Below are 57,671 nucleotides of genomic sequence, written 5' to 3' on the forward strand. Positions count from 1 at the left end.
CCTCCATCCAGAACAGCCGGTAGGGCTCCAGGGATTTGCCCAGCCGCGCCGCCTCGATGGGGGTCAGTCGGTGATGGACGTCGTGCAGCAGGTGCGGCCCCGGGCCGTGCTTCACCCGGATCGCCTCGAACAGCTTGGGCGCGAAGTCCAGGTAGGCTTCGGTCGACCACACCGACTCCTCGGGCAGGCCGCGGGTGGCCGGTTCATAGAACTTGCCCTTGGCGACGCCGTAGACGCCGGACAGACCCGGCACGCCCGACTGGGCGCGGATCGCCTTGTAACCCTTCTCGATGTACTCGCCGACGCGGTCCACCGTCTCGGCCACGTCGCGGCCGTTGGCGTGGGCGTACACCATCACGCCGCTGCGGCTGGCCCCCCCAAGGAGCTGGTAGAGCGGCAGCCCCGCCACCTTGGCCTTGATGTCCCACAGCGCGGTGTCCACCGCGGCGATGGCCGACATGGTCACCGGGCCGCGGCGCCAGTAGGCGCCCTTGTACAGGTACTGCCAGATGTCCTCGATCCGGTGGGGGTCGCGCCCGATCAGGCAGGGGATGACGTGGTCCTTCAGGTAGGACGCCACCGCCAGTTCGCGGCCGTTCAGCGTGGCGTCGCCGATTCCGTACACCCCCTCGTCGGTGACGATCTTCAGCGTGACGAAATTGCGGCCGGGAGAGGTGACGATGACCGAGGCGCTCAGGATTTTCATGGGAGGTCAGCTCCGGGGGAGGGAGAAAGCCGGGTCAGGCGACGCGCACGGGCGCGGGAAGCGCCGCATCGGCGTCGTCGAACAGGTCGGGGAAGCGCCGTTCGAGTTCGGGCAGGGAGGTGAGGATTTCGCGCATGTGCATGCGCATGGCCATCTCCGCCTCGTCGGGCCGGCCGGCCGCGATGGCGTCGACGACCATGCCATGTTGCACGATCAGGCGGTCCAGCGGTGTGGCGTCGGGCAGGCTGAGGTAGCGCACGCGGTCCATCTGGGCCTTGGTTTCCTCCACCACGCGCCAGGCGTATTCGCAGCCGATGCCCAGCGCCAGGGCGCGGTGGAACGCCTCGTCCAGTTCCAGGAAGCGGTCGTGGCGGCGCTCCGCGGCGGCGTCGTGCTGCGCCTCCAGGTTGGCGCGCAACTCGGCCAGCACGGCGGGGGGCAGACCCTCGCCGGCCTTGCGGGCCACCGCCAGCTCCACCGCCTCGCGCACGAAGCGGGCGTCCATCACCTGGCGCACGGAGATCTTGACCACGAAGGTGCCGCGCTGCGGGCGGATGGTGACGAGCCCCGCCTCGCTCAGCTTGATGAAGGCTTCGCGCACGGGCTGGCGGCTGACGCCCAGGCGGGTGGCCACCTCCTGTTCCGACAGGGGCTGGCCGGGGCGGAACTGCATGGCGACGATGGCGTGGCGCAGGGCCCGGTAGACGCGGCGCGCCACCGGTTCGCCCGAATCCGGCTCGATCCTGATCAGCATCACCCTGCCTCCCCCCTTGCGCCCCGTTTCCGCCGTTCGGCGGCCTTCGTCCCGTCGTGGTGTCAATCATCTTGCACCCGACGGAAGGGCATTGCCAACACCATTCTTGTATACTACCATACCAGCATCGCATCAAGAACGCCTGTGACGCCGCAGGCTTCCTCTAGGGAGGACACCGTATGAGCTTCATCGCCCGCACCTGGCGCGCCGCCACGCTCGGCTTCGCCATGGCGACCCTGGCCGGAACCGCGCTGGCCGCCAACTACACGCTCAACGTCAACACGGCGCTCACCCCGCAGGACCCCCTGTTCAAGGGCCTGGAAGAGTTCAAGAAGAACGTCGAGGCGCGGACCGACGGCAAGGTCGGCGTGCGCCTCTTCCCCGGCTCGCAGCTCGGCAAGGACGAGGACGTTCTGGAGCAGGCGCGCGCCGGTGCCGGCGTCGCCGTGGTGGTCGACGGCGGCCGTCTGGCCGTGTTCGTGCCGGAGTTCGGCGTGCTCGGCGCCCCCTATCTGGCGCAGGGCTACGACGGCATCCGCAAGGTCGTCACCTCCCCCCTGTTCGAGGAGTGGGTGGAGAAGCTGCGCAAGGCGTCCGGCCACCAGGTCCTGTCGTTCAACTGGTGGCAGGGCGAACGCCACCTGCTGACCAACAAGCCCGTTGCCACGCCCGCCGACCTCAGCGGCATCCGCATGCGCACGCCGGGGGCCCCGGTGTGGATGGAGACCATCCGCGCCATGGGCGCCACGCCCACCCCGATGGGCTGGTCGGAGGTCTACACCGCGCTGCAGCAGAAGGTCATCGACGCCGTCGAGGCGCAGCACCCCGCCAGCTACGGCTCGCGCCTCTATGAAGTCACGAAGCACGTCACCAAGACCGGCCACATCAACCTGATCACCGGTCTGGTCACCAGCGCCGCCTGGTTCGACAACCTGCCGGCCGAGTACCGCACCGTCCTGCGCGAGGAGGCCCTGAAGGCCGGCGACGTGGCGTCGCGCGGCACCCAGGCGTCGCTGGCGGATTTCGAGAAGCAGATGACCGAGAAGGGCATGACGATCGCCGAGATCGACGTGACCCCGTTCCGCGAAGCCACGCTGCCGGTCTACGACAAGCTGGGCTTCGGCGACCTGCACAAGCAGGTGGACGCCATTCTGCAGCAGTAAACGGTACCGACGACCCCGTCCGCGCCGCCCGGCGCGGACGAGCGGGTCCCGGCCGGTGCGCGCCGGCCGGGACCGGCCTTTCCCGCGCATCCGCGGGGCCGCCGGGCCGCGCCCTGACGCGACCGGCACCGCGCTCGAAGGACAGCCGTCATGACGTCCTGGTTCTCCAAGGTGGAAGCGGCGATCGCCATGCTTCTGCTTTCCATCATCGTCGTTCTCGTCTTCGCCGCCGGCGTGATGCGCTGGTTCGGCTACCCGCTGGTCTGGTCGGTCGACCTGGCCCAGCTCCTGTTCGTGTGGGTTGCCTTCCTGGGCGCCGACCTGGCGCTGCGCAAGCGCGCCCACATCGGCATCGACTATCTGGTCAAGCGCTTTCCCGCACGTCTGCGCGCGGCGCTGGAACTGGCGCTGGGCGCCGTGGTGCTGGGCTTCCTGCTGTCGATGACCGTGCTGGGCTACCGGCTGACCATGATGAACCTGGAACGGCAGTTCGGCGACAGCGGCATCAGCTACGCCTTCGTGACCTCGGCGGTGCCCATCGGCTGCCTGCTGCTGGCCTTCACGCTGCTGGGGCAGATGCTGCAGACCGCCTGGCGGCTGCGCAGCCGCCCGCAACCCGTCTTCGCCCCCGTCAAGGCACCGGTCACGCCGGTTGAGGAGATCGCGCCATGACCCTTCTGGCCGTCACCTTCTTCGTCCTGATGCTGCTGGGCGTTCCCATCGCCTTCGCCATCGGCATCGCCGGGTTCAGCTTCTTCGCCACCAGCGACGTCATGCCCATGGCGATCGGTGTGCAGCAGGTGGCGTCGGCGTCGCAGAGCTTCCCGCTGCTGGCCGTGCCCTTCTTCGTGCTGGCCGGCCACATGATGAACCGCACCGGCATCACCACGCGGCTGATCGGCTGTTCCAACGTGCTGGTGTCGTGGATGGCCGGCGGCCTGGCGCAGGTCAGCATCGTGCTGTCGACGCTGATGGGCGGCGTCTCCGGCTCGGCCGTGGCCGACGCCGCCATGGAGGCGCGCATTCTCGGCCCCGGCATGATCCAGCGGGGCTACACCAAGGGCTTCACGGCCGCTGCCATCGCCGTCAGCTCGCTGATCACCGCCACCATCCCGCCCAGCCTGGGTCTGATCCTCTACGGCTTCGTCGGCAACGTGTCGATCGGCCGGCTGTTCCTGGCCGGCGTCGTGCCGGGCCTGCTGATGATGGCCGTGCTGATGGTCACCGTGTGGATCATCGCGCGGCGGCGCAACTACCGGCCCGAGATGGCGCGGCGGCCCACCGGCCGCGAGGTGCTGCGGGCCATGGCCGACGCCAAATGGGCCCTGCTGTTCCCGGTGGCGCTGCTGTTCGCCATCCGCGGCGGCCTGTTCACGCCGTCCGAAGTGGGCGCCTTCGCCGTCATCTACGCCCTGGTGGTGGGCTTCCTGCTGCACCGTGAACTGACGGTCTCCGGGGTTCTGGAGGCGTTGCGCGAGGCGGTGGTCGACACCGGCCTGATCATGCTGATCATCCTGTTCTCCGGCATGGTCGGCTACGCCATCATCTTCGAGCAGGCCCCCCAGACCATCGCCGGGGCGATGACCCAGCTCACTGCCGAGCCGATGCTGGTGGTGGCGATGGTCCTGCTGTTCCTGTTCCTGGCCGGCCTGTTCGTGGAGAGCACGGTCCTGGTCCTGCTGCTGACCCCGATCTTCCTGCCCATCGTCCAGCCGCTGGGCGTCGATCCCGTGCATTTCGGCATCCTGATGATGACGATCGTCACCATGGGGTCGATGACGCCGCCGGTGGGCGTGGCCATGTACACGGTGTGCAGCCTGCTCGACTGCCCGGTGGAGGAGTACATCGTCGAGTCGCTGCCCTTCATCCTCGCGGTGGTCGGGCTGGTCGTCGTCCTCGCGCTGTTCCCCGGAATCGTCCTCTTCCTGCCGAACGCTCTGATGTGAGTGCCCGATGCTGCACGAAGACCGCCTGTTCCCGGCCGATCCCGTCACCCGGCCGATCGCCCGGCGCCTCTACGCAGAGGTGCGCGACCTGCCCATCGTCAGCCCGCACGGGCACACCGATCCGGCCTGGTTCGCCACCGACGCGCCGTTCGCCGACCCGGCCGGCCTGCTGGTGATCCCGGACCACTACCTGCTGCGCATGATGTACAGCCGGGGGGTGCCGCTGGAACGGCTGGGCGTGGCGCGCCTGGACGGCGGACCCGTCGAAACCGACCCCCGGCGCATCTGGCGCACGGTGGCGGAGCACTGGCACCTCTACCGCGGCACGCCGACGCGGATGTGGTGGGAATACGCGCTGGAGACGGTGTTCGGGGTGACCGAGCGCCTCGCGCCGGCCACCGCCGACGCCATCTACGACCGCATCGCCGGGTGCCTGGCGCGGCCGGAGTTCCGCCCCCGCGCCCTGTACGAACGCTTCAACATCGAGGCGCTGGCCACTACCGAGGGGCCGCTCGACACGCTGGAGCACCACAGGGCCATCCGTGACTCCGGCTGGACGGGGCGGGTGGTCACCACCTTCCGCCCCGACCCGGTGCTCGACCCCGACACGCCGGGCTTCCGGGGCAACCTGGAGGTGCTGGGCGCCATGACCGGCGAGGACGCCCTGTCCTGGCCGGGCTATCTGGCGGCGCTGGCGCGGCGGCGGCGGGATTTCATGGCCTGCGGGGCCACCGCCACCGACCACGGCCACCCCACCGCCGCCACCGCCGACCTGGACGCGGGCGCGGCGGCCGCCCTGTTCGACCGCATCGTCTCCGGACGCTTCACGCCGGCCGAGGCGGAACTGTTCCGCGGCCAGATGCTGACGGAGATGGCGCGCATGAGCCTGGAGGACGGGCTGGTCATGCAGATCCATCCCGGCGTCCACCGCAACCACAACGCATGGATGCACCGCACCTTCGGCCCCCACCACGGCGACGACATGCCCGCGCGCGGGGAGTTCGTGACGGCGCTGAAGCCCCTGCTGGACCGCTTCGGCAACGAGCGTGACCTCACCATCATCCTGTTCACCCTGGACGAGACCACCTACGCCCGCGAGCTGGCGCCGCTGGCCGGCCACTATCCGGCCCTGCGGCTGGGGCCGGCCTGGTGGTTCCACGACAGCCCCGAGGGCATGCTGCGCTACCGCGAGCGGATGACCGAGACGGCGGGGTTCTACAACACGGTCGGCTTCAACGACGACACCCGCGCCTTCCCCTCGATCCCGGCGCGCCACGATGTGGCCAGGCGCATCGATTGCGCCTATCTTGCCCGGCTGGTGGCCGAGCATCGCCTGGACGAGGACGAGGCCCGCGACCTCGCCGTCGATCTCGCCTACACCCTGGCCAAGAAGGCATACAGACTGTGAGCATGCGTTTGAATGCGCGCACCCTCGGCACACTGCCCGACGGCGTGCGGCGGCCGCGCTACGACCGTGCCGGCCTGGAGACGGGGATCGTCCACATCGGGCTGGGCGCCTTCCACCGCGCCCACCAGGCCGTCTACACCGAGGACGCGCTGGACCGCGCCTTCGGTCCGTGGGGCATCTGCGGCGTCTCCCTGCGCAGCCCCGAGACGCGCGACGCCCTGGCGCCCCAGGACGACCTCTACACCGTGCTGGTGCGCGACGCCGGGGGCGAGCGGGCGCGGGTGGTCGGCTCCGTCACCGAATCCCTGGTGGCGCCCGAGGACCCCGCGGCGGTGCTGGAGCGGCTGGTGCGCCCGTCGGTGCGGGTGGTGACCGTCACCGTGACCGAGAAGGGCTACTGCCACGAGCCGGCGACCGGCGCGCTCGACGAGCGGCACCCCGGCATCGTCGCCGACATCGCCAATCCCGGCGCGCCGCAGACCCTGCCGGGCTTCCTGGTGGAGGCGCTGGCGCGCCGGCGCGCCGCCGGCACGGCGCCCTTCACCGTGCTGTCCTGCGACAACCTGCCGGAGAACGGCGTCGTCACCGCCGGCATCCTGCGCCGCTTCGCCGAGCTGCGCGACCCCGCCCTGGCGCGCTGGATCGAGGACGGCGTGGCCTGCCCCAGCTCCATGGTCGACCGCATCGTGCCGGCCACCACCGCCGAAGACCGCGCCGCCGTGGCGCGCCTGCTGGGCGTCGAGGACGCCTGGCCGGTGGTGACGGAGCCCTTCAGCCAGTGGGTGATCGAGGACCGCTTCCCCGCCGGCCGCCCCGCCTGGGAGACGGTCGGGGCGGAGCTGACGGCGGACGTCCGGCCGTTCGAGCGGATGAAGCTGCGCCTGCTCAACGCCAGCCACTCCTGCATGGCCTATCTGGGCTATCTCTCGGGGTACGAGACGGTGGCGCAGACCATCGCCGACCCGGCCTTCGCCCGCTTCGTCGCCGGGCTGATGGACGCGGAGGTGACGCCGACGCTGGCCATGCCGGCCGGAGTCGACCTGGCCGGCTACAAGGCGGCGCTGCTGCGCCGATTCGCCAACCCGGCGCTGAAGCACCGCACCTGGCAGATCGCCATGGACGGCAGCCAGAAGCTGCCGCAGCGCCTGCTGGGCACCATCGCCGACCGGCTGGCGGCGGGCGCCCCCATCGACCGGCTGGCCCTGGGCGTGGCCGGCTGGATGCGCTACGTCTCCGGCACCGACGAGCAGGGGCGGCCCATCGACGTGCGCGACCCGCTGGCCGCCCGGCTGCGGGCGCTGGCCGACGAGGCGGGGCCGTCGGCCTCGCGCCTCGCCCCGGCGCTGCTGGGGGTCGGCGACGTCTTCGGCGGCGAACTGCCGCACCACCCCGAGTTCGTCCGCGCCGTGACGGACTCGCTGGACCGGCTGTTCACCAGGGGCGCGCGCGCCTGCGTGGAGGCTGCTGCCGGCGAGGCGCGCACGGCCTGAGGGGACCGGCCGGCAATCCGGTGCCGGCGCCGCCATCGCGGGGGGATGGCGCCGGCGCCGCTCCGTGCTACATGAGCGCGGTTCGACCGGTGATCCGGCCCGTCTTCGCCGTGCATCCTCAGGAGCAGCCCCGTGACCTCGCTGAACGCCTACCTCGACCGCACCATCGCCGTCCTGCACGCCACCCGCACCGCCGGGCTGGATGCCGCCATGGAGCGCACCGTGGACGCCATCGCGGCGGCCCTGCGCCAGGGGCGGCCGCTGCTGGTGTGCGGCAACGGCGGTTCCGCCAGCGACGCCATGCACATCGCGGGCGAGCTGGTCGGCCGGTTCCGGCGCGAGCGGCGGGGGTTGAACGCCATCGCCCTGTCGGCGAACCCGGCGGTGCTCACCGCCTGGGCCAACGACTATGACTACGACACGGTGTTCTCCCGCCAGGTGGAGGCGCACGGGTGCGCCGGCGGCGTCCTGCTGGGGATCTCCACCAGCGGCAATTCCCGCAACGTGGTCGCCGCGCTGCACACCGCGCGCGCCATGGGCATGACGACCATCGGTCTGACCGGCCAGGGCGGCGGCGCCATGGCGGAGCTGTGCGACGTGCTCCTCGATGTGCCGTCCCGCGAGACGCCGCACATCCAGGAGGTGCACATTTGCCTCTATCATCTGCTGTGCGACCGGGTCGAGGCGGCGCTCGCCGGGTGATCCGGTCCGGCGGTCGGCGGCGCGAGGTTGACATTGCCGGCGCCGACCCGCTTACTGCCGGCCGATCCGTCCAGCCCTGATTCCGGCGATCCATTCGCATGCTCTCGATATCCGTCGTCATTCCCACCCGCGACCGGGCCACGGCCCTGATCGAGACGCTGGAGGCGTGGCGCCCCCTTGTCGAGGGGGCGGAGCCCGGTGCCGCAGGGGCACAGGTGGAGGTTGTCGTGGTCGACCTGGGGTCGCGCGACGGCACGCCCGACGCGTTGGACCGCCTGGCGGCGGGTGCGCCCTGGCTGCGGTGGTGCCGGCTGGAGGGCACCGACAGCGCGGCGGCGGCCCGCAATCGCGGTGCGGCCGAGGCGCGCAACGAACTGCTGCTGTTCCTCGCTGACACGCTGCGGCCGGCCGACACCGGGGTTCTGCGCGCCCATGCGGAGGTGCACGAGCGCTTTCCCGCCCCCGGCACCGCGGTGACCGGCCCGGTCGGCTGGGCGGAACGGCCGGGTGCCGGCGACCTGCCGGAGCCGCTTCCCCCCGACGCGGCCGGACAGGGCGGGGCGGCGCCCTACGCCTGGCGGGACTGGCGCGCGGCGCGGCCGCTCAACCTGTCCCTTCGGCGCGATGCGGTGGGCGACTGGGCGACCGACGGCTTCGCCGTCGATCTCGCCCCGGAACCGGACGGCGGCAGCCTGGATGCCGTGGAACTGGCGCACCGGCTGTCCCGCACCCCCGCCGGGCTGCGCCTGTTCCACACGCCGGCGGCGCTGGTCCGGGATGCCCGGGGCTGGAGCCCGGAGCGGCTGATGGCCCGTCAGGCGGCCGCCGGTGGGCTGGTGCACGCGCTGGTGGCACGGGCGGACGGGCCGACGGCGGCGGACCTGGGGCTGGGGGCGGTCGCGGCGGCGCTGCGGGGTCCCGGCGGGCCGGGCGATCCGGCGGTCGTGGCCGACTATCTGGCCATGCTGGAGGGTGCCGGTGCCTGGGCCCGTCTGTTCGATGCGTCCGACGGCGGTGCCGCCGGGCCCGAGGCGCTGAAGCCGGCGCTGGCGCTGGCCTTCGCCCGGGGCTACGTGCTGACGGCGCCGGCCGGATCCGATATGGCCGCGGGCTGCCGCGCCGCGCTCGACGGCTTCCGCCAGCGGCTCAACCGGATGATGCAGACCGTCGCCACCGGTTTGCCGGCATCCGCGGACGCCGGCGCCGCGGCGGTCTGGCGGGTGCCGCGGCCGGGTCCGCTGGGCCGCCTGCGCGCCTGGGCCCGGCAGAAGCCGACCATCGTGCGCGCCTATCTGTGGCTGCGGGCCGTGCAGGGCCGCTGAAGCGAGGGGACCCATGTTTTCGGTCGTCATCCCGGTCTACAACCACCGCCCGTACATCCTCGACGGCCTGGTGTCGGCGTTGCGCGCCCGCCTCGTCGCCGAGGTTCTGGTGGCCGACGACGGGTCGCGCGACGGGTCGGCGGCGCTGCTGGAGCGCATCGCCGCGCCACATGGCGCGCGGGTGCGCAACCTGACGCCGCCCGGCGGCGGCAACGCCGGCGCGCATGCCCGCCTCAACCAACTCATCGAGGCGGCGGGGCAGCCATGGATCGCCGTGCTCAACTCGGACGACGCGTTCCTGCCCGACCGCTTCGCGGCGGCGGCGCAGCGGGTGCGCAAGACGGCGGTGGATTTCGTGGCGGGCCACATCCTCATCATGGACGAGGAGGGGCGGCCGCTGGGGCGCAAGCGCGGGCCGCTGGACCCGGAGTACCCGTTCCCCGCGGGGCTCGACGTTGCCGGGCTGCTCGCCGCCGGCGACCTGCTGCCGCTGCTGGCCAACCAGAATTTCCTGGCGACCACCTCGAACATGATGTTCACCCGGGCGCTGTGGCAGCGCATCGGCGGCTTCGCCGATTACCGCTACGTGCACGACTGGGATTTCGCCCTGCGTGCCGCGGTCCTCGGCACGCCGGCGTACCTGCCGCTGTACCTGACCAGCTACCGCGTCCACCGCTCCAACACCATCAGCGAGAGCACCGAGCGGGTCGACCGCGAAACGACTGACGTTTTCCGCCGCTTCGCCGCAGATTTCCCCGACCGGGCCGCGCGTCCCGAGGTGGCGGCGGCGCTGGCCGGCAACCGCCACATCCTGCACGACGCGCCGGAGGCAGCCGCGTGACCGCGCCGGGCATCCACGTCTTCACCAGCATCGCCCCCAATTACCTGCCCAAGGCGCGGGTGCTGGCCCGTTCGCTCCGGCGCTGGCTGCCGGAAGCGCGCATCCACCTGGCGCTCATCGACGCCTGGCCCGCCGACCTCGACCCGGCCAACGAGCCGTTCGACGAGGTGCACACCCTGGCGGACCTGACGGCGGCCGGGCTGGCGGCGGACGTCATGCCCAACGGCGTGCACCCCTGGGTGTTCATCCACACGCTGGTGGAGCTGTCCACCGCCGTGAAGGGCTTCATGGTGGAGCGCCTGCTGCAGCGGCCGGATTGCGCGCGGGTGCTGTACTTCGATCCCGACATCGCCCTGTTCGCCCGTCCCGACCCGGTGCTGGACGCGCTGGAGCGCCACGATCTGGTGCTGACGCCCCACGCCTGCGAGCCCGAGGAGACGATCCGGGCGATTCACGACAACGAACTGGTGGCCATGCGCCACGGCATCTTCAACCTGGGCTTCGTCGGCGTGGCGAACCGGGAGGAGGGCCGCCGCTTCGCCGCCTTCTGGCGCCACCGGCTGGAGCATTTCTGCTTCGACGACGTGGCCGCCGGCCTGTTCACCGACCAGAAATGGCTGGACCACGCGCCGGCCTACTTCGCCACCACCGGCGTCCTGCGCCATCCCGGCCTCAACGTTTCCACCTGGAATCTCACGCACCGGCGCGTCGAGGGCCGGGTCGGCGGGCCGCTGACGGTGAACGGGCAACCGCTGGTCTTCTATCACTTCACCGGCTTCGACAGCGGTGCGCAACGCGTCATGCTGGACCTCTACGGTGCCGGCCAGCCGGCGCTGGACGGGCTGTACGCCTGGTACGCCGACGCCTGCCGCGCCGAGGGAGAGGAGCGCGAGCGCGCCCGGACGTGGACCTACGCGACGTACGACGACGGCGTGCCCGTGACGAGGGACGAGCGGACGTTCCTGCGCCACCATCCGGACGTGGCCGAAACCTTCGGGGATCCATTCGCCGCCCGCGACCCCGATCGCTCGTACCGCCACTGGTACCAGCGGCACCGGGCCGAACGGGCGGCCGTCCCGGCCCCGGCCCCGGCCCCCGCGCCCGGAGCGCCGTTGCGGCGGCTTCTGGCCGCCCTGCGCGGCCGTACCGCCGCCGGGTGAGGGGCCGCACCCGCGGACATCCGTTTGCGCTTGCATCGGGACCGGCACCGTCGTTCTTCTTCCGGTCGGCGAAGCGTTGACCATGGAAGGCATGATGGAGAGGCAAGCGGAGCGTGCGATCGTCCCCGTGCTGCTGTCGGGTGGCGCGGGATCGCGTCTGTGGCCCCTGTCGCGCGAACTGTATCCGAAGCAGTTGCTGCCCCTGTGCTCCGACCGGTCGATGCTACAGGACACCGTGGCGCGGGTGGCCGACCCGGCCCGCTTCGCGCCGCCGCTGGTGGTCTGCAACCACGAGCACCGCTTCGTCATCGCCGAGCAGATGCGCCACCTCGATCCGCCCCCCGCCGCCATCCTGCTGGAGCCGGTGGGGCGCAACACCGCCGCCGCCTGCGCCGTCGCGGCCCTGGCCGCCGCCGCGACCGACCCGCGGGCGCTGATCCTGGTGCTGCCGGCCGACCATCTGATCCGCGACGTCGATGCCTTCCTGGCCGCCGTGGAGCGGGCAAGGCCGGCCGCTTCGGAAGGTTTCCTGGTCACCTTCGGCATCACGCCGACGGCGCCGGAGACCGGCTACGGCTACATTCGCCGCGGGCCGACCCTGCCGGGCCGCGACGGGGTGCACCGGGTTGCCGCCTTCGTCGAGAAGCCGGAACGGTCGGTGGCCGAGACCTTCCTGGCCGACGGCCGGTACGCCTGGAACAGCGGCATGTTCCTGTTCCCGGCCGACCGGCTGGTGGAGGAACTGGAGCGCCATGCCCCCGCCGTGCTCGCCGCCGCCCGCCGGGCGTTGGCGGACGGCGTCCGGGATCTGGATTTTCTGCGCCTCGATGCCGGGGCCTTCGCGGCGGCCCCGTCGGTGTCCATCGACGTCGCGGTCATGGAGAAGACCGACGCAGCGGCGGTTGTGCCGTGCGATCTCGGCTGGACGGACGTCGGCGCCTGGTCGGCGCTGTGGGAGATCGGCGCCAAGGATGCCGACGGTAACGTCCGCTTCGGCGACGTCGTCACCGAAGGCGCGCGCAACTGCTACATCCGCTCCGACGGGCACCTGGCGGCGGTTGTGGGGATCGACGACGCGGTGGTGGTGGTGACCGACGATGCGGTGCTGGTGGCCGGCCGGGACCGTGTGCAGGAGGTCAAGGCGGTGGTCGAACGGCTGAAGCGGCAGGGCCGGCCGGAGCCGGTGACCCACCGCACGGTGCACCGGCCCTGGGGGTCCTACCGGACGGTGCACGCCGGGGACCGCTTCCAGGTGAAGTGCCTGACCGTCGCACCGGGCTGCCGCCTGTCCCTGCAGAAGCACTATCATCGGGCCGAGCACTGGGTCGTGGTGCAGGGCACCGCCCTGGTCACCCGCGGCGACGACCGTCTGCTGGTGTGCGAGAACGAGTCCGTCTACATCCCCATGGGCACCGTCCATCGGCTGGAAAATCCGGGAAAGCTGCCGCTGTCGATCATCGAGGTGCAGTCCGGTGCCTACCTGGAGGAGGACGACATCGTGCGCCTGGAGGATTCCTACGGGCGCGGATAGACGGCGGCGAAAGCCCCGAACGGGAAAGGTGTGGCGGATGGACGATCGGACGACACGGGACGCGGACATGGCGGCGCGTCTCTATCGCAGCCTGCGCCGCATCCGGCGCACGGAGGAGCGCATTGCCGAGGTGTATCCGTCCGACCGGATCAAGAGCCCGGTGCACCTGTCCATCGGGCAGGAGTCGGTGGCGGTCGGGGTGTGCGATGTGCTGGGACCGGATGACGTGGTGGCGGGAACCTATCGCGGGCACGCCGCCTATTTGGCCAAGGGCGGCGATCTGCGCGCCATGATGGCGGAGCTGTTCGGGAAGGTGGACGGCTGCGCCCGGGGCAAGGGCGGGTCGATGCACCTGGTGGACATGGACCGCAACGTCCTGGGCTGCTCGGCGGTGGTCGGCTCCGGCATCCCCGTGGCCGTGGGATACGCCCTGGCGATCAGGCGGCGCCGGCAGGATCGGGTGGTCGCCGCCTTCTACGGCGACGGCGCCAGCGAGGAGGGCTGTGTCTACGAAAGCCTGAACTTCGCGGCCCTGCACAAGCTGCCGGTGCTGTTCGTGTGCGAGAACAACGGCTATGCCATCCACGAGCCGCTGTCCCGGCGCTGGGCCGCCGACCGCCTGACGGAGCGGGTGGCCACCTTCGGCATCGCCGCCCGGCGGCTGGAGAGCGACGACGTCTTCGCCGTGCGCGCCGCCGCCGCGCAAGGCGTCGCGGCGTTGCGCGCCGGCGCCGGCCCGGTTTTCCTGGAGGTGCCGACCTATCGCTGGCGCGAACACGTCGGCCCGTCGGAGGATTACGACGCGGGCTACCGCAGCCGGGACGAGGCAGCGCCGTGGATGGCGAACGACCAGGTGGAACGGGTCGGCGCCCTGCTGCCGCCCGAGGCGCGCGCCGCCATCGATGCCGCCGTGGAGGCGGAGATCGCCGATGCCCTCGCCTTTGCCGAGGCGAGCCCCTTCCCCGACGCCAGGGAGCTGCACGCCCATGTCTACGCCTGAGCGCACGCTGCGCTACGTCGACGCCCTGCGCGAGGCGCTGGTGCAGGAGATGGATCGGGATCCCGACGTCTTCGTCTTCGGCCTCGACGTCGACGACCACAAGGGCATCCAGGGATCGACGCTGGGGCTGGCGGAGCGCTTCGGGCCGGAGCGCTGCTTCACCACGCCCCTGTCCGAGGATGCCATGACCGGCGTCGCCATCGGCGCCGCGGTGGCCGGCATGCGGCCGGTCCATGTGCACATCCGGATGGACTTCCTGATGCTGTGCATGAACCAGCTCGTCAACATGGCCGCCAAGACGCACTACATGTACGGCGGGGCCGCGAAGGTGCCGCTGGTGGTGCGCTCGATGATCGGCAAGTCCTGGGGGCAGGGGGCGCAGCATTCCCAGGGGCTGCACGCCATGTTCATGCATGTGCCGGGCCTGAAGGTGGTGGCGCCGTCGAACGCCCACGATGCCAAGGGCTGCCTGATCGCCGCCATCCGTGACGACAACCCCGTGATCTTCATGGAACACCGGCTGCTCTACCCGCTGGAGGCGCCGGTGCCGGAGGAACCCTACACCGTTCCCCTCGGGCAGGCCCGTCGCATGACGCGGGGAGACGACATCACCATCGTCGGCGTCTCCAACATGGCGATGGAGTGCCTGCGGGCCGAGGAGCTGCTGCGCGACGTCGGCATCGGTGTCGACCTCATCGATCCGGTTTCTCTGGTGCCCCTGGACATCGACACCATCGCCGGGTCCGCCCGCCGCACCCGGCGCCTTCTGGTGGTCGACAACGGCTGGATCACCGCCGGGGCCGGTGCCGAGATCGCCGCCGCGGTGGCCGAGCGCCTGGGTCCCGAGGGCCCGCTGACGGTGCGGCGCATGGGCTTCGCCCCCACCACCTGTCCGACGACGCCGGCCCTGGAGCGGCTCTTCTATCCCAACCCCGCGACCATCGCCGAAACGGCCCACGCTATGGTCCGTCCCGGCGGCCCGGCGTGGTCGCCGGCCCCGGAACGGGCCGAGCTGGCCTATCAACGCTCATTCAAAGGACCGTTCTGAGCGCAGTCCCGCGCTCATCCTTCGCCCTTGCCATGGCCGGGGCGTGAATGCATCGTGGCCGTGCCGACGCGCCACTGCAACGGAACCGCGTGCATGTTCTACGAGCTGGCGGCCCCCACCTGGGGGCCCGAGGAGATTGCGGCCATTGAACGCGTGGTGGCGTCGGGCCGCTTCACCATGGGCGAGACCGTCGCCGCGTTCGAGCGTGCGTTCGCCGACCATCACGGCATGAAGCACGCCGTGATGGTCAATTCCGGCTCCTCGGCCAACCTGGTCTCGGTCGCAGCCCTGTTCTACAAGCAGGACCGGCCGCTTCAGCGCGGCGACGAGGTGATCGTGCCGGCGATCTCATGGGCCACCACCTACCACCCGCTGCAGCAGTACGGGCTGAAGCTGGTGTTCGTGGATGTGGAGCTGGACACCCTCAACATGGACGCGTCACGCCTGGAGCAGGCGCTGTCGCCGCGCACCCGCGCCATCGTCGCGGTGTCGATCCTCGGCAACCCCGCCGCCCTCGACGTGATCCGCCGCTTCGCCGACGACCACGGCCTGTACCTCATCGAGGACAACTGCGAATCCATGGACGCCGAACTGGCCGGGCGCAAGACCGGCACGTTCGGCCATCTGAACACCTTCAGCTTTTTCTTCTCGCACCACATCTCGACCATGGAGGGCGGGATGGTGCTCACCGACGATACCGAACTGTACCACCTCACCCGGTCGATGCGGGCCCATGGCTGGACCCGCGACCTGCCGGCCGACAGCCCGGTCTTCCGGCGCGGGACGGACGACCACTACGAGGCCTACCGCTTCATCCTGCCCGGCTACAACGTGCGTCCGCTGGAACTGGAAGGCGCCATCGGGCTGGAGCAGTTGAAGAAGCTGCCGGGGTTCACCGCCGCCCGGCGGCGCAACCTTGCCCTGTTCCGCGACCGCTTCGCCGGCGACGAGCGCTTCATCATCCAGCGGGAGCACGGCAAAAGCTCGTGCTTCAGCTTCACCATCATCCTCAATCCCGCGCGCAACCCCGACCGGCGGGCGGTGTTCGCGGCGATGGCCGAGGCGGACATCGGGTTCCGCATCATCACCGGCGGCTGTTTCCTGCGCCACGACGTGATCCGTCACTATGATTACCGGGTGGCCGGCGGGGTGGAGAACGCCAATCTGGCTCACGACCTCGGGTTCTTCGTGGGCAACCATCCCTTTGACCTGACCGCGCAGATCGAGCGCCTGCACGCGGTGCTCGACCGCGCCTGCCCCTGACCCGGAGCGAACCCGCCATGAGCGAACGGCTGCACATCCTCATCACCGGCGGTGCCGGCTATCTCGGCTCCACCATGGTTCCGGCCCTGCTGGCGGCGGGCCACCGGGTGACGGTCCTGGACACCTTCATGTTCCGCCAGAACTCCCTGGCCCATGTGTGCGCCGATCCCGGCTTCGCCGTGGTCCGGGGCGATGCCCGGGAAGAGGCGGTGCTGCGGCCGCTGGTGCAGACCGCCGACGTGGTGATCCCGCTGGCCGCGATCGTCGGGGCGCCGCTGTGCGACCGTGACCGCACCGCCGCGGTGTCCCTCAACCGCGACGCCGTCGCCACCCTGGTGCGGCTGCTGTCGCGCGAACAGCGCATCATGATGCCGGTCACCAATTCCGGCTACGGCATCGGCGAGCAGGGCAAGCACTGCACCGAGGAGTCGCCGCTGCGCCCCGTTTCCCTCTATGGCCGCACCAAGGTGGAGGCGGAAGCCATGGTGCTGGAGCGCGGCAATGCCATCAGCTTCCGGCTGGCCACCGTGTTCGGCATGTCGCCGCGCATGCGCGTCGACCTGCTGGTCAACGACTTCGTCCACCGCGCCGTCTACGACCGCGCCGTGGTTCTGTTCGAGCCGCACTTCACGCGCAACTACATCCACGTGCGCGACGTCGCCCGGGCCTTCCTGCATGGCATCGACCGGTTCGAGGCGATGCGCGACAACGCCTACAACGTCGGCCTGTCCGACGCCAACCTGTCGAAGTGGCAGCTTTGCGAACGCATCCGTGCCCATCTCCCGGGATTCGTGTTCGTCGAGGCACCCATCGGCGAGGATCCGGACAAGCGCGACTACATCGTGTCCAACGCGAAGATCGAAGGCACCGGATACCGGCCGACCCATTCGCTGGACGACGGGATCGCCGAGTTGATCAAGGGCTACGTGATGATCCGCGATACCCATTACGGGAACGTTTGATAGACTGACCCGGAAGACCGGACGAGGAGCGCGCGATGGACCTGGTTCTCGTCAACCCCGGTGAGCGCACCCGGATCTACCAGGGCCTCGGTTCGTCCCTGACCGCCGTCGAACCCCCCCTGTGGTGTCGGCTGATCGCCGGATACGCCCGCGACCGCGGCTGGTCGGTCGCCATCATCGACGCCGAGGCCGAGCATCTGACACCCGACGCGGTGGCGGAGCGCGTGCAGGCATTGGCCCCGGCGCTGGTGACCATGGTGGCGTTCGGCCACCAGCCGTCGGCGTCGACCCAGCAGATGGTGGGTGCGGGTGCCGCGTGCCGCGCCATCAAGGAGTGCACGCCGGACCGGCCGCTGCTGATCGTCGGCGGCCATGTGGCGGCCCTGCCCGAGCGCACCCTGCGCGAGGAAGCGGTCGACTTCGCCTGCAACGGCGAGGGGCCGGTCACCGTCGTCGGCCTGCTGACGGCGTTGGCCGCCGGCGGGAACCCCGATCTGTCCGCCATTCCCGGTCTGGTCTACCGCGACGGCGACGCGGTGCGTTCGGTACCGCCGCCGCCGCTGATCCGGGACCTGGACGCCGACCTGCACGGCAACACCTGGGACCTGCTGCCCATGGAGCGCTACCGCGCCCACAACTGGCAGTGCTTCGGCGACCCGGGCGGCCGGCAGCCCTATGCCTCGGTTTACACCTCGCTCGGCTGCCCCTACCGCTGCACCTTCTGTTGCATCAACGCGCCGTTCGGAGTGAACCGGTACCGCATGCGCGATCCCCGCGCCGTGGTCGCCGAGATCGCCCACCTGCACGACACATACGGTGTGAAGACCTTCAAGATCGTCGACGAGATGTTCGTTCTGAACGAGCGTCACGTCGCGGCGGTGTGCGACGGGCTGATCGCGCTGGGGCTGGACCTCAACATCTGGGCCTACGCGCGGGTCGACACCGTGAAGCCGCACATGCTGGAGCGGCTGCGCCGCGCCGGATTCCGCTGGCTGGCGCTGGGCATCGAATCGGGCAGCGCCCATGTCCGCGACGGGGCGCACAAATCCTTCGATCAGACCGAGATCCTCGGCATCGTCCGGCAGATCCAGATGGCCGGCATCAGCGTGATCGGCAACTACATCTTCGGGCTGCCCGACGACGACCTGGAGTCCATGCGGGCCACGCTGGATCTGGCCAGGGAGCTGAACTGCGAATTCGCCAACTTCTATTCCGCCATGGCCTATCCGGGCTCGCCGCTCTACGCGCAGGCGCAGGAGAGGGGATGGGCGCTGCCGGACGCCTGGAGCGGCTATTCCCAGCACAGCGCCGATTGCCGGCCCCTGCCGACCGAGAAGGTGTCCGCGGCCGAAGTGCTGCGGTTTCGCGACCGCGCGTTTCACGAATACTTCACCGGCAAGCGCTACCTCGACATGATCACGCAACGGTTCGGCCGGGATACCCGCCGCCACCTGGAGGACATGACGCAGCACCACCTCCGCCGCGACCTGCTGGAGGAAGCCTTCGGCCAGCCCACCGCCGTCGCCGCGGCCTGACCGGATCATCGCGATGATCATCAGCCGCACGCCCTTCCGCATCTCGCTCTTCGGTGGCGGGACCGACTATCCCGCCTGGATCCGCCGGCACGGCGGGGCGGTGCTGGGCATGGCGATCGACAAATACTGCTACATCAGCGTCCGCCACCTGCCGTCCTTCTTCGAGCACAAGCACCGCATCGTCTACTCCAAGGTCGAACTGGTGAAGGACATCGAGGAGATCCGGCATCCGGCGGTGCGTGCCGTCTTCGCCCGGACCGGGGTGCGGACGGGGCTGGAGGTGCACCACGATGCCGATCTGCCGGCGCGCTCGGGGCTCGGCTCCAGTTCCTCGTTCACCGTGGGATTGCTGAACGCCCTGGCGGCGCTGGAGGGACGGCGCCTGTCCAAGCGCTTCCTGGCGGAGGAGGCGACGCACATCGAACAGCGGGTGATCGTCGAGAACGTCGGATGCCAGGACCAGGTGTGGGCCGCCTACGGCGGCTTCAACCGGATCGCCTTCCTGCCCGACGGGGGGTTCGAGGTGGAGCCGGTGATCGTCGCCGCGGAACGCCGCGCGGAGCTTCTGTCGTCCATGGTGATGGTGTTCACCGGTCTGTCGCGCATCGCCTCGGAGGTGGCGGGCGAGCAGATGGAGAACCTGGAGCGGCGGGAGGCGCAGCTCCACGCCATGCGCGCGCTGGTCGACGAGGCGTCGCACCTGCTGGCCGACGAACGTGAGCCCGCCTACCGGCTGGGCGCCCTGCTGCACGAAAGCTGGATGCTCAAGCGCCAGCTCGCGTCGCGCGTCACCAACCCCACGATCGACGGGATCTACGACGAGGCGATGGCGGCGGGAGCGTCCGGGGGCAAGCTGCTGGGGGCCGGCAGCGGCGGCTTCATGGTGTTCTTCATCAAGCCGGAGCTGCGCCGCCGTCTGCTGGAGCGCCTGAACCGGCTGATCCGGGTGCGCGTCGGCATCGATCAGGTGGGCAGCACCATCGTCGTCTACGACCCCGACGAGCACATCGAAGCGGATTGATCCGGCCGATCCATGCCCCGGCATCGATCGGGATGATCGGGCCAGGCGAAGCGGCTGTGGCTGTAACCCTGCAGGGCAAGGTTGGGGCTGTAGAAGGGATCGGGCGTCCGGTCGGTGCGCCACCGGCGCATCAGCACCTCCGCTTCGCGCTCTTCCCGCGCGCGGGATTCCGGGGAGCGATCGGCCCCCCGCGAGGCGGACTCGTAATGGTACAGGAGGGCGTGCGGCGTCCACAGGACTCGCAGCCCGCAGGCGCGGATCTTCAGGCAGAAATCCACGTCGCTGAACGCGACCGCCAGCCGCTCCGCGTCAAGTCCGCCGACGGCGCGGTAGACATCGGTCCGGCAGAGCAGGCAGGCGGCGGTGACGGCGGACACGTTCTGCACGACCGCCGCCGAATGATGATATCCCGGATCGTCCCCGGCGAACGCGCGCTGAGCGTTGTCGGCGACGCCGTAGAAGCCGACGACCACGCCGCCGTGCTGGATGCGCCCGTCGGCATGGAGCAGCTTGGCGCCGACCGCCCCCACTTCGGGCCGCACCGCCAGTGACACCATTTCGTCCAGCCAATCCGCGGAGATGACCTCCACGTCGTTGTTGACCAGCCCGACCAGTGGCGTGTCCGCCATGGCGACCGCCTCGTTGTTGAAGGCGGAGAAGTTGAAGGAGCCGGGCCGACGGTGGACGCGCACGCGCGGGTCGCCGGCCAGCGAGTCGAGCCACGCCAGCGTTTCCGGTTCGCGGCTGTCGTTGTCGATCACCAGGATGCGCCACGCGGGATAGCGGGTGCGGGTGCGGATGCTGTCGATGCAGGTTCGCAACAGGTCCAGCCGGTCGCGCGTCGGGATGATCAGGGTGACCGCCGGGGCCGGTTCGGGCACCGCCCGGCGCACCCGAACGGTGCCGTCAGGCCGCGCCGACACCGAGGCGGGGGTGCCGGCGGTGCGCAGGTGGGCGGCGACCAGGACGGCGCGCTCCGCCGGGTCCGGAGCGCCGTCGTCGGTGCGGTGGAACAGCACCCGCGGAACATGGCGGATGCACTGCGCCGGCAGGCCCAGCAGGGCCGTCTCGGTCACCGCAGCGGCGTGGGCCGGCAGCCCCTCGGCCTGCAGCCGGACCGCTGCAGCCAGGGCGACGTCGCGGGGCAGCAGCGCCACGCCGGGATAACCGGTGGCCATGGCCCGTTCCGGGTCCCAGTCCGGCATGAAGTGCGGGGTGTGGCGGGTGCCGTCGGGGTCGATTCGGTCCGTATCGGCATAGACGGCGGCAACCTCGTCTCCGGCGGCCGCAAGCAGCCAGCGGGCCGCCGTCGGATGCGGCAGAACGTTGTCCGGCAGGAGGATGACGCAGCGGCCGCGAGCACTGTCCAGGGCGTGCCGCACGTCATGGCCATGCACCGTCACCACGTCCACCGGGCCGTCGCCCGGCCGTTCGCGCAACGCGGCGATGCGCCGCGGGTCTCCGCCGGCGATGACCGACAGCACCGGGACGTCGGACATCGCCGACGGCAGGGGCGGCGGCGTCTGCCGGTCGTGCAGCGCCAGCCAGCGGGCGTAGGCCGCCAGGTCATCGATCTCGCGGATGGCGTGGCGCAGGCGCTCCCGGGCCACCCGCTGCTGTTCGGCGGCAAGGCGTTGCGCCTCCGCCTCCAGTGCGGGCAGGGACGGCGGCAGGGTGCGCGGGACGATGGCGACGGTGAACGGGCATCCCTTCAGGCCGTGCCCGGTGTTGCTGACCCTCACCGTGACGGAGCGGGCGCGGCCGTCGCACAGGGCCACGGGCAGCAGGACGCGGAAGGGCCACCGTCCCCCTCCCGGCGGGCGGCCATCGCCGTCGCCGGTGGGCACGCGGTCGATCAGCACCCCGTCGGCCAGCACGTCGAGGATGGGCGGGCAGCCGGCATCCTCGCGATCTTCGACCCAGCCCTCGATCACCTGCCCGTCGATGACGTCCACGGCGCCGTTGAAGCGCGGGCGGGTGAAGATGAACGGGCTCGACTCCAGCGCCACGCGTTCGTCGGCGGCCAGAACGTGCAGCAGATGGGGGCGTCCGTCGAGGACGGCATCGGGCAGTGCCGCCTCGAAGGCGTGACATCCGTCTCCCAGTCCGGCGGCGGCCAGGTCGGGCCGCGGCCGGTCGGCCTCGAACCGCATCAGCAGCCCGTGTTCCCACCACAATTCCAGCGCGACCGGCTCGTCAGGGCGTTCGGGGCGGAAGGCCCAGCCCTTGGCGAACCAGCCGATGGTCTCATAATGGTCGATGGCCTCGAAGACGCCCTGTACCATGGCGCAAAAAGACTCCACGATGCCCCGGACAGGGCTTTCATTGCCACGTCCGGCAGGCGGAGAAAAGGGAAGCGATGCTCCGGGCCGACCGGCCGGGCCGCGTTGACCGTCCCAACCCCGCGGCGTACAAGCTGGACCGGTGCGGGCTGGACGAGGGGGACGGAGCCGATGGACCAGGTGCGGCCGCTCGATCGGGGGGTTCCTTCGGATGGCGTCCTGCGTACGATCTGGTTGACGCGGCCGGACCTCCGGGACCTTTGCCGCGGCGACGCCGACCGTTTCCGTTGGTGGCTCAGGCTGAACGGTGCACGCGAGTACCGTGGCATCGCGCAGTGGCTCGACCGGTCCGGTGCGGCGGGCGACCCCGGCATGACGGACGCGGCCGATGAGGCGATCCCCGGTGTGCGGCCGACCCTGACGCGGGCGATGAAGCGGGTGTGGGACCTGCGCCCCGACTTGCAGGCGCTGTTCGACCTGAACACGGCGCCGGGGCAGCGGGGGTTCGCGTGGTGGCTGATTTCCCATGGCGCCGACGAATCGCCTGCCTGCGCGTCCATCGCTCTGGCGGCCTGCCGCGACCTGATCGATGAACCGGCTGCGGAGGCTCTGCCCGGTGTCGAACCGGCGCTGACGGCCTTCATGGTGCATGTCCGGTCCATGCGACCGGACCTGCAGCGGGCGTTCGACCTTGCCACCCCGGAGGGCCAGCAGGAGTTCGTCTGGTGGTACCTCGTGCACGGCGCCATCGAGCACGGGCTCGCCCGGTTCCTGAACGACGCGCAGAGGCGCGTGCTGAACGCGCCGGACCCGCGCATGACGGGGGCCGACACGGTCATCCCCGTCACCCGCCTGATGATGGAGGTGTGGCTGCGCCGCGGCGAGGTGCGCACGGCCTTTCCGCCCGGCCACCCGGCGGCGCCCGCCGCCTACGTGGAGTGGTTCCTGGCCAGGGGGCTGGACGAATGGCGCATGGCCGACGTGGTGGATTCGGCGCTGGCCCGGCTGCTGCTGTCTCCCGATCCGCGCACGCCGGCGTTGCCGCGCGTGCTGGCGGCCATCCGGGCGGCCGACCCCGACGTGCGGGAGCGGTTCCCCGATCCCGGTGACCCCGCCTTTCACCGCTGGGCCGCGGACGACGGCCGGGAGCGGTACGCCGTCCTGCGGCGGATCGCTGCGGTGGCGCCGGAGGGCATGGTGCCCGTCCGACGTGCCGCGCCTCCGCAGCGCCCGTTCGGCGTCAATCTCGTAGGCTACGCCCGCGGGCAGTTCGGCATCGGGGAGGATGTGCGCATGGCCGCGACGGCCCTGCGGGCGGCGGGGGTTCCGGTCAGCATCTTCAACGTCGAGCCGGGAAAGGAGGTCTGCCAGGGCGACACCAGCGCCGACGCGCTGATCTCCGACCGGCGGCCGTACGCCGTGGACATGATCTGCACCACGGGGATCGAGACGGCGCGTCTGGCAGCCATTCAGGGATCGTCGCTGTTCGACGGGCGGCGCGTCATCGGCTGCTGGCCATGGGAACTGCCGGCATGGCCGCGGGACTGGAGCCACGCCTACGATCTGGTCGACGAGGTCTGGGCATCCAGCCGTTTCACCTATGGGGCGTACGCCGCGGATTCACCGCGGCCGGTCCGTCACCTGCCCATGGCGGTTGCCGTCGACGCCACCGCCGGGCTGGGGCGTCGCGCGCTGGGCCTGCCCGAAGACCGGCTTCTGTTCGTCTTTTCGTTCGACGTGCTGTCGGGCGTCGCCCGCAAGAATCCGCAGGCCGCCATCCGCGCCTTCCGCGCGGCGTTCCCGCGGGGCGACGAGCCGGTCGGGCTGGTCGTCAAGGTGATGCGGGCATCGGATGACAATCCGGTCTGGCGGGCCGTGGTCGGCGAAGCCGGGGGCGACCGTCGCATCCGCTTCCTGACCGGGACCCTGAGCCGCGGCGCCGTGCTCGACCTGTACCGGGCCTGCGACGTCTTCGTCTCGCTGCACCGGTCGGAGGGTTTCGGTCGCGGCATCGCGGAAGCGATGATGCTGGGACGTCCGGTCATCGTCACCGGGTACTCGGGCAACATGGACTTCACCGTGCCCGGCACGGCGGCGCTGGTCGACCATCGCCTTCGGCGGGTCGGGCCGGACGACTACCCCTACGGCGAAGGCCAGCTCTGGGCCGAACCGGACGCGGGACACGCCGCGTGGTGGATGCGCCGGCTGACGGATGACGCCGGACTGCGCGAACGGCTGGGACGGCAGGGACAGGCGCTGACCGTCGCCACCTTTTCCCCGGCCGTCGTCGGGGCCGGCTATGCGGCGCAGCTCGCTCGTCCGTCCGGCTGATCGTGCGGTCAAGCGTCGGCCGGGGCTTCGGCCAGGCAGGGCAGGGCACGGTCGCGGGCTGAGATGACGGACGGTTCGATCGGCCAGGCGATCGCCAGGTCCGGGTCATCCCACCGGACGCCGCGCGCCAGCTCCGGCTCGAAGAAGGCGGAGATCTGGTAGTACGCCTCGGTGTCGTCGGCGAGCGTTACGAATCCATGGGCGAAACCGGCGGGGATGTACAGCGCGAAGCCGTTGGCTGCCGTCAGTTCGGCGCCGAACCAGCGGCCGCGGTCGGGCGAGCCGGGACGGAGATCGACGATGACGTCGAACAGCGCGCCGCGGGTGCAGCGCACCAGCTTGACCTCCGGGCAGGGGGCGGCCTGGTAATGCAAGCCGCGCAGTGTGCCGCGCAGCCGGTTGTGGGAGATGCTGCACTGCGCGATGTCGGGGTTCAGCCCGTGCTCCTCGAACTCCCGGCGGCAGTAGCTGCGGGCGAAGAAGCCGCGTTCGTCGTGATGGGGGACGGGTTGCAGCAGGAAGGCGCCGGCGAGTGGCGTCGGCTCGAAGATCATGGACGGCTCCGGGGAGGGTGTCCGGCGGCGCGGCCGCACCGCCGGACACCCATCATAGGTGCGGGAGAGCCCGTTGCGAAGCGCTTCCCCCGCACGCACCGTCAGCCGTCGGCGGCACCGGCGAACCGGGCCAGGGGCTCGTCCGGTTGCGCCGCCGCCGCCGCGTCCTTGAGGGCGGCGTAGACGTCGGCGTAGTGGATTCCGGTTGCGGACGGCAGGGCCGTCGGCCCGGCCAGCGTCACCTGCTCGACGGCAATCGGGCGGTGTCCGGCCCAGCGGGCCTCGGAGGAGACGTAGCCGGCCAGGGTGACGTCGACGCCACCCTGGAGACGGTAGGCCTGGAGCGTCAGAACGTGCCAATAGGTGGCATCGACGCCGAAGCCGGTGGCAATGGAGCGAAGCAGGGCCAAGGGAGTCCTCCCGTGAGCGTCAGGGGGTGGTGGCGTCGGTCACGAGTCCGAGCGCGGCGAGTGCGGCCAGCAGGCTTGCCGCGGCCGAGCCGTCGCCGCGTGAACCGGTGACCGTCGGCTTGACGGAGGGAACGGCGCCGAAAAAGCCCAGCGCGCCGCCGGCCTTTTCGAGCTGGACACCGCCGCTGCCCTTGGACCGGATCACGGCCCGTACATCGGCGTCGGCGCCGGCCGATTCCAGCACGACGGCCGTGCCGGCGGGGGCACCCGTCGCCTGCCAGCGGTTGATCGCGCCGCTGACCGGTACGGTGCGCAGGGCTTCCGTGCCGGGCCCGCCGGACAACGCGACCGCGCCGTCCTGGGTGATGGCGGCGCGCTGGTGGCCGAGGGTCGAGACGCGCACGGAGTTGTCGCCATTCGAAAACAGGCCGGTGATGCTGCTGGTGCCCACCCGCAGTCCGGGCGCCGCGGCGGATCCGTCCTGAAACTGGAACTGGCCGGAGCGGCAGCCGTTGCTGACCCCGCCCACCCGCAGCCATTCGGTGCCGCCGGCGATCACGGACAGGCTGTCCGATGCGAACTGGGCCAAACCGGTGTCCGGGTCCCCCGTCACCCGAACGCCGGGATTGCCGGGCCCGCCGGTCGGAACGGTGACGGTGCCCGTGAAGGTCGGGTCGGCGAAGGACGACGGCACGGGGGCGTGATGATAGCCCATGGTCATGGCGACCTCATCGGTAGAAGGCCAGCGACGCGGCGCACGCGCCGGGAGCGGCAAGCCCGAGCGTGGTGATGCCCTCGATCCAGCGGGCGGCGGGATTGAGTTCCGGTGCCGTCCCGTTGGTGATGTCGGCGGCGGGAACGGTGGCGGCGGCACCGTACTGCACCCATAGCGGACCGGTGGCGTTGATCAGGACGAACCGCGCGCCGGCAGGAACGGCCACGGTCCGGGACCCGCCGGCCGTCAGCACCACGGCCAGACGGTGGCTGGAGGGGTCGACGGCGGGCACCGGCGTGCCCATCGCGTCGTCGTGATTGTGCAGGCTTCTCATAGGGCCTCCCGAGGGCGGGGGAAAACGCGATCGCCCGCCGCGGCGGGGCCGGGCGGGCGATCAAGACAGGACTTTGGACCTGATAAACGGCAAAGTGCCAGACTTAAGTCCTATTGTCAAGGCACGGACAGATCCGGCCATGCTCCGGGTCCGGGCTCCGACATGCTGCGGGCCCGGTGAGGCGCATGACCCTCTACGACGCCATGAGCACAACGTAGCCAAGTACGGCGGTCGCGACGGCACTCGCTACGGCCAGAGCGCCGACCAGCTTGATCCTGTTCACCAGATGAAGGTGGAGGTCATCCAGTTCGCTGCGGTGGAGCCGGTCATGGATCTCCGCGTCCAGACGCTGGATGAAGCCATGGGCGGCGTTCGACAGCTTCTCCGCTTCGTCGAGCCGGGATTCGAGAGTCTGGCAGGTCCGGACCGTGTCCGAGAGTTTCGCCGATACGGCTTGCAGTTCCTGGGCGCCCCCGCGCACGGAGTCATCGTCGCTGCGACGGACCGCGTTGAGGGCCCGATAGACCTGTTGAAGGGCGGCTTCGATCCGGTCGATGCGGTGGGCCAGGCCGTCCAACCGGTCGTGTTCGGTCGTCAGCGGCTGCGCGGCCGAGCCGCGAGACAGGGGCATCTGCGTTTCGCAGAAATAGGCGGTGATCGTTGCGGGGTCCGCCTCCCGAAGCTCGGGCGGCAGATCGAACACGAAGGCATGGTGCCCGTCACCGACGCTCACGTCAGCCAGATCCTGGCGGAAGCGGTCGGCCGTGGCCCGGCCGATCACCGCACCATTGTGCAGGATGTCGATGCTAACCCGTTGTTCCGGAGCTTCGGGGTTCCAGGCCCAGCCATAGACGCGGCTGGATTCGATGGCATCGATATGGCCCTGGAGACCGACGACCCCGAGGCGCACCAGTTGTCCCGGTGCGCTCTGGCCGGAGTCGCCATCCTGGTCGGAGGACGTTGCTTCCATGTCATCTCCCTGTCGACGTCAGGTGCTGTCCGCCGGCACCGGTTTCCGGAACGGATCTGTCTTCGGCGCGCCGCTGCCGGTGCTCGGTCAGCCGGGCGACGGCGGCGGCGGCACCCTTGTGTCCCCGGCCGGCGGCGGCACGGTACCATTCGAGAGCCTCGGCGGCATTTCCCGTGATGCGGGCATGGAGGTCCCCGAGGGCGGCCATTGCCTCGGTGTCGCCCTGGTTCGCCGCCCGTCTCAGCCAGGTTTCAGCGCATTCCGGATGGCGTTCCACCCCGTTCCCCTCGATGTGCGCCTGTCCAAGCGCGCGCTGCCCTTCGGCGCTGCCGGCCCGGGCCGCCCGTTCGAACCAGGCGCAGGCGGCGACCGGGTCGGCCGGGACGCTCAGGCCTTTCATGTGAATGATGCCCACGTAGTACAGGGCGGTGCCATTGCCCTGGTCGGCCGCTTTCCTGAACCAGTGGAGCGCCGCGGCGTGGTCGGGCTCGCCCAGGTAATGGCCGGCCAGCAGGATTCCCAATCCCAGCTGCGCCCGCGACGAGCCCTGTTCGGCGGCGAGACGGTACCAGTGGGCGGCCTGCTCATGATCGACGTCACCACCGCGCCCGCTGGCGTACAGGAACCCGAGCAGGGCCTGCGCGGACGCGTCGCCCTGGCGGGCGGCGGCCAGTGCCCAGTGCCGGGCCAGGCTGTCGTCGCGTTCCAGGGCGGTGCCGTTGGGGCAGAGCGCCGCAATGGCGTGCGCGGACAGGCTGCTGGCCGGCGCGTCAATGCCGGCGCAGCAGATCTCGGCAAGCCGAACCTGGGCCCGGACAAGACCGGCCTCGGCGGCAATGCGGTACCAGTGTTTGGCATCCACCAGACTGCGCAGCACGCCGGTGCCGCTGGTGAACGCGTCACCCAGCTTCAGCGCGGCCTCAGCGTGCCCGGCCAGTGCGGCGCGACGCCATGCGGCGACGGCGACGGCGGGCTTGCCCCGGGCCATCGCCTTGTTGCCGCCGGCATAGTGCCGGGCCGGGTTGCTCAGGCGGGGTATCCAGGACCATGCGCCCACGTCCGTTCCTTTCCCGGGGATGGTTACGGTTCGCGCATGCCTTCCAGAGCGCCGCGCATCGCTCCTTCCAGCAGATAGGACAGGATCGTGCGCTGGCCGACCACGATGTCCGCGGACAGCGGCATGCCCGGCGTCAACTGGAAATCATCCGGGACGCCGCGGAGCGCCAGGTCGGTTACGTCGATGCGCGCGCGGTAGAACCGTTCGGGCAGGCGGCCGCGATTGATGTCCCGCCGGTCTTCCGTACGCGAGAAGGAGTCGGCGCTGATGGTTCGCACGACGCCTTCACCCGTCCCGTGCTTGATGTACGGATAGGCGGAGAATTTGATCTTGACCGGCTGGCCGGCGGCGATGAACCCCTGGTCCGCCGCATCGACGTCGACCTCGGCAAAGTACTGCCCGATGGTCGGCACCAGGGTGATGAGCTTCTCCGCCGGCTGCACCACGGCGCCGACCGAAAAATCCGCAACCTCCAGCACCACGGCATCTTCGACCGCGCGCAGGTCCACCATTTCCCAGCGCCGCTGCGCCTTGGCGAGACGTTCCTGGACGGCGTGGAACTCGGCGCGACGGTCCAGCAGATCCTTGATCACCGCTCCGTGCCATTTCTGAATGAAAACCTCCTGATCGGACCGTTGCACTTCAAGATCGTTGCGGGCGGCGCGGATGGTGTTCTCCGCCTCCGCCAGATTGCGCGAAATCTCGACCCGGACGTCTTCCGCGATCAGGGAGTTGAGGCGGCTGCCGATTTTGCTGCGTTCAAGTTCCTTGCGCATGCCCTCGACGTCGGAGGCCAGCCCGAGCCGGGTGCGGTAGTGCTTCACGTCGTCGGACGCCCGGGCGATCGTGATGTTCGCGGTGTCGATGAGCTGCTTTGACCGGCTGATCATCGACCGGTATTCGGCCTGGCGTGCCCGCCAGATGGCCATCTGGAGCTGAAAGAAGGGGGAATCCTCGATGATCGCGAAGTCCCGCCCTTCCTTCTCCGCTTCCAGCCTGGCTATCTCGGCCCGCAACCGCTCCGCCTCGGTTTGCAGCGACGACAGGTCGGCGGCCGAGAAGGTGGGGTCCAGGGTCGCCAGCACGTCGCCTTTCCTGACCTCCTGGCCGGGGCGTACGTTGATGCTGCGGACGATGGAGGTTTCCAGGGGCTGGACCAGCAGCGTCGGTGATTCCGATACGATCCGGCCGGAGGCGATGACGACCCGTTCCAGTTTCGCCACGGCCATCAGGCACAGCGCGCCCACGACCATCGCGGCCAGGATGTGAATGGCGCTGCGCAGCAGCAGCGGTTCCGGAGCCCCGGTGATCTCGGCCGTTTCGCCCTGGAAGTCGTTGATGGCCTGCGCTGCAAAGTCCTCGGGACTGGCGCGCCGCAGCAGAACCGACATGACGAACTCCTCACGCGATGTGGCGGTTTTGCTGTGACCAGAGATGGCTGTAGATCTGGCAGCGACGCAGCAGGTCCCTGTGGGTTCCCATGTCGATCAGCTTGCCGCGCTCCATCACCATGATGCTGTCGCACGCGACCAGGGATGTCAGCCGGTGCGAGATCACGATCACGGTGCGGCCGCTGGCTATGCGCAGAAGGTTGTTGTTGACGATGGCTTCGCTGTCGGGGTCGAGGGCGCTGGTCGCCTCATCGAGGATGAGCACCTTCGGATCGACGAGCAGCGCGCGTGCGATGGCAAGGCGCTGGCGCTGGCCGCCCGACAGGTTGGTCGACCCCTCCTCGATCCACGTTTCGTATCCCATCGGCAGGCGGTCGATGAACTCCTCGGCGCCGGCCAGCCGGGCCGCCCGGATCACGTCGTTCAGGGTGGCGCTGCGGTTGGCCGCCATGATGTTGTCCCGGATCGTGCCGGTGAACAGGAAGTTGTCCTGGAGCACCACGCCGATGTGCGATCGCAGGTGGGTGAGATCGATTTCGCGCAGGTCGACGCCGTCGATCTTGATCAGACCTTCATAATTCCGATGCAGGCCCTGCAGCAGCCGGGTGACGGTGGTCTTGCCCGAGCCGCTGCGCCCCATGATCCCGATGATCTTGCCACGGGCAATGTTGAAGGACAGGTTGTCGAGGGCCGGAGATTCGGCGCCGGCATAGCGGAAGCGGAGGTCCTGGAACTCGATGTGGCCGGTGATGACGGGCTGCACGCCGCGGCGGCCGGGGAGCTGCTCCGGTTCGGTGTTGACCACCGATGCGACCATGTTCAGCGCGCCGCGCACCTCCTCGTACTGCTGGAGAAGCTGCGCGGTCTGGACGAACGGCTGGACCAGGCGGTTGGCCAGCATGGTGACGGCGACGAGGGTGCCGACCATGATGGTGCTGGTTCCCTCAAGGGCAATGTACGCGCCAACCAGCAGCGTTCCGGAAAAGATCAGCTTCTCCAGCGGCTGCAGGATGGTCTGCGGCTGGTTGGCCAGCATTTGCATGGCGGTGTGCGCACGCACGGCCTCGGCGACGCGCGCATCCCATTCGGTGCGCCGCAGTTCCTCGACGGCCAGCGACTTTACCGTGCGGATGCCGTGGATGTTCTCGATCATGAACGAGTTCTTGCGCGTCTCCGCCACGACGACCCGGGTGTAGGCCCGCGCCATCGGCCGGAGATACGCCACCATCACCACGCACATGAGGAAACCGATACCGAGTGCGATGAAGGTCAGCAGCGGGCTGAGCCAGAACATCAGCGGGATGATGACGAGAAGCGTCATCATATCGAGCAGGACGGTAAACAACTGCCCCGTGAGGAAGTTGCGGATGCGCCAGATCTCGTTGACCTTGTAGACGATTTCACCGGTCGGCCGACGTTCGAAGAAATCGATGGGCAGGCCGATCAGGCGATTGAAAACGTACACGCTGAGGCGGGCGTCGATGCGCGCCGAGGCGATCGCCACCAGATAGCGGCGAACATAGCCGAACAGGGTATCGAAGAACAGGATGAAGCCGATCACCACGGCGAGTACCAGCAGGGTCGATTCCCGTTGGTAGGTCAGCACCTTGTCGATGATCACCATGTAGATGAAGATCGGCGCGAGGGCGAAGAGGCTGAGGATGAACGCGGAAATGGCGATGTCGCGGAAAATCCGCTTCTCGCGCAACACCTGGCCGATCAGCCACACCAGGCCGAAGGGGCGATCGGCCTCGCGTTCGCCGAAACGCCTCTTGAGCAGCAGAACCCGGCCATCCCACGCCTCGGTCAGCCGCAGCTCGTCGACCGATACGATCGTCTGCGTCGGATCGAGGGGATCGCGCAACTGCGCGACCGGCACCGGTCCTCCCGGCAGGAAGCGGACCAGGATCATGGCACCGCCGTTGCGCATGCCCAGCATGACGGGCAGAGCCTTCGCGAGCTTGGCGAGATGGTCCCACCGCATGGTGGCGACACGCGCCTGCAACCCGTATCGCTCCGCTATCTTCGCAAGGATCGGGAAAGGCAATGTGCCATCTGTTGCCGGATAATCACGACGGATCGTTGCCACCGGCAAATGAACGCCGCGAAGCGCGGCAAGCTGGATGAGAGCCTGCAGAGCGGAATCGGTCGTCGTGCTGTCGATTTGACCCGGATCTGCCACGCCGTACTCTCCACTGATCGCGACACTCTGAACTGAATATTCATTACTGCAAGTGGCTGCAGCGAACAAGGTTAACGAGACGACGGCCCGGTCGGGTGCCGCCGGATCATCCCGGTGCCGCCGCGGCCCGATGGCGCGTCGGCGGTCCGCCGTCGCGGCCCCGGCGTCGCAGCCACCACAGCGAGAGTGGCGCAAGGAGGTCCCAGTGGTGCGGCACTCCGGCGAGGACGCGGACCAGATCCGGGCCGAGCATGCCCGGCACCGCCGGCAGGTCGCGCCACAATCGCCGGAGGTCGCGGGTTTCCGGCAGTGACAGGGCATCGGCGACGGCCAGCAGGGCGCGGCGGCGTTCGGCCGGGTCCGCTGCCGCAATGGCCGGCCGTTCGTCCGCGTCGGCGCGGACGACCGCCAGAGCCTCGGGAACCGCGACGACGCCGTACCGCAGGGCGACGGCGTGGAGGGTGAACCAGTCGCTGAGCCCGGGCTGGTCCGGCCGCAAGCCGCCGCAGGCGACCACGGCGTCGCGCCTGGCCACCACGGCGTTGGCCGGCATCACCGGCAGGCCGCGGCGGCGGGTGCGTTCGGCCAGCGCCGCCGGAGGCATGTAGACGTAGGCCGGCATGTCACCCAGCCCGAAGCGGTCGGGCATGGTCGTGGCCCGGTCGACCACCGTTCCGTCCCCCGGATCGATCACAAGGTGGGAAAACGACAGGCCGGCCTGCGGGTTGCGGTCCAGCACGGCCAGGTTGCGTTCGAGGAACTCCGGCAGCAGCCGGCCATCGGCGGATGCCAGCACCACGAAATCCCCCCGGGCCTCGTGGAGCAGCCTGTTCATGGCACAGGCGAAGCCGCGGTTTCCCCCGTTCCCGATCCGCCGGATTCCGGGATGGCAGCGTTCGAAGGACCGGATGATCGACAGGCTGCCGTCGGTCGATCCGTCGTCCACGATCAGGATCTCGTCCGCCGGCCGCGTCTGCGCGCATGCCCCTTGCAGTGCCAGCGGCAGGTCGGCGGCGCGGTTGTGGCTGTACAGCAGAACGGAGACGGTATGCCGCCGGCCGCTGACCGCGTGCGGACCGGCAGCGACCGGCGCAGGGAAGGCCGCAGTGTCGGTCCGGGCCGCAGCGAGATCGATGACGGTCCGGACGAAGGCCGCATGGCCGGGCAGCAGGGCGTGGTTCGCCGCCCGCTTGAGCGCCTCCGGGTCGGGCGGCAGCGTCTCGTGCAGGCGCTCTACACAGGCGGTGTCGCCAACGGCCGCGGCGCGCTCCGCGACGACGCCGTAGAGATGACGGGCGAGCGCCGTATGGCCGTTCTGCGCGGCGACGGCCACGGTGTGCGCGTCGGGTACGGCGCCGTGCCGCACCAGATGGCGGACCACCGCGTCGTGCCCGGCGGCGGCGGCCCGGACGCACGCTCCGCTCCGGGCATGAAGGTCGGCGCCGAACCGGAGGGCGACGTCGACGGCGGCGACGCTGCCTGCGGCGGCAGCGGCCATGAGCGGGGCGTTGTCGCCCGTGCGAACATTGGCGCCGGCGCGCTCAAGAAGCATTTGCATGACCGCGGCGTGGCCGTGCGCGGCCGCGCGCAGCAGCGCCGCATCGGCCCGCACCCGGTCGACCACCGGCCACAGCAGGATCTGCGCCACACGCGCCGCGTCGCCGTGCGCCGCGGCGCTTTCCAGGTCGTTCACGGCGGCGAAGCGCTCCAGATAGGCGGCGATGCGGTCGTGGCCGCAGCTTCGCGCCGCGCCGATGGCTGCCGCCGCCACGTCCACCAGGTCGACACCGCATTCGCGCAGGACCGCCAGGACCGACAGGTGGCCGTTGGCCGCCGCCGCATTGACCAGGGTCCAGCGCAGATCGTGGACCAGGGCGGCGTCATGCCGGTGCAGCAGGCGCAATACCGCCGGGTGCCCGGCCGCTGCCGCTGCCGCCGGTGCGGCGCCGCCGTCGGCCCGCGGGTCGGCCCCCAGACTCAACTGCGCCTCGACCGTGGCGGCATCGCCCCGGCGCGCCGCCTCGGTCAGCGGGGTGGGCGCCGCAGCGGTGGCGGTGGCGGCATCCGGCGTGGGCTGCGCGGCGGCTCCCTCCGGGCCGGCCGGGGCGACCGGGGTGTCGGCCGCCACCATTCCGGCGGCGGCGCCCGCTTCTGGTGCCGGAGCCTCGCACCAGAAGCCTGCGGTGTCGGGGGCGAACCGCTCCTCCGCGTCGTCCGCCGGGCGGGCGCCGGGAACGAAGGGACCGGCATCATCGAACCAGGCCATGGAGGCCGTTGCGGTGTCGGCGGAGGACTCAGGCATGGTGCACTCGCTCATCGGGCGATCGGCGCCGGGGGAGCGCTTCCGGCGGACGCGAGCGCTCCCGTAAACCGTGGGACAGGCAACCACCGTTCGGCAACAGGCACCTTACGGCGACAGGGTGTTGGTGCCGAGCGGGGCATCAGCCGTCCTTTCCGCCGCCGGGCTGCCGCTCGTCCGGCGTCAGGCAGGCGTCGAGCGCAGCTTCGGGCGGCGGCGGCGGCAGGCTCAGGTCCTGTTCCAGCCGGCTTGCATCCATAGTCGCATGGCGCGGCAGCGCGTCGAGGACGATGCCCGACGCGACGCTCGTGGTCGGACGTACCAAGCCGGGGTCCACCGCCATGCGCCGCGCAACCCCGTGTGCCAGGTCGGCGTAGCTGAGTTCGTCGGCCGCCGAAACCTGGTACACCCCGCCGCGGCGGGCGCGGCCCACGCGCACCAGTGCCTCCACCGCAAAATCCAGACTGGTGGGCGCCAGCATCAGATCGCTGAACGGCGTCACCGGCCGTCCTGCCCGCAGGTCCTCGACCCAGCGGCGGATGAGAACGAAGTCCGGGGCCAGCACCTTGGACAACCGGACCACCGCGGCGGCGTCCGCCAGCGTGCGCAGCCCCTCCTCGGCCGCGGCCTTCTGCGCTCCATAGGCGCCGAGGGGCCGCAGCGGTGAGTCGGCGGGTTGCCGGGGCCGGCTGCCGTCGAGGACGAGGTTGGTCGAGGCGAAGACCACGAATGCCCCGGCCGCGGCCAGCCGCTGCGCCAGGGCGACCGTGTGCGTAACGTTGATGCGTCCGGTCGACGTCGGATCGGTTCGGCAGGCGGCTTGAGCGGTGACTCCCGCCAGCAACCATGCGGTGCCGATCCGGGCGGGCAACACCCACCGATCGGGCGGTTCGGCCAGATCGAGGGGGATCACGCCGGCGCGCGGCGCGCCGACCCGCCGCGAGGTGCCCGTGACGGCGGTTCCGCCGGCCGCCAGCCGGGCCGCCAGGGCCCGGCCGATCACGCCGTCGATGCCGACGACCAGGGCGTCCACCGTATCGCTCACCGGTCCGGTCATTCGAAATAGATGAAAGACCAGTCGCCGGTGTAGCCGCGCTGGGCGAACAGCCACTCCCATTCCGCCGGGGTGTGGAAGGCGCGGCAGGTGAGCTGCCAGTACATCAGGTTCACCTTCTCACGCTCGTTGCGATAGCCTTCCACCACGATGTGCTTCGCGTTGCCCTTGCCCACCCGCTCGATCTCGCTGACGGCGCTCCACAGGTCGGGCAGGTAGAGATTGTGCAGTGTGTTGATGCTGACGACGAAGTCAAACGACTGATCGTCGAAGGGCAGCTTCGCCGCATCACCCACCTGAAGAAAGGGCTTGACCTCTTCCTTGGCGTTCTCGATGGCATACGAAGAAATGTCAATGCCAACGATCTGTGCATTCGGCAGGAGGCGAGTGAATTCATAAAGAAGAAATCCCTTGCCACAGCCGACGTCGAGAATGCGAGCGTCTTCAGGAAGGTTGTAGTGTCGGATCATGTCTTCCGCCACAACACCCCAGCGGCCGTCATAACGGTAACCGCCATACCCCGTGTGCCGCGATCCGTCCCAGTAGTCCTTATCGAACTTGCAGGCCAGCTCCGCCGCAACCGCCTTATCGAACTCCGTCACGCGTCCGATGTAGTCACGCTTGGTTGATTTGTGGATCTTCGAGATAAACTCGACGTTTGCCATCCCCTGCGCCTTCCATTGGTATGCGGTCAATAATGTCGCAGGGTCGGAACCGGCCGGAAGCATTCGGCACGCAGCAGACCGCGCGAGCATGCATATGTCGTTTTGTTCGCCGAACTCCTTATCAAATGCAAGAGAATTCTTAGCGGGGTCTTGCCATATCATGGATCTCCGCCGATAACTTTGAAGGGAATGACAGCGGGTGCCGACGCCGGCGCATCAACCGTGGAGACGTACGTGACGCAGGTCGATCCGGTCACCGACGAACGGCCCATCGGCGATCTCATGGCGCTTGCGGAGCGCCACCGCGACGGCGCGTCGGCCGGAGAGCCGCCGACGGCGGAACGGGCAGCGCTGCGCGCGCGCATGGCAACGGTGCGGACGGCCGTGGAAGCCGTTCATATCGCCCAGGCCCACCGGGCCGCCGGCGGTTTGGAGGACGTCGCCGTCGGCGACGATCCCGCGACGGCGGTTCGCGAGATTCTGGCGGCGCTCGGCGAGCGGTTCGCGATGCACGCGGATCGGCTTGGATCATTCGGCGAATCGGAGGTCAGCGATCCCCGGCGGGTTGTCCGGTGCGCGTCGCGCCCGCTCAGCGAACCGGTACTCACGCGCACGCGGACCATTCTGCACTGCCTCGATCATGTGCGGCCGCGCCGGGTCATGGAGGTGGCGGACGGGTACGGTGACCTGGCGCGGTTGTGGCTGGGGAACGGCATCCACCGCGCCGGCCAATGCGTCATCGTGGACGTGCCGGAGCGGTTGTTCTTCGCCGAGGTGTTCGCGCGCCTGCACGCTCCGGCGGGCGACATCGTCTATGTGGACGACGGGACCGACGCGGAGTCCCTGACACGCCGGCGGGGAGCGCCCCGCATCGTGCTTTGCCCGGCTCATCGTCTGGACCGTATCCTGCCGCTGCCCGTCGATCTCTGCCACATCGGCCGGGGGGTGGATACCGACGACGGGGACATGGTGGCAGCGCTGGAGACCCTGATGGGAGAGCAGGGCCCCCGGTGGTTGCACGTCCACGAGACGATCGCGCGCCCGTTGGACGATCCGTCGGGCGGGGTTGTCGCGATCACGGCGGGCCTCGGCCCGAACCGGCGCATCGTCGACCGGGTGCGGACCGGTCCGGCCGGTGCGGAGGTGCTGGTGACGCGTGACCGCGCCCCGGCAGTGCGGCGGCGTGCCGAAGCCGACCGGCTGTGGCGGGAGCATGGCGATGCGTTGCCGTTCGGCGAGGGTTTCCCCCATCTTCTCGACGCCGTGCGGCGTTTTCCCGACGGACCGCGGGTGCGGATTCTGATCGAACGGTGCCTGGCCGCGGACCGGTTGCCGCGCGACCTGCTGCATCTGCTGATTCTCGCGCCGGATTGCGGCGGGGCGGCACTGCTGCCGCCGGAAACCTTGTTGCGCACCGGGATCGCCCTGTCGGCGCGCGCCCGTGCCCGGCCGGAGGCGGTGTTTCCCGCTTCCCTGCGGAACGCCCTCGATTCGTTGCGCCCGGCCGCCGGCCTCGGCGTGGCTCGCGATCCCGGCGGCGCCGTGACCGCACGGGCCGGTGGCACGACGCTGCCCATGCGCACCGGGCAGTTGGGTGCGGTGGAGGTCTGGGGTGCCGCCGGCGGCGCGGCCCGGCTGGTGGGGTGGGCGGTCGACCCCTCGGCACGGATCGCCGCCGTGCGGGTTCTGGTCTTCTGTGACGGCCGCCCGGTGGATTCCATCGTGCCGACCGTGGACCGGACCGACTTCGGTGGGCCGGCGATCCGTTGCGGCTTCAAACGCGAGTTCGGCGTTCCCGTCGATTGGCGTCCCGACGACACGATCGTCGTAGTGGCCGAGTTTGCCGACGGCAGCCTGGTCCACCTGCCGCTGCCGGAACGCAGGCCCCGGGACGGGTCGGCGAACGCGGTGGAAGGACTGCGCGCGGCGCTTGCCGCCGCGGAGCGCGAGCGTGACGAACTGCGGGCCACCTACGAATCGTCGCCCGCCATTCCGGCGCTCCGGCGTGTGCTCGACGGTCAGGCGCCGGCGGCCGGCGGCCGGCATCTGCTGGTCGCCTGCATGATGAAGTCGGGCTCGACCTTTCTCAGCAAACTTCTGGCCCGTTGCCTCGGCTTCGCCCACATCAGCCTGGACCGCGGCGGCGACCGGCGGGAGCAGGAACTGGATCCGGTGACGCTGGCGCGCTGGCAAGGTGCCGACTACGTTGCTCAGAACCACCTGCGGCACAGCGTGCCGACCGAGCGCCTGCTGACGGACTTCGGGGTCACGCCCATCGTTCTGGTCCGCAACATCTTCGACGTGGTGGTCAGCATGCGCGACCACATGCGCGGCGAATCCCCGCGCTTTCCCATGGCTTACGCCGACGAGGTGATTGCCGCGCGCGATGATGCGGCCGTGGAGGATTTCCTGGTCCGCCTGGCGGTCCCCTGGTTCTTCAACTTCTATGTCGGCTGGTGGCGGAGCGGGACGCGGCTGATCGTCACCTATGAGGAGCTGGTGGCGGACACTCCGGGAACGGTGCAGCGCATCCTCGACGTCGTCGGGCTGACGCGCGAGGATGCCGACCTGCGCGCGGCAATCGCCGCTATGTCCGGCGAGGATACGCGCCGCAATCAAGCGCGAACCGGCCGGGGTGCCGGCCTGGCTCCCGACCTGCGGGCGCTGATCCTTGCCATGGCGCAGCACTATCCCGACGTCGACTTCCGGCCGATCGGGATCACGCCGCCGCCGGCCGGGCGAGCCCGGCGGCGGCGGGGCGGAGCCGCCGCTGCCGCTGCTGCCGTCGCGGTCACGCCATGTGCTGATAATCGAGCGGACTGCACCTGATCGCGTCCCAGTTCGCCTCGACCCAATCGACGGTTTCGGCGACGCCCTGTTCGAAGCCGATCTGCGGCGCCCAGCCGAACTCCCGGCGCGCCTTGCCGGAGTCGATGACGTAGGCGGCATCCTGGCCGGGGCGTTCCGGCGCGATGTCGGCGACCTCCTCAAGGGTCTTGCCGAGGCGCGCGGCGACCATGGCGACGGCATCGCGCACGGCGATCCCGCCGTCGGGCGACAGGTGGTAGCGCTCGCCCACCACACCCGCCTCGAGCATGGCCAGCTCACCCCGCGACACGTCGCGCACCTCGATGTAGGATTTCACCGCAACGCCGCCGCCGTGAAGTTGAATGCGGTTGCCCATCTTGATGTAAATCACCGTGCGCGGGATGATCTTGAAGAGCTGCTGCCGGGCGCCGTAGACGTTGGTGGCGCGCACGAACAGCGCCGGGAAGCCGTACTGCTTCTGGTACACCTTCAGCAGCATGTCCGCAGCGGATTTGGAAGCGGCGTAAGGGGTGCTGGGGTTGTCCGGCGTGTCTTCGGTGACGGTGCCGACGCAGTTGCCGTAGGCTTCCGGCGAGGAAACGTGCAGATACTTCTTCAGATAGTTCTGCTTGCGCATATGGTTGACGAACCGGGCCAGCGCCACCGTGTTGGTCTGGAACCAATGGTCCGGGTGTTCCCAGCTCGGCGCTACCTCGCTCTGGGCGGCGAAGTTGACGATGTAGTCCGGCCGCTCGCTGTCGAGAAACGCCAGCATGGCGTCGATGTCGCGATTCATGTCGAACTGCGCGAAGCGGAAGCGCGACAGGTCCGGCCGCTGACGGTAGCGCAGCATGTACGACGGCTTCTCGGGCGACCGGCTGATGCCGATCACCTCGCGCGAGGGGTCGTCGAGCAGCAGGTCGACGAAGTCCTGACCCGAAAAGGCGTTGCTGCCGATCACCACGTACTTTGCCATGCGCCCCTCTGCGGCTGAATGGGATGGGTGCGGAGCATCATGCGCGGTGGAACAGGCGGCGCATGATGCTCCATGGTCATTGTTCGTCGATCGGATCGCGTCCCGTCGCGGGCGACGGGACGCGATCCGATCTAAGGGACGGCGCGGCGCAGCATCGCGCGCGCCTTATCGAGTTGGGCCATCCGGCGGACGCCGTCGTCGGTGTCCGGCCGGGCGAACCGGCGACGGTTGTCGCCGGCGGGGAGAAAATCGTTGAGCAGAATGCACGTCCACTTCAGCCGGTAGAGCGGCAGCAGCAGGTCGAACCGCCGGCGTTCCCGTTCGGGATCCGTCTGGCCGGCCGCCAGGGCGTCGGCAAATGCGGGAAGGAACGTTTCCGGCACCGGGACCTCGACCTGGGAGAAGAAGTCCCCGATGACCTTCGCGGGGTCGTCCCACCCGGCGTACTCGAAATCGATGAAGGCGAACTGCCCGGAGTCGTCGATCAGGGCGTTGTGAAAGCCGAAATCGGAGGCCGAGAGGCAGCGGTCCGCCTCGGCCAGGGGCTCCGCCGGGTCGAGGCGCAGCCGGCGGGCGCCGTCGGTGATATGGCGGTGCAGGACCTCGGCCGCCGGGCGCATGGACGCCTCCACGAAGGCGATGGCGTCGCGGTGCAGGGCGTCGGCCGGTTGCATGGCTGCCAGCCGGCGCAGGCGGCGGTCGATCACCCCGAGATGGTCGGCAAGGGAAAAGCAGGCCTCCGATCCCGGCCGCAGGACGCGGGCCTCGGGATGGTCCTTATGGCGGTTGACGTCGACATGAAACGCGAGGGCCGCCGCCACCGCCGTGGCATCCACCGTGCCGGCCGGAAGGCGGGCGCCGGGGGCATGGGTGTAGAGTCCGATGCGCCGCATCGGATCCCGCGCCAGCGGCTGCGGCAGGGCCCGCACGCCGCGCGCCCAGGCGAATGCGGCGAAGCCGAACTCCGCCGCCAGGCGGTCGCGGGTGTCCGCGGGATCGTGGAAGTACAGCTTGGCGAAGAGCGGACCGTCGTCATGGTCGACGCGCAAAGCACGGTTGTTTCCGCCGCCGGCGATGGCTGCCAGCTCGAACGGTCCGGTTCGTCCGGCGGCGGCAAGCAGGTTGCCGACCGCCCGGCGGGTGTCCGCATCAACCGGCATGGACCGGGGCGCCGAGCAGGCGTCCGGCAAGCGCGGTCCATGTGGCGGCACGCTCGAACGGCAGGTCGTCACCGTCGTGCGCGCCGTTGGGATCGAACAGGATGCGCGCGGTCCGGGCGGGGAAGGCCGGTTCCGCAAGGAACTCCGGCAGATCGTCGACGAACACCGTTCGCGTCTCGGCGCCGATGCGGGCCAGCTTGGCGTCCTTCGTCAGCTCGAAGAACACCCGCTCCGGCGCCAGCCCGATGGCCCCCGGATCGAAGAATCCCTGCGCTTCCAGCCATCCGCGCGCCGCGGCGTGCAGATCGTACGCTTCGCCGAGGTAGGGTGTGCGCGTCTTGTGGCTGACGATGCAGACGTCCACGCCTTCGGCGACGCACCGCCGGAAGAAGTCCAGCACCCCGGGGAACGGTTCGGCCAGTTCCATGCGGGCGCCATAAATGTAGCCCTGCAGCCGGGTCCAGTCGTCCTCACGGTCGATCGCGCGCAGGTGGTTGCGCACACCGGCTTTGGTCGGTACGACCTCGGCCGGAATGAGGTCGAGTTCGCGCGCCGCCGCATAGAACACGTCGTCATAGCGGACGATGGTGTTGTCGAAGTCGATGCCGATCCGCATGGAGTCGTCTTTCCGCGCCAGGCAGGTACCCCGACTCCGCCTCCCTTCGGGCGGGTTCGGCAAGACCTGCGAATTCCCCCGGGCCTGCCGGTGTCTCCGGACCGGGCCGCCGGTGGCCCGAACCGGAGCATCCCGTCACAGCGACATGTCGATCACCGGACGTCCGACGCGGCCGGCTTCCAGGTCGTCGAGGACGGCGTTGATCTCTTCCAGGCGGTAGGGCGCCGACAGCAGCGGTTCCACGTTGATACGGCCGGCCGCGATCAGACGGGCGAAACGCGGGTAGTCGCGGTCGGGCACGCTGTCACCGCCCCAGGTGCCCAGCACGCTCTTGCCGTCGTTGAACAGGCGCGGATCGAAGGTGACGTTCTCGCCGTGCCGGGCATTGCCGACGATCACCGCCTTGCCGCCCTGCGGGCGCACGCAGCGGGCCGCCTGGACCATGACGGCCGGCAGGCCGGTCGCCTCGATCGCAACGTCCGCACCGCCGCCGGTGATCGCCTGGATCTCCGCCACCGGGTCGCCCGCCGCGGGGTCGATGACGTGGTTGGCGCCGAAGCGCAGCGCCAGCTCGCGCTTGGCGGGATTGGGATCGACGGCGATCACCGGGGCGCAGCCGGACGCGACGGCACCCATGATGGCGCTCTGGCCGACGCCGCCGGCGCCGAAGATGGCGATGCTCTGCCCCGGCCCCGGAGAGGCGGTGTTGACCACCGCGCCGAACCCGGTGGGCAGCGCGCAGCCCAGCATGATCGCCGTCTTCAGGTCGAGTCCGGCCATGAGCCTGGTGACCCGGTTCTCGGCGACCACGGCGTGGCGCATGAAGGTGGTGACGCCGCCCGCGTTCACCGGGCGGCCGCTCCAGTCGTACACGGACCCCGGAACGTTGGCGCCGCTGCCCTTGATCCAGGACAGGATCACGGTGTCGCCGGGGGCCACCTTGGTCACCCCGGCGCCGACCTCCAGCACCGTGCCCGAGCCTTCGTGGCCGAGGCAGTGCGGAACGAAGGGATCGGCACCGCGATGGCCGCGCGCCTCCAGGACCTGCGTGTGGCAGGCGCCGCTGAAGGCGATCTCGACGAGAACCTGCCCCGGCTTGAGGGCGGGAATGCCGAGTTCGACGACTTCCAGCGGCTTGCCGAGTTCGACCAGGATGGCAGCTTGGGTCTTCATGGGGTGTCTTTCCGGACGGCGGTTGGGCGGGGCGGGCCGAGGGGGTGGGGGCGGACCGTCAGGCGGCCGGCGCCAGGGCGCCGAGGATGCGGTCGGTCATCGCGTCGACCGTCAGGCCGTTGAGGTGGCGGGCGTGCTCGACCTCGCCGGCCTCGTGGATGAAGTGGTCTTGCGTTCCGAAGCGCAACAGACGCCCGCGTCCCGGCGCCGGCCGGTCGGCAAGCCATTCGGCGACCGCGGCTCCGAAGCCGCCGATCAGGCTGTGCTCCTCGATGGTGGCGACCAGGGGAAAACGGTCGAAGGCGTCGCGCAGCCGGTCCTCGTCCAGCGGCTTGACGCTGACGGCGCTGACCACGCAGGCGGAAATGCCGCGCCCGGCCAGGCGCTCCGCCACCGCCAGCACCTCCGGCAGCAGCGTGCCGACGCCCAGCAGGCACACGTCGGTGCCCTCGCGCAGGACCAGGCTGCGGCCGATGGTGATGGCGGGCACCTCGGTGTGGACGGCCGGTTCACCTTTCTTGCCGATGCGCATGTAGACCGGGCCGGGGTGGGCGAGGGCGGCACGCAGGCAGCCGCGCACCTCGGCGGCATCGGCCGGAGCCAGGACGGTCATGCCCGGAAGGGCGCGCAGGAACGCCATATCCTCGCACGAGTGGTGGGTCGGGCCGAGCGACGCGTAGCCCAGGCCCGAGCCGACACCGACGATCACCACCGGAACATCGTGGTAGCAGACGTCGAGACGGATCTGTTCCAGCACACGGGTGGTGATGAAGGGCGTGATGGTGTACGCGACCGGCCGCATCCCGGACAGCGCCAGACCGGAGGCCACCCCGATCATGTTCGCCTCAGCGACCCCGCAGTTGACGAAGCGGTCGGGACAGGCATCCTTGAAACGGTCGAACAGCTTGTTGCCGATGTCGCCGGACAGCATGACGACCCTGGGGTCGGCGGCGGCGGCCCTGGTGATCTCGTCCGCGAAGGCGTTTCTCATGACAGGCCAAGCTCCTTCTTCGCCCGCTCGACCTCGTCGGCCTTGGGGATGCGGTAATGCCAGTTGTTGTCGTCTTCCATGAACGACACGCCCTTGCCCTTGACCGTATGGGCGATGATGGCGACCGGCTTCCCGCTGCCGTTGGGCACCCGCTCCATCAGGCGGACCAGCGCGTCCACATCGTGCCCGTCCACCTCGTGTGCGTCCCAGCCGAAGGCCGCCCACTTGTCCCGCAGCGGGGCCAGCGCCAGGGTTTCGTTGCTGCGGCCCGTAGCCTGCCATTTGTTGTAGTCGACGATGACGCAGACATTGTCCAGCGTCCGGGCCGGAGCGAACATCGCCGCTTCCCAAACCGATCCTTCATTGCATTCGCCATCGCTGAGCAGAGCGAAGACACGGTGGGCGCGACCCTGAATGCGGGCGGCGAGCGCCATCCCCAGCCCGATGGGCAGTCCATGGCCGAGTGATCCGGTGGCCGCCTCGACCCCCGGAACGCAGTTCGGGCCGGGATGTTCGGCCAGGGCCGCCCCGTCCGTGTTATAGGCGTCCAGGATGGCACGGGGGAAGAATCCGCGTTCGGCCAGGGCGGCGTACAGCGCAGTGGCGGCATGCCCCTTGCTGAGGATGAAGCGGTCGCGGTCGGGATCGTCCGCACGCTGCGGGTCGATGCGCAGAACGGCCCAGTAGGCGGCCGTCACGATGTCGATGCACGACAGCGCCGAGCCAAGGTGCGGCGTCCCGGCCATGTGGGACATCTCCACCACCCGGCCTCTCAGGCGGGCGGCGATGGCCTTCAGTTCGGCGGTGTCAGGGCGGTCCGCGACGGCTGCAATGTCCATTCCAGTCTCGCTTCTCAGGGGTGTGGGCGCGCTGTGCATTGCGAACCGCGGGTCCGGCGCCGCGCACGCAACCGGGTCGGCACCATAGCTACGGCAAACCGGATACGCCTTTCCTCAGGCGTCAGGGCATACCTACCGGAGCAAGGATCGACTTGTCAAACTGAAGAGAACGGAGCACGGGGAGTCGACGCGCACTCATGCTGAGAAAGCCATCTCTTCCATACTCGCAACGGGTCGTGGGCGTGTCCTTGACACATCGACCCGGGCACTCTTACGGTGCGGCAGCCGTCCGGTTGCGTCACGGTAGGTGTACATGCAATCCTTGTTCACGCTCGTCGTTCCGACGTACAACCGTTCCCATCTCCTGTCCGCTCTTCTGCGTATGCTGTCGGCGCAAGGGGCGGACTTTCCGGTCATGGTGCTGGATTCGGGGCGCGAGGAACACCGTGCGCACACCCGTGCCCTGTTGCCCGCCGTCGATCTCCGGGTCGACTACCGGGAGTACGACTCGGCAACGGCGCCTTTCGACAAGTTCCGCGACGGTTTCCTGCACGTGACCACGCCGTACTGCGCCCTCTGCGCCGACGACGATCTGGTCATGGTGGACGGCGTGCGTGCCTGCGTCGACGTTCTGGAGCGGGCCCCCGACCATGTGGCGGCCCACGGCTACTACTTTTCTTTTCTCGACCAGGGGCATCGCGGCGTCGATCTGCTGAACGTGCCCTACTATGGTCCGGGCATCGCCGGTGATGGCGCCCTCGGCCGGATCGGGGAGCTTCTACACAATTATCAGGCGATAACGTACGCGGTGTACCGCACGTCTGCATTGCAGAGAATCTTTTCCCGGCTGGCTGCGGTGCGCAGCGTCATGTTCGCCGAACTCCTGTCGGGCGTGATGACCGCGGCCATGGGCAAGGTGGCCCGCGTTCCCTGTGTCTACAACGGCCGCAGCGCACGCCCGTCGGAGCATTACGAGAACTGGCATCCGCTGGAGTGGCTGATCCGCGATCCGGCCGGTCTGGCGGTCGCGTATGCCGGGTACCGCGACATCCTCCTGTCCGAACTGGCGGAGCGCCCGGACCTGGAGCCGGTGGCGGACGGGGGCGCGCGCGCGCTGGACCTCATGCACGTCTTCTTCCTGATGCGCAACGCGGCCTTCGACGTGCGGCGGGACAGCCACGGGTTCATCATCCGGCAGGTGCTGAGCGGACGCTCCCCGGCAGAGTTCTGGTCCGACGATGCGATCCAGGGACCGCTGCACGATCAGCACTACGCCGAACTGAACCGGGACGATGACACGGTGGGCGCCGCCGCCGGCTCCTGGCCGCGGGCCATCACGACGCCGCAGCGGGTCTATACGGTTCACGAAGCCTTCGACCGCACGCTGGGCCGTCTGGTCGGTGCCGAAGGGGTGGCCGCAGTGGCTGCCCGTATGGATGCGTACCGTCCGGCGTTCGCCGACATCGATCTGATCATGGCGGCTCATCACGGCGACCGGCAGCGGATCGAGGAGATCTTCGCCGCCGCCGTCGTGCCCGCGGGCATTGTCAACGAAGCGCTGGAGCAGGCGGTCTACAAGGGGCACACCGCCATCGTCCGGTTCCTGGCCGGGCAGGGGGCGGACGTCCGGGCACAGGACAGCAGGCTGCTGTTCGCGGCGGTGAACGCCGACCACTGGGATGCCGCGGTCGCGCTGGTCGAGTTCGGCGCCGACCCGCACGCGCGCGACGGCGCGCTGCTGCGCACGCTGGAGGGGCGGCCGGACAATCCGCTCCGCCAACACCTCGCCCGTGCCGGCCTGCCGGCCTTGCGGCGGGCCGCCGCCGCCGGCGATCGGGATGCCGTGCTCCGCCTCATCGCCGACGGCATCGACCTGGCGCAAGCCGGGCCCGACGCCCTGCGGGACGCCCTGACCCATGGTCACGGGCGAATTGCCGCATATCTCTATGCATCCATTCTCGCTGCCGGCGCCGAGCGGGACGATCGGGACTGCCTGCAGCGGGTTCTCGACTGTCCGATGCATGATGGCCCGGCGATTGCCTGCGCCGCGTCGATTGCGCGGGCGCACGGCCATGACGCGGCGGCGACGCTGCTGGCCCGCGCCGCCGCGGGTTGAGCCCGCCGGGCTGCCCTGGACCGTGCCGGCGGATTCTGATATCCAACGGTATCCGATCTTCTCGTCCGGCGAAGGCCATGACCGCCATACCCCCGCGAATCGTGTTCACGAATGACAAGGGCGGCGTCGGGAAGAGCACGCTCGCCCAGGTCTGTTACTCCTACGTTTCAGAAATGTTTTCCGGAGCGCGGGCGATCGAGTTCGATCAGGAGCCGTATCTTCAGCGTCTGTTCCCCGGTCTGCCGGTCACCTGTGTGCCGCCGGCCGGTGACGGCGGGGAGGACGACGCGATCTGGCAGGAGTTTTATGGCGCCCTCACGGCCGGAACCCCGCTGGTGGCCGATTTCGGCGCACAGACGTGGGGCCGATTCGCTGCCCGGGCGGAACGGCGCCGGCCGGCTGCAGAAGCGCCGTGCGCGGCGACGGCGATCGTCGTTCCGGTCACCGCCGATCCGCGTGCCTTCGCCGGTGCCCTGCGCATCGTTCGGCAGGCGCCGACGCTTCTGCCGGGCGCACGTCTGTGGCTTCTTGCCTGCGACAAGGACGGTGCGATAGCGCTGGCGCGGAACGCAGCGCGCTGCGGTGAGCTGGTCAGCGAGGCGCAGGCCGCCGGCGCCCGGTTCCGCCGGGTCCGGGTGATGGATCGGACGGCCTATCCGCTGCTCTCCATGCTCGATCTGAGCATCGAGGACATTTGCCGGATGGAGGCCCCCGAAGTGGCGGCGCGCACGGGCCTGCCCGCCGTTCATTCCGGCCGGACGATTGCCTCCCTGCGGGATTGGATGCACGGCGTCACCACCGTCCTGGCGGAGATCGTCAACGACACGGTCATGCGAGGATCCGCTCCACAGGACGCCGGCGCTGCGGACTTCGACGAGGACGCCTATTTGCGCCGGTATCCCGACGTCGCGGAAGCGGTGCGCCGGGGCATGTTCGCCAGCGGCCATGATCACTACCGGGAGCACGGCCGGAGCGAAGGCCGGGAGGCGACGCTGCGGGCAAAGGGGGTGCAGGGCGCCTGCGGTCCGGCTCGCGGCCCCGCCCCGGCGCAGGCTGCCGGCAGCGCCCCACCCGTCCGGCAGATCTTCGACGAACAGGCCTATCTGGTGGACAATCCCGATGTCGCACGGGCGGTTGCGGCCGGTGAGTTTCCGTCCGGGTATGCCCATTACGTCAGCCACGGCCGCCAGGAGGGTCGGCCAGCCGTTCTGCGTCCCGCCGGCTGACCGCTCCGTCGGGTCAATCCGATTCGGATGCGCGGAGCAGGGTGAGCAGGGCCGCTGTGGTTGCCGCAGCGCCGGCCCCGTCGGGAATCCGGATCTGTCGGCTGCCGTCTCCGGGGGCGGCACCCTGGTCCGGCTCGCCCGGCAGGGGCAGGAAGGCCGCCCGCCGGTTCTGGCGCAGAGCGGCAAAGCCGAAGACATCGAGGACGCCGAAGTAGGCATCGGCGAATTCGGTCAGAGCGACCGCATCGTGTGTTCCGAATCCGAGATCGCGCACGGTCTTGAGCCAGCGGAACCGCCCCATGGCCGCGCGACCCTGCCCGCCGCAGAGATTGAGGACGCAGACAACGGTGCCGGGATGCCGCCGCGCCGCCTCCTTCAGAATTGGCAGCCATGACTCCAGGCCGTTGCGGACCTCGCCGGTGTCGTCCTCCGGCAGGCTGACGGCCAGGATGCGGCGAAAATCGGCGGCGCCCATGCGCAGGAACATCTGCGCCGTCCGGCGGGATCCCGAAGGGATGTCGTAACGGATCATCCAGGCATGTGCCGGCGTCGGAATGAATCCGTCCGGCGCCGGACGCCCCAGGTCGATGACCGGATGGCCCGCCCGCAGCGCCCGGTTCAACTCCTCGTCCGTGGCCAGCAGATCGAGACTCAATCCAAGATCCCGCGCACTCCAATCGATGGACACGTCCTTGATGTAGTGGGTGGCGAAGATCATCTCGACCAGACGGTTCACGCACTCGGCCCGGGCACACCCCGGCCCGGACTGGATGAAGACGTTCAGCGTGGTCTGCCGGGCCCATTCCAGACCGATGGCGGGCGACCCGGCCAGTGCCGGATCGCTTTCCCAGGTCATGCTGACATGCTGCCAGCGATGCAGCGGTTCGCTGGTTTGCAGCCGGTGCTGCCACAGCAGGAAGCGGCGCAGTGTCACCTGCGGGGTCGCCGCGCCCACCCGGACGATCAGGGACCGCTGGCTCCGACTGCCGTTGCGGCGGGCCCGCAGAACCGGACGCATCGGCACCGGCGCCCCCGCCGGAGGTGCGATGCCCGACGCCGTGGGGTTGGCCAGGGCCGCCTGCCGATCGGGCAGGGTGTCGGGTGGCCAGCCCGGCACGATGGTGATCCCGGCGGGGGGCACCGATCCGGCATCACCCGCCGGCGGAGCCTCCGCGGTCAGGTGCGCCATGGTTCTGAGCCAGCGGCGGGTGGCGCCGGCGATGCGGCGGCGCAGGGGCGAGACGGTCATACGGCGTCCTGCTGCGGGGCGGTGGGAAAACCGGAGCATCCCGGTTCCTGCACGACGGGCGCCGCGTCGCCGTGGCCGGCGAACTGGCGCGCCCGATCCCCGGTGGTGTCCTTCAGGACCCCGTGGGCGTCCGAGAAGAGGGACCACAGGTCGTTCCGGTCCGGGGCGGGCCAGTGCAGGACCTGATTGGGCAGGCCGAAATGATAGCGCGGGGTGCCGACGTCCAGGAAGATGTAGTTCGCCGCGCCCGCCTCGATGTGGGTGATGACGTAGGGCAGTGTGGAGAAGGTTGCCATCGCCGAGAAACCGCTCGACGATCCCATGAACAGGTCGCTTGCCATCATCAGCGCCAACTCGTGCGCCAGGCCCAGCCCCTCACGGCGCGGCACCCACACGTTCGGCCGGTTGGCCAGCGCGAAGTCCCACTCGTCATACCCTCCCATGAGCATGAACAGCGCATCGGGGCGCTCCCGCTGAGCCCGGTCCAGGAACGCCCGCCACTCGGCCAGAGGGGCATTGCGGTGGAACTGGTTGGGATGCGCCGTGTACAGGGTGTTGCGGATGTGGACGGCGACGACGAAGCGGCCGGCAAACCGGTCGGCCAGTGTCCGGCCGGCCCACGCACCGAAACCGCGCGGTGGTCCGAGCCGCGGTATCGAGCCGTGTGCGCGGTAATGCTCGTCGATCCGCCGATGGGTCGAGAAGTCCAGTGCGCCGCGGAAATGGTCATCGTAAGACGGCCAGGCCGGCCGCCCCAGGCGCCAGCCGGCCATCAGGGCGAACTGGAAGTTGTCCCGATCATGGAACACCCGAACCGTGCGCAACAACGGGTTGATGTAAAGCGCCGGCATGAGGCTGTTGAGGTGGGTGATGTAGTTGGCCGAGGTGATGTGAGGCTGATACTTGTTGGCCGGCTTGTAGCGATCGACCATCACCAGATGGTCGACGGCGCCGATCCAGTTCTCGCGGGCCAGAACCAACTGGTTGACCTGCCAGGTGATGGTGTCCCCCAGGGCATAGGGAGCGTAGGAGAAGTCGAGAATGCCAACGGCCACGGACGCGGGTTGGGTCAGCAGGCGGCGGCGCAGCAGTGCGGGCATGGAGCATTCCGTGTCAACCGGTCGGCACGTGATCCCTTCCATCGAGTGCCGACCGTGAAACCCGACAGATCAATGCTCCGGCATTGATCGGGACAGTGCTATCGGATGTCTCCCGGGGACGGGGCCGCTATCAGCCGCCCGCCGGCCCCGAACGGCCGGGGATGGCGCCGGCCAACCTGCCGGCCGCCGAACGGATGCCCGAGGCGACGGCTGCGGACAGGAAACCGGTCCAGGATTTGCCGCTCTCGCGGCGGCGGCGGCGCAACCACCACCATCCCAGCGGCACGGCGATGTCCCAGTGCCGGGGCGTGCGCGCGACCACCGCCAGAAGCTGGGTGCCGAGGACGCTGAGGACGGCGGGGGTCCGGCGCCACATGCGCAGCAGGTCGCGGTTCTCCGGAGCCTTCAGGGCGTCGGCGATGGCCAGCAGCACGGGGTTCTGCCGCGCCGGATTGTGCATTCCGGCGTCGGAGTATCCGCCGGGGTTGGCGCGAATGATGGCCAATGTTTCCGGGACGGCAATGACACCGTAACGGAAAGCGATGGCATAATAGGTGAACCAGTCGGAATGCCATTCCTGGTCCGGACGGAAGCCGCCACAGGCCAGCATGGCGTCCAGCTTGGCCACGATGGCGTTGCTGGTCATCCACATGTAACCGCGGCGCTTGAAGCGATCCAACAGGGCGGAGGGAGGGAGCGGGATGAAGCCCGCAACGTCACGGCAGCCGAACTGGTCGGGGGAGTTGGCCGACCAATCGGACACCTCGCCGTTCGTCTGGTGGATCACCAGATGCGAGAAGCACATGGCTTCCTGCGGGTTGCGCTCCAGCACCGCCATGGAGCGGTTCAGGAACTCCGGCAACAGGCGGTCGTCGGCGGCCGCGCAGACGATGTACTCGCTCTTCGCCTCGTGCAGCAGTTTGTTGATCGAATAGGTCAGACCGCGATTGCGGCGGTTCTCGATGATGCGGATCTGAGGATAGCAGCGGGCGAACATCCGGATGACGTCCAGGCTGCGGTCGCTCGAGCCGTCGTCGAGGACCAGCACCTCGTCGGCGGGCCTGGTCTGGCCGCACGCACCTTGCAGCGACAGCGGCAGGAAATGCTGATGGTTGTAGTTGGGCATCAGGATCGCGACCGTGCGCCGGGGGTACGCAGACGGCTCCGCCATGGCCGCGACGGCGCGCGGATCGGGCGCCGCCGCATCGGGCAATTCGGAAACGATCTCGATCACCGACCGCACGAAATCCGCGTGCCCCGGAAACAGGGCGCCGTTCGCCGCGCGCTTCAGCAGGACGGCATCCGGCGCCATCGCGGCGTGCAGGCGTTCGATGCGACTGAAATCCCCCACCCTGGCCGCTTCGGTGGCCTCGACCTCGTACAGCAGGCGTGCGGTGTCGGTCTGACCGTTGGCGGCGGCGGCCAGGGCCGCATCGCCCTGGCCGCCGGAACCGTTTTCCAGCAGGTAGCGCACGGTGGCCACATGGCCGCCGGCTGCCGCGGCGCGCAGCGGTGCGAAGCCGTGGGCGAAGATGTCGCCACCGAAGCGGTGGATCACTTCAAGCGCAGCGGTATGACCCTTCGACGCCGCGAGGATGGCGGCGGCGTTGTCGTCGACGCGAACGTTGGCGCCGCCTTTCTGGATGAGCGCCTGTGCGATGACGGCGTGCCCGTGTTCGGCGGCGACGAGGAAGGCGCGGTTGATCCGGCCATGGTCGGCCGCCCCGGAGGCGAGGATGTCGAGCACGCGAGCCATCTCGTTGGCACGGACCGCGTCGTCCAGCCCGGCAACCGCCCCGAGGCGGACGAGAAACTCCGCGATCCGATCCTGGCCGCAGCTTTTCGCAGCGCCGACGCCGACACCGGCAATGGCCACCAGATCGATCCCGCACTCCTTCAGGACCATGATGATCGGCATGTGGCCGTTGGCGGCGGCCGTGTTCAGGAGCGTCATCTGAATCCGCCCGGTCAGCGCGGGATCGACGCCATGGAGCGAGCGCAGGACCGCGGCATGGCCGTGCGCGGCGGCGGCGATCATTGCGGCACCCCCGGCATAGCCGGGGGCGGCGCCGTGTCCCAGCAGGGTCTGCACCAGCCCCGGCCGGCCGAAACGGGCCGCTTCGACCAGCAGGGCCGACGCGAGATCCGGAACGATCGACAGCCCGGCCTTCAGTACGGCGGCCACCGGCTCGGCGCTGTCCCCGGCAATGGCCGGCTGCAGCGCGGCGGCAATCAGATCGGCGCGGATGCCCGGCCAGGCCAGCAGCGCTGCCGTGCGCTGCGCATCGCCGGACGCGATCCGCGCGTTCAACGGGCCGCGCAGCAGCATCGCCATGGTCGCAGCACCGGCCCCGTCCGGTGTCGTGCCGGCAAGCGCCGTGCGGACCGACGCTTCCGACGGCATGGGAGCCCCGTTGCCGATCATGAACTCGACGATGTCGAAGGCGCCTTCCGCCAGCGCCACCGACAGGGCGGAATCGGCGGCGACCGGGTTGCCGGCGATCAGATCCCGCATCCGGTCGGTGTCGCCGGTGCGCGCGGCGTTGAGGATGGCGGCACCCTCCGCCGCCGGTGCATCCGGAGCGGCGCTTCCCTGGCGGGAGAACGGAACCACGTTCGCCGTCGCCGCGTCGTCGGAAGCGACGGCCGCCGCCGCGGATGTCCGGGACTCCTGCAGCCATTCCAGCGGCAGGGCCACGCCGACGCCGGGCAGTTCCCCGGCCCAGTCGGGGTCCGTGGCATCACCGTGGTTGTTCGCAGGCGGCGGGACGTCCGCGAACCACTCCGCCGGGTTGGGCGTGTCCGACAAGGGAAGAGTGGCGATCTCCGGCATGGAAGCGTTCCGAATCGTCGTTACGATGGTGGTTCGGCTTTTTTTTGAGCAGGCGACAAAAAAAGCGCCGTTCCGGTTCCGGGATAGGAAAGAAACGTACCAGAGAAGAGTAGATTTTCAAAGCAATTTGACGAATATACCCGCACATTGATAGAAAAATTCTAAGAATCGCCACCAAAAGTCGTCTTTGCCCACTTCACCCCCGGTCAGTGCCAACCATGGGGTGCCGCGCCTGCGATCATGCGTATGTATTGAGATAATGTTGCACGGCTTCGATGTCCGACTCCGACACCGTCACACCGATGTGTGGCGGCGGTGACAGGAATGCACCGGCGAGCCGGTACCGTCGCGTTCCGCCGCCGGCGATCACGGCGTCGATCAACCGATCTTCCGCTGCGGTCGCTGAAGACGGTGGCGGGGGCGGAGGCGGAGGCGGGGGAGGAGGCATCCACAGCGACCGGGAAAACAGCGGGCGCAAGCCGGCACCGGCGGCGCCCAGCGCCGCGGCGAGGCGTCGGTGGAGCGGCGGCACGGCCGGCGTCGGGACGGCGGCTTCGGCCGCGGGGGGTGACGCGGACGGCGGCGGCGCGTGCAGGTGGCGCCAGTAGCTCCACAGGCTGTCCACCATGGCCCGCCCGTTGACGCCCTGAAGGCGCTGGCTGACCATGAACTGAACCACCGGCCCGCTCAGATACGGTGCGATGTACTGCAGGTGGATGAGGTCGAGGATCTGGCTCATCTCCTCCGGCGTTCGCCCCGGCTCCCCGCCGACGCGGGACACCGCGTCCAGCAGGAGGCCGCGGTAGGCCAGGTACTCGCGCACCAGGCCTTCCGGCGACAGGGCGAGCCATTCCAGCGGATGCCAGTTGTCGTACGAGATGAATCGCTCGATGTTGCGGCCGTGGTAGAACAGCGGCAACCGTGCGCTCTTGCCGGCGACGACGCTGAGAAGCCCGGTAAGCTGTTCACGCGCCATGATGCTGTCCACGCCCAGCGCGGTGGCGAACGCCTCGCGCACCACATCGGTCCGGTGGACGCCGTAGGTCAGCGCTTCATAGCGGCGCATCATCTCCCATACCCGGCCCAACGGGGTGGGACCGGCGATCGACGGGCTGGAGTAGGTGATCTCGGTGATCCGGAATTCGCCGTCGATCTCTTCAAAATTGAAGTACCAGCCGTGCGCCACCGTGTAATCGCGGTTGGCCGCCAGGAACCGGGCGCATTCCACGGCCGCATCGGGAAACAGGATGTCGTCGTCGGCGCACATTACGCAGAATTCGGTCGATACCCGCCGGTAGCCGTCGGCAAACTTGGTGAACGGCGGCATCTCCGACGGGTAACAGAGATGGCGGATTCGCAAGCCGGTGGCGGCCACCGTTGCCGCGTTTTGCTGTAGGGCGGGCTCCTTGCTCGAGTCGAGCACCAGAACCTCGTAAGCAAAACCGTATCTGTCCAGATAATTAACCAAACGGCGCAAGAGATCCGGGCGATTGTACGTCGGAATGATAAGCGTCAGCATGCCGGATCAACCGCTCGCGGAAAGGGAGGAAAAAGGGAAGGGGGCGAAACACGACGCACTATCCATACGCATGGGACGGCAAGCAAGACTTTTGGCGGGGAGGATATGACGTTCGCACTTGCGCGACCCTGATGATTCCTTCAGGCTCCGCTCACCGCCGGCCAGAGGGATGCGGATGAGGAGAGCCCATGACAACAGAGTCCTGTGTTTGCGTGGTGTGCGGCTCCTCGCACCTTGTGGAGCGGCCCGGCTTTGCGGCTCTGGCGCGGGTGACGTCCGATTGCCGGCCCTTTCCCGCCGGCGGGCGGCTTGCGGCGTGCGCCGACTGCGCCATGGTGCAGAAGCTGCCGACACCGCTCTGGCATGAGGAGACGGCCCGGATCTACCGCGAGTACGCGATCTATCATCAGTCCGGCGGGCGGGAGCAGGCGGTTCTCGACGCGGTCACCGGCCGACCGCGGCGGCGCAGCCAGGTGATCGTCGATCGTCTTGCCGCAGGCGTTGCCCTTCCCGCGGCCGGCCGGATGATCGACATCGGCTGCGGCAACGGCGCCATGATCTCGGCCTTCGCAGAGCGGCTGCCCGGTTGGTCGCTGTCGGGCTTCGAGATCGATTCCACCCACGATGAGGTCCTGCGCGCCATTCCCGGTTTCGCGCGTCTCTACACCGGCTCCCTCGATGCGGTGCCGCCGGGCTTCGACGTGATCACGATGCTGCACGCGCTGGAGCATTTCGCGGAGCCCGTGGCCGTGCTGCGGGATCTCCACGGCAAGCTGGCGCCCGGCGGGCTGCTGCTCATCCAGGTGCCGAACGCGGCGCTCAACCCGTTCGACCTGATGATCGCCGACCATCTGTCCCATTTCACCCCCGACTCGCTCGCGCACCTCGTCGGCCGTGCCGGCTTCCGGGTCGAATCCGTCGCCACCGACTGGGTGGCCAAAGAGATCTCGTTGCAGGCACGACCGGCGGCTGGTCCGGCGACCGGCGTGCCGGTTCGGGCGGGACGGCCGGTGTCGGATGACGGCATCGCCTGGCTGGAGACCCTGGTGAACGACGCCGGCAAGGCGGCGCAGGATCAGCCGTTCGGACTGTTCGGCACCTCGATCGCGGCCACCTGGCTGTTCGGCGCGCTTGCCGATCGGGTGGCCTTCTTCGTCGACGAGGATCCCGGGCGGGCGGGCGGCACCTACTTCGATCGCCCCGTCCTGGCACCCGAGGCGGTACCCGCCGGTGCCTGCGTTTTCCTGGCGCTTGCACCGACGGTGGCCGATGCCATCGGCCGGCGACTTGGTCACTTGCCGATTCGGTTTTTCCGGCCGTCCGCTCTCTGACGACCACCGTTCTGGACGAGGTTCGCTGCTTTCGTTATATCCCGAATGGCATTTCCCGTGCCGTGTGGATCAAATCCGCGAAAGGACGCTTCGTTAGCATGCCTTGCAAGATCATTATCGCAAATGACAAGGGTGGCGTCGGGAAGAGCACGCTGGCACAGGTCTGCGTGGCCTGGCTTTCCCGCCGGGGCCACACGCCCCGGGTCGTGGAGTATGATCGAAACGGCCGGCTGCCGCGCATCCTGGGTGCCGGGCGGGTGGTATCGGTCCCGCTGCCGTCCGTGGTCGGCATGGCGCAGGACGCCCGTGCACAGAGTGTGCAGGCCTGGGACCCGATGATCGCCTGGCTGACGGATGCCGAGCCGCTGGTCGTGGATTTCGGCGCACAGGCGTGGAGCCAGTTCGCATCATGGGCTGAGGATGTGATGCTGGCCCGCCTGTGCCCCACGGTTCCGGTCACCGTGCTGGTCCCCGTCACCGCCGACCTGGAGGCGCTGGCCGGCGCGCAACGGATCGTCGACAGCGCGCCGCGGCTGTTGCCGGGTGTCCGCCTCGCGCTGCTGGCCTGCGACAAGGACGGGGAAGTGGGCTTTCTCAGGGGCGTTGCGGCGTGCAGCGCGCTGATCCAATCGGGCCGAGACGCCGGGGCCGCCCTGCGGGTGCTGCCCACCATGACGCGGGAAGCCTATCCGGCGCTCGCCGCGCTCGGCATGGATTTCGACGCCATCGCCGGCAGCGACCCCGCCGACCTGGCGGAGCGCACGGGGCTGCCCATGACGGCGGTGGCACGCACCATCAAGGCGGTGGACGGTTGGTTCGCCGCGACGCTGGCCGTTCTCGATGCCGCCGTCGGCGAGCCCGCCGCGGTCCCGAAGGCCGAACCGGTCTCCCGACCCGCCCCCGAACCCGCCCCCGAACCCGGCTCCGCCCCCGAACCGGAACCACAACCGGCGGCAGCCCCGGCGGCGGCCGCTTCGGGACCGCTGCCCCGGGAGCGCTTCGACGAGACGGCCTACCGGCGTGCCAACCCCGACGTGGCCGCGGCGGTCGACCGCGGGGAATTCGACGATGGCTACGCCCACTATGTTCTGCACGGCTATGCCGAGGGGCGGCCGACCGGCGCGGCGGCCGACGGGGCGCCGGTGGCCATCGCCGCACCGCACGCCGGCATTCCCACGCTGCAGGCGTTCGACGAGGACGCCTACCTGCGTCTCTATCCCGACGTGGCCGCCGCCGTGCACGACGGTCACATCGCCTCCGGTTTCGTCCATTTCATACAGCTCGGACGGCGCGAGGGCCGCTCGGCACCGTTGCGCGCGCCCTGACGGGTTTGAAAATGGCGACGGTTCCGGCGTGTCCCGTGTGCTTCGCGTCCGCACACGCTGCCGGGACGGCAAAGGAACACCCGTTGCCGGCAAGCGGGGCAGCGATGTGGGGACGATGATGCAGCGCGTGCTCCTTGTCGATCCGGACCTGCGATCTGCGGATGAACCCGCGCCGTCCGTCCTGTTCGGCCATGCCGCGGCCGCGGCGGGCATTCCCGCGGTGGTGCTCGCCCATGCCGCCTGCCGGGCCGGGACCGACGGCCCCCTGCGGGTGATGCCCCGGTCGGACGCGACCGTTCTCCCTGCCGGACCG

General features: G+C 69.8%; 47 protein-coding genes (2 of these 47 only partly in view). 23 read left to right on the forward strand and 24 right to left on the reverse strand.

What is annotated here, in order from left to right; all coding sequences use genetic code 11:
• A protein-coding gene (manD, locus tag G472_RS0110265; RefSeq protein WP_029008317.1) for a D-mannonate dehydratase ManD crosses the window boundary here: on the reverse strand, positions 1 to 706 show its 5' portion. 500 nt of this gene lie to the left of the window's left edge; only the first 706 of its 1,206 coding nucleotides appear in the window; it begins with the start codon at positions 704 to 706; its stop codon lies off the left edge, out of view.
• A 34-nt stretch (positions 707 to 740) separates the two neighbouring features.
• A complete protein-coding gene (locus G472_RS0110270) occupies positions 741 to 1,460 on the reverse strand; it encodes a GntR family transcriptional regulator (protein WP_029008318.1) in 720 nt (239 codons plus the stop codon).
• 179 nt (positions 1,461 to 1,639) lie between these two features.
• Between G472_RS0110270 and G472_RS0110275 the strand changes: the two genes are divergently transcribed.
• The 16 genes from G472_RS0110275 (at position 1,640) to G472_RS0110350 (ending at position 19,852) form a co-directional block, all read left to right on the forward strand.
• Entirely contained in the window at positions 1,640 to 2,623 is a 984-nt protein-coding gene (locus G472_RS0110275) for a C4-dicarboxylate TRAP transporter substrate-binding protein (protein ID WP_029008319.1), read from the forward strand.
• A 150-nt stretch (positions 2,624 to 2,773) separates the two neighbouring features.
• Positions 2,774 to 3,295 carry a TRAP transporter small permease gene (locus G472_RS0110280; RefSeq protein ID WP_029008320.1) on the forward strand — a complete coding sequence of 174 codons (522 nt, stop codon included), beginning with the start codon at positions 2,774 to 2,776 and terminating at the stop codon, positions 3,293 to 3,295.
• The gene (locus tag G472_RS0110285) at positions 3,292 to 4,569 is read left to right on the forward strand and encodes a TRAP transporter large permease (protein WP_029008321.1); all 1,278 of its coding nucleotides are present in this window, start codon (positions 3,292 to 3,294) and stop codon (positions 4,567 to 4,569) included. Before G472_RS0110280 ends, G472_RS0110285 begins: the two co-directional genes overlap by 4 nt.
• A gap of 7 nt (positions 4,570 to 4,576) precedes the next feature.
• The gene (gene uxaC, locus G472_RS0110290) at positions 4,577 to 5,977 is read left to right on the forward strand and encodes a glucuronate isomerase (RefSeq protein ID WP_029008322.1); all 1,401 of its coding nucleotides are present in this window, start codon (positions 4,577 to 4,579) and stop codon (positions 5,975 to 5,977) included.
• A gap of 2 nt (positions 5,978 to 5,979) precedes the next feature.
• Complete coding sequence (locus G472_RS0110295) at positions 5,980 to 7,467, forward strand: mannitol dehydrogenase family protein (RefSeq protein WP_035691822.1); 1,488 nt, start codon at positions 5,980 to 5,982, stop codon at positions 7,465 to 7,467.
• Positions 7,468 to 7,599: 132 nt separating this feature from the next.
• The gene (locus G472_RS0110300; protein WP_029008324.1) at positions 7,600 to 8,169 is read left to right on the forward strand and encodes a D-sedoheptulose-7-phosphate isomerase; all 570 of its coding nucleotides are present in this window, start codon (positions 7,600 to 7,602) and stop codon (positions 8,167 to 8,169) included.
• Between the two features lie 98 nt (positions 8,170 to 8,267).
• Entirely contained in the window at positions 8,268 to 9,491 is a 1,224-nt protein-coding gene (locus G472_RS37005; protein ID WP_029008325.1) for a glycosyltransferase, read from the forward strand.
• Positions 9,492 to 9,504: 13 nt separating this feature from the next.
• Entirely contained in the window at positions 9,505 to 10,332 is an 828-nt protein-coding gene (locus G472_RS0110310) for a glycosyltransferase family 2 protein (protein WP_029008326.1), read from the forward strand.
• A complete protein-coding gene (locus tag G472_RS32390; RefSeq protein ID WP_035691824.1) occupies positions 10,329 to 11,492 on the forward strand; it encodes a hypothetical protein in 1,164 nt (387 codons plus the stop codon). The genes G472_RS0110310 and G472_RS32390 overlap by 4 nt, the downstream gene beginning before the upstream one ends.
• 94 nt (positions 11,493 to 11,586) lie before the next feature.
• Positions 11,587 to 13,023, forward strand: coding sequence for a mannose-1-phosphate guanylyltransferase/mannose-6-phosphate isomerase (locus G472_RS0110320; RefSeq protein WP_029008327.1), 1,437 nt, complete (start codon positions 11,587 to 11,589; stop codon positions 13,021 to 13,023).
• 67 nt (positions 13,024 to 13,090) lie between these two features.
• On the forward strand, positions 13,091 to 14,023 hold the full coding sequence (locus G472_RS0110325) for a thiamine pyrophosphate-dependent dehydrogenase E1 component subunit alpha (RefSeq protein WP_035691936.1): 933 nt from the start codon (positions 13,091 to 13,093) through the stop codon (positions 14,021 to 14,023).
• Complete coding sequence (locus G472_RS0110330) at positions 14,010 to 15,071, forward strand: alpha-ketoacid dehydrogenase subunit beta (RefSeq protein ID WP_029008329.1); 1,062 nt, start codon at positions 14,010 to 14,012, stop codon at positions 15,069 to 15,071. Before G472_RS0110325 ends, G472_RS0110330 begins: the two co-directional genes overlap by 14 nt.
• A 93-nt stretch (positions 15,072 to 15,164) precedes the next feature.
• Positions 15,165 to 16,334: a DegT/DnrJ/EryC1/StrS family aminotransferase gene (locus G472_RS0110335; protein WP_029008330.1), complete on the forward strand. Its 1,170-nt coding sequence runs from the start codon at positions 15,165 to 15,167 to the stop codon at positions 16,332 to 16,334.
• Positions 16,335 to 16,351: 17 nt separating this feature from the next.
• The gene (locus G472_RS0110340) at positions 16,352 to 17,296 is read left to right on the forward strand and encodes an NAD-dependent epimerase/dehydratase family protein (RefSeq protein WP_035691827.1); all 945 of its coding nucleotides are present in this window, start codon (positions 16,352 to 16,354) and stop codon (positions 17,294 to 17,296) included.
• A 35-nt stretch (positions 17,297 to 17,331) separates the two neighbouring features.
• Entirely contained in the window at positions 17,332 to 18,831 is a 1,500-nt protein-coding gene (locus G472_RS32395; protein ID WP_035691831.1) for a B12-binding domain-containing radical SAM protein, read from the forward strand.
• 13 nt (positions 18,832 to 18,844) lie between these two features.
• Positions 18,845 to 19,852 (forward strand): GHMP family kinase ATP-binding protein, encoded by a 1,008-nt coding sequence (locus tag G472_RS0110350; protein WP_029008332.1) that lies wholly within the window; start codon positions 18,845 to 18,847, stop codon positions 19,850 to 19,852.
• Here G472_RS0110350 and G472_RS37010 read toward each other — a convergent pair.
• Complete coding sequence (locus G472_RS37010) at positions 19,819 to 22,137, reverse strand: glycosyltransferase family 2 protein (RefSeq protein ID WP_051340657.1); 2,319 nt, start codon at positions 22,135 to 22,137, stop codon at positions 19,819 to 19,821. The two genes, G472_RS0110350 and G472_RS37010, sit on opposite strands and share 34 nt — an antisense overlap.
• Before the next feature lie 369 nt (positions 22,138 to 22,506).
• On the opposite strand from G472_RS37010, the gene G472_RS37015 reads away from it, so the two are divergent.
• Complete coding sequence (locus G472_RS37015; RefSeq protein ID WP_169732801.1) at positions 22,507 to 24,465, forward strand: glycosyltransferase family 4 protein; 1,959 nt, start codon at positions 22,507 to 22,509, stop codon at positions 24,463 to 24,465.
• A gap of 8 nt (positions 24,466 to 24,473) precedes the next feature.
• On the opposite strand, the gene rfbC is transcribed toward G472_RS37015, so the two are convergent.
• From rfbC to G472_RS0110415, 11 genes are all read right to left on the reverse strand, one after another.
• Positions 24,474 to 25,019: a dTDP-4-dehydrorhamnose 3,5-epimerase gene (gene rfbC / locus G472_RS0110365; RefSeq protein ID WP_029008333.1), complete on the reverse strand. Its 546-nt coding sequence runs from the start codon at positions 25,017 to 25,019 to the stop codon at positions 24,474 to 24,476.
• A gap of 101 nt (positions 25,020 to 25,120) precedes the next feature.
• Positions 25,121 to 25,429, reverse strand: coding sequence for a hypothetical protein (locus G472_RS0110370; protein WP_029008334.1), 309 nt, complete (start codon positions 25,427 to 25,429; stop codon positions 25,121 to 25,123).
• A gap of 19 nt (positions 25,430 to 25,448) precedes the next feature.
• Positions 25,449 to 26,150: a hypothetical protein gene (locus G472_RS0110375; protein WP_029008335.1), complete on the reverse strand. Its 702-nt coding sequence runs from the start codon at positions 26,148 to 26,150 to the stop codon at positions 25,449 to 25,451.
• 7 nt (positions 26,151 to 26,157) lie between these two features.
• Positions 26,158 to 26,478, reverse strand: coding sequence for a hypothetical protein (locus G472_RS0110380; RefSeq protein ID WP_029008336.1), 321 nt, complete (start codon positions 26,476 to 26,478; stop codon positions 26,158 to 26,160).
• A gap of 193 nt (positions 26,479 to 26,671) precedes the next feature.
• Positions 26,672 to 27,448, reverse strand: coding sequence for a hypothetical protein (locus tag G472_RS37020; protein WP_029008337.1), 777 nt, complete (start codon positions 27,446 to 27,448; stop codon positions 26,672 to 26,674).
• A 1-nt stretch (position 27,449) separates the two neighbouring features.
• Positions 27,450 to 28,505, reverse strand: a complete 1,056-nt coding sequence (locus G472_RS0110390; RefSeq protein WP_029008338.1) for a tetratricopeptide repeat protein — start codon at positions 28,503 to 28,505, stop codon at positions 27,450 to 27,452.
• A gap of 23 nt (positions 28,506 to 28,528) precedes the next feature.
• Positions 28,529 to 29,896, reverse strand: a complete 1,368-nt coding sequence (locus G472_RS0110395; RefSeq protein WP_051340659.1) for an HlyD family type I secretion periplasmic adaptor subunit — start codon at positions 29,894 to 29,896, stop codon at positions 28,529 to 28,531.
• 10 nt (positions 29,897 to 29,906) lie between these two features.
• Complete coding sequence (locus G472_RS32415; RefSeq protein ID WP_245593448.1) at positions 29,907 to 32,078, reverse strand: peptidase domain-containing ABC transporter; 2,172 nt, start codon at positions 32,076 to 32,078, stop codon at positions 29,907 to 29,909.
• A 106-nt stretch (positions 32,079 to 32,184) separates the two neighbouring features.
• Positions 32,185 to 34,380, reverse strand: coding sequence for a glycosyltransferase family A protein (locus G472_RS40120; RefSeq protein ID WP_156927067.1), 2,196 nt, complete (start codon positions 34,378 to 34,380; stop codon positions 32,185 to 32,187).
• Between the two features lie 139 nt (positions 34,381 to 34,519).
• On the reverse strand, positions 34,520 to 35,410 hold the full coding sequence (locus tag G472_RS0110410; protein ID WP_211100174.1) for a sugar nucleotide-binding protein: 891 nt from the start codon (positions 35,408 to 35,410) through the stop codon (positions 34,520 to 34,522).
• A 20-nt stretch (positions 35,411 to 35,430) separates the two neighbouring features.
• Positions 35,431 to 36,096, reverse strand: coding sequence for a class I SAM-dependent methyltransferase (locus G472_RS0110415; RefSeq protein ID WP_029008342.1), 666 nt, complete (start codon positions 36,094 to 36,096; stop codon positions 35,431 to 35,433).
• 234 nt (positions 36,097 to 36,330) lie between these two features.
• On the opposite strand from G472_RS0110415, the gene G472_RS0110420 reads away from it, so the two are divergent.
• Positions 36,331 to 38,925, forward strand: a complete 2,595-nt coding sequence (locus tag G472_RS0110420) for a sulfotransferase domain-containing protein (protein WP_156927068.1) — start codon at positions 36,331 to 36,333, stop codon at positions 38,923 to 38,925.
• Here the strand turns inward: G472_RS0110420 and G472_RS0110425 are convergent.
• The 6 genes from G472_RS0110425 to G472_RS0110450 form a co-directional block, all read right to left on the reverse strand.
• Positions 38,888 to 39,880 (reverse strand): GDP-mannose 4,6-dehydratase, encoded by a 993-nt coding sequence (locus tag G472_RS0110425; RefSeq protein ID WP_029008344.1) that lies wholly within the window; start codon positions 39,878 to 39,880, stop codon positions 38,888 to 38,890. The two genes, G472_RS0110420 and G472_RS0110425, sit on opposite strands and share 38 nt — an antisense overlap.
• Before the next feature lie 131 nt (positions 39,881 to 40,011).
• Positions 40,012 to 41,040, reverse strand: a complete 1,029-nt coding sequence (locus G472_RS32425; RefSeq protein ID WP_156927069.1) for a phosphotransferase family protein — start codon at positions 41,038 to 41,040, stop codon at positions 40,012 to 40,014.
• The gene (locus tag G472_RS0110435; RefSeq protein ID WP_029008345.1) at positions 41,030 to 41,656 is read right to left on the reverse strand and encodes an HAD family hydrolase; all 627 of its coding nucleotides are present in this window, start codon (positions 41,654 to 41,656) and stop codon (positions 41,030 to 41,032) included. Before G472_RS0110435 ends, G472_RS32425 begins: the two co-directional genes overlap by 11 nt.
• A 135-nt stretch (positions 41,657 to 41,791) precedes the next feature.
• Positions 41,792 to 42,829 carry a zinc-binding dehydrogenase gene (locus tag G472_RS0110440; RefSeq protein WP_029008346.1) on the reverse strand — a complete coding sequence of 346 codons (1,038 nt, stop codon included), beginning with the start codon at positions 42,827 to 42,829 and terminating at the stop codon, positions 41,792 to 41,794.
• A gap of 58 nt (positions 42,830 to 42,887) precedes the next feature.
• Entirely contained in the window at positions 42,888 to 43,820 is a 933-nt protein-coding gene (locus tag G472_RS0110445; RefSeq protein WP_029008347.1) for a transketolase family protein, read from the reverse strand.
• A complete protein-coding gene (locus G472_RS0110450) occupies positions 43,817 to 44,659 on the reverse strand; it encodes a transketolase (RefSeq protein WP_029008348.1) in 843 nt (280 codons plus the stop codon). Before G472_RS0110450 ends, G472_RS0110445 begins: the two co-directional genes overlap by 4 nt.
• 313 nt (positions 44,660 to 44,972) lie before the next feature.
• Here G472_RS0110450 and G472_RS0110455 point away from each other — a divergent pair, with 313 nt between their 5' ends.
• Positions 44,973 to 46,775: a TIGR00180 family glycosyltransferase gene (locus tag G472_RS0110455; RefSeq protein ID WP_029008349.1), complete on the forward strand. Its 1,803-nt coding sequence runs from the start codon at positions 44,973 to 44,975 to the stop codon at positions 46,773 to 46,775.
• A 77-nt stretch (positions 46,776 to 46,852) separates the two neighbouring features.
• Positions 46,853 to 48,001 carry a hypothetical protein gene (locus G472_RS37030; RefSeq protein WP_156927070.1) on the forward strand — a complete coding sequence of 383 codons (1,149 nt, stop codon included), beginning with the start codon at positions 46,853 to 46,855 and terminating at the stop codon, positions 47,999 to 48,001.
• A 13-nt stretch (positions 48,002 to 48,014) separates the two neighbouring features.
• Here G472_RS37030 and G472_RS0110465 read toward each other — a convergent pair whose 3' ends face one another.
• The 4 genes from G472_RS0110465 to G472_RS0110480 form a co-directional block, all read right to left on the reverse strand.
• A complete protein-coding gene (locus G472_RS0110465; RefSeq protein ID WP_029008350.1) occupies positions 48,015 to 49,250 on the reverse strand; it encodes a hypothetical protein in 1,236 nt (411 codons plus the stop codon).
• Positions 49,247 to 50,350 (reverse strand): hypothetical protein, encoded by a 1,104-nt coding sequence (locus tag G472_RS0110470; protein ID WP_029008351.1) that lies wholly within the window; start codon positions 50,348 to 50,350, stop codon positions 49,247 to 49,249. Before G472_RS0110470 ends, G472_RS0110465 begins: the two co-directional genes overlap by 4 nt.
• Before the next feature lie 130 nt (positions 50,351 to 50,480).
• Complete coding sequence (locus G472_RS40555) at positions 50,481 to 53,183, reverse strand: glycosyltransferase (protein WP_029008352.1); 2,703 nt, start codon at positions 53,181 to 53,183, stop codon at positions 50,481 to 50,483.
• Between the two features lie 238 nt (positions 53,184 to 53,421).
• On the reverse strand, positions 53,422 to 54,702 hold the full coding sequence (locus tag G472_RS0110480) for a TIGR00180 family glycosyltransferase (RefSeq protein ID WP_084536562.1): 1,281 nt from the start codon (positions 54,700 to 54,702) through the stop codon (positions 53,422 to 53,424).
• Between the two features lie 188 nt (positions 54,703 to 54,890).
• Between G472_RS0110480 and G472_RS0110485 the strand changes: the two genes are divergently transcribed.
• The 3 genes from G472_RS0110485 to G472_RS0110495 all read left to right on the forward strand — a co-directional run.
• Positions 54,891 to 56,033, forward strand: a complete 1,143-nt coding sequence (locus tag G472_RS0110485; protein ID WP_084536563.1) for a class I SAM-dependent methyltransferase — start codon at positions 54,891 to 54,893, stop codon at positions 56,031 to 56,033.
• 98 nt (positions 56,034 to 56,131) lie between these two features.
• Positions 56,132 to 57,358: a P-loop NTPase family protein gene (locus G472_RS37040; protein WP_051340662.1), complete on the forward strand. Its 1,227-nt coding sequence runs from the start codon at positions 56,132 to 56,134 to the stop codon at positions 57,356 to 57,358.
• Between the two features lie 115 nt (positions 57,359 to 57,473).
• Positions 57,474 to 57,671 carry the 5' end (the start) of a glycosyltransferase gene (locus tag G472_RS0110495; RefSeq protein WP_029008355.1) on the forward strand. 2,955 nt of this gene lie beyond the right edge of the window, so only the first 198 of its 3,153 coding nucleotides appear in the window; its start codon is at positions 57,474 to 57,476; the stop codon falls past the right edge of the window.

The sequence above is a fragment of the Azospirillum halopraeferens DSM 3675 genome, assembly GCF_000429625.1.
In the GTDB taxonomy this organism is placed as follows: Bacteria; Pseudomonadota; Alphaproteobacteria; order Azospirillales; family Azospirillaceae; genus Azospirillum; species Azospirillum halopraeferens.

Excerpts from the sequence above, each read along its gene's own strand:
- G472_RS0110295 (WP_035691822.1), top strand. The coding sequence starts at position 5,980 with ATGCGTTTGAATGCGCGCACCCTCGGCACACTGCCCGACGGCGTGCGG.
- G472_RS0110330 (WP_029008329.1), top strand. The coding sequence starts at position 14,010 with ATGTCTACGCCTGAGCGCACGCTGCGCTACGTCGACGCCCTGCGCGAG.
- uxaC (WP_029008322.1), top strand. The coding sequence starts at position 4,577 with ATGCTGCACGAAGACCGCCTGTTCCCGGCCGATCCCGTCACCCGGCCG.
- G472_RS0110415 (WP_029008342.1), bottom strand. The coding sequence starts at position 36,096 with ATGGCAAACGTCGAGTTTATCTCGAAGATCCACAAATCAACCAAGCGT.
- G472_RS40120 (WP_156927067.1), bottom strand. The coding sequence starts at position 34,380 with ATGCCTGAGTCCTCCGCCGACACCGCAACGGCCTCCATGGCCTGGTTC.
- G472_RS0110270 (WP_029008318.1), bottom strand. The coding sequence starts at position 1,460 with ATGCTGATCAGGATCGAGCCGGATTCGGGCGAACCGGTGGCGCGCCGC.
- G472_RS0110485 (WP_084536563.1), top strand. The coding sequence starts at position 54,891 with ATGACAACAGAGTCCTGTGTTTGCGTGGTGTGCGGCTCCTCGCACCTT.
- G472_RS0110380 (WP_029008336.1), bottom strand. The coding sequence starts at position 26,478 with ATGAGAAGCCTGCACAATCACGACGACGCGATGGGCACGCCGGTGCCC.
- G472_RS0110450 (WP_029008348.1), bottom strand. The coding sequence starts at position 44,659 with ATGGACATTGCAGCCGTCGCGGACCGCCCTGACACCGCCGAACTGAAG.
- G472_RS0110310 (WP_029008326.1), top strand. The coding sequence starts at position 9,505 with ATGTTTTCGGTCGTCATCCCGGTCTACAACCACCGCCCGTACATCCTC.
- G472_RS0110335 (WP_029008330.1), top strand. The coding sequence starts at position 15,165 with ATGTTCTACGAGCTGGCGGCCCCCACCTGGGGGCCCGAGGAGATTGCG.
- G472_RS0110425 (WP_029008344.1), bottom strand. The coding sequence starts at position 39,880 with ATGGCAAAGTACGTGGTGATCGGCAGCAACGCCTTTTCGGGTCAGGAC.
- G472_RS0110350 (WP_029008332.1), top strand. The coding sequence starts at position 18,845 with ATGATCATCAGCCGCACGCCCTTCCGCATCTCGCTCTTCGGTGGCGGG.
- G472_RS37040 (WP_051340662.1), top strand. The coding sequence starts at position 56,132 with ATGCCTTGCAAGATCATTATCGCAAATGACAAGGGTGGCGTCGGGAAG.
- G472_RS0110455 (WP_029008349.1), top strand. The coding sequence starts at position 44,973 with ATGCAATCCTTGTTCACGCTCGTCGTTCCGACGTACAACCGTTCCCAT.
- G472_RS37020 (WP_029008337.1), bottom strand. The coding sequence starts at position 27,448 with ATGGAAGCAACGTCCTCCGACCAGGATGGCGACTCCGGCCAGAGCGCA.
- G472_RS32425 (WP_156927069.1), bottom strand. The coding sequence starts at position 41,040 with ATGCCGGTTGATGCGGACACCCGCCGGGCGGTCGGCAACCTGCTTGCC.
- G472_RS0110325 (WP_035691936.1), top strand. The coding sequence starts at position 13,091 with ATGGCGGCGCGTCTCTATCGCAGCCTGCGCCGCATCCGGCGCACGGAG.
- G472_RS40555 (WP_029008352.1), bottom strand. The coding sequence starts at position 53,183 with ATGCCGGAGATCGCCACTCTTCCCTTGTCGGACACGCCCAACCCGGCG.
- G472_RS37030 (WP_156927070.1), top strand. The coding sequence starts at position 46,853 with ATGACCGCCATACCCCCGCGAATCGTGTTCACGAATGACAAGGGCGGC.
- G472_RS37015 (WP_169732801.1), top strand. The coding sequence starts at position 22,507 with ATGACGGACGCGGCCGATGAGGCGATCCCCGGTGTGCGGCCGACCCTG.
- G472_RS0110280 (WP_029008320.1), top strand. The coding sequence starts at position 2,774 with ATGACGTCCTGGTTCTCCAAGGTGGAAGCGGCGATCGCCATGCTTCTG.
- G472_RS0110275 (WP_029008319.1), top strand. The coding sequence starts at position 1,640 with ATGAGCTTCATCGCCCGCACCTGGCGCGCCGCCACGCTCGGCTTCGCC.
- G472_RS37010 (WP_051340657.1), bottom strand. The coding sequence starts at position 22,137 with ATGGTACAGGGCGTCTTCGAGGCCATCGACCATTATGAGACCATCGGC.
- G472_RS0110470 (WP_029008351.1), bottom strand. The coding sequence starts at position 50,350 with ATGCCCGCACTGCTGCGCCGCCGCCTGCTGACCCAACCCGCGTCCGTG.
- G472_RS37005 (WP_029008325.1), top strand. The coding sequence starts at position 8,268 with ATGCTCTCGATATCCGTCGTCATTCCCACCCGCGACCGGGCCACGGCC.
- G472_RS0110465 (WP_029008350.1), bottom strand. The coding sequence starts at position 49,250 with ATGACCGTCTCGCCCCTGCGCCGCCGCATCGCCGGCGCCACCCGCCGC.
- G472_RS0110435 (WP_029008345.1), bottom strand. The coding sequence starts at position 41,656 with ATGCGGATCGGCATCGACTTCGACAACACCATCGTCCGCTATGACGAC.
- G472_RS0110340 (WP_035691827.1), top strand. The coding sequence starts at position 16,352 with ATGAGCGAACGGCTGCACATCCTCATCACCGGCGGTGCCGGCTATCTC.
- G472_RS0110480 (WP_084536562.1), bottom strand. The coding sequence starts at position 54,702 with ATGCTGACGCTTATCATTCCGACGTACAATCGCCCGGATCTCTTGCGC.
- G472_RS0110320 (WP_029008327.1), top strand. The coding sequence starts at position 11,587 with ATGGAGAGGCAAGCGGAGCGTGCGATCGTCCCCGTGCTGCTGTCGGGT.
- rfbC (WP_029008333.1), bottom strand. The coding sequence starts at position 25,019 with ATGATCTTCGAGCCGACGCCACTCGCCGGCGCCTTCCTGCTGCAACCC.
- G472_RS0110445 (WP_029008347.1), bottom strand. The coding sequence starts at position 43,820 with ATGAGAAACGCCTTCGCGGACGAGATCACCAGGGCCGCCGCCGCCGAC.
- G472_RS0110285 (WP_029008321.1), top strand. The coding sequence starts at position 3,292 with ATGACCCTTCTGGCCGTCACCTTCTTCGTCCTGATGCTGCTGGGCGTT.
- G472_RS0110395 (WP_051340659.1), bottom strand. The coding sequence starts at position 29,896 with ATGTCGGTTCTGCTGCGGCGCGCCAGTCCCGAGGACTTTGCAGCGCAG.
- G472_RS0110440 (WP_029008346.1), bottom strand. The coding sequence starts at position 42,829 with ATGAAGACCCAAGCTGCCATCCTGGTCGAACTCGGCAAGCCGCTGGAA.
- G472_RS0110375 (WP_029008335.1), bottom strand. The coding sequence starts at position 26,150 with ATGACCATGGGCTATCATCACGCCCCCGTGCCGTCGTCCTTCGCCGAC.
- G472_RS32395 (WP_035691831.1), top strand. The coding sequence starts at position 17,332 with ATGGACCTGGTTCTCGTCAACCCCGGTGAGCGCACCCGGATCTACCAG.